Genomic DNA, 53,890 nt, shown 5'->3' on the forward strand with positions numbered 1-53,890 from the left:
CTTCTGTTTGGCTTTATCGATTTCAGCCATGTTCGGGCCTGCATGCTTAAAAGGACCGAACTGCACCGCGAGCGGATTTGTTCCTTAAGGGGGCCAGAATGTTTGAGACAAAAATCTGGGCGGGTGATCGGATAACTGGCTCGCGCGAGGCCCCCCGCGCGCCCTGCGTTTCCCACTGGCGAGGCCCTAACAATCCCCGTCAGAGAAGTTGGAACCGCCAAGCTGCTGCCGTTTCGTCCGCGACGCCATCCACCATTACATGACCGATGCCCCGCGAGCAGCGCTCGATCCGCGCCTCGACGCGGTACACATCACGCAAGAGCGCCGGCGTGACGACATCTTCCGGCGTGCCGCAGGCGAACATCCGGCCCTCGGCGATAACGATGCATTTGTCGGCGAACCGGAGGTGTAATCAAGAATTATCTTTCAGAGCAATTCCAATGTACCGCTTTGGGGGAGAGCATTTCGGGTGATGACGGCTCACGCAAACTATTCGCTGCGCGACGAAATTCGGGACCATTGGTCCGATCGCGCCGAGACCTTCGACCTGCAGGTCGGTCACGAGATTTTTTCCGAGCAGGAGCGCGCCGCATGGGATGCGCTCATAAGCAAACACCTCGGACCCTGCGTCGGACGGGTGGCGTTGGATCTCGCCTGTGGGACGGGCGTGATTTCGCATCTGATTCACGATCTGGGGTTTGTGGTGGCGGGCCTCGACCTGCTCAGAAGCCATGCTCGCCAAGGCACGCGCCAAGGCACAAAACCGCGGCGCCGGTATACGCTTCATCATAGGGGACGCCGAGCGGACGCTCGAGGACAAGGCGAGCTACGATGTCATCGCCACTCGTCACCTAGTCTGGACGCTGGTGGAGCCAAAGGCCGCGTTTGCCGAATGGTTCTCGCTGCTGAAGCCCGGCGGCAAGCTGCTGGTCATCGACGGCGATTTTGTCAGCCGCAACTGGGCGACGAGTTTGCGGGAACTTTGGGAGAAGCTCACAACCGGCAAGTCGCGGGTCGTGGACAATGACCTCGCCTCCATGGCCAGACGCCACCAGAGCATTCTTGCCGGTGTCTATTTCTCGGGCGGCGCACGGGCGGAAGAGATAGGGCGCCTGCTGGCCGAAGCCGGGTTCGATCAGCCCGTCGTCGTCTGGAAACTGGTTGCGATCCATCACGCCCAAGCTCAACAGATGAGTTGGCCCAAGGCGCTCGAACGCGCCACCCAGCACCGCTTCGCGATCTGCGCGACAAAGCCAAAGTAAACTCCTCGGCGCTGCCGGCGTCGGTCGCTCTAGTCAGGGTGGAACTTTAGGGATTTCTAATAATTGCCTGTGACCATTAGGCACGCTCCCTCCACTGCCCGCTGCAGATCGGGCCGCAACCCGATCGGGCCCGCGCTCTCCGCCAGAGGCGCGGGCTTCTTGGTTGCCTCGCGCTTTGCTAGCGTGTGGTGAAAGCAGGCTTCGCTACTGAAGCGTGAACTGCGGGACGCGAAGTTGGCCTCAAGCCGTTTCGTGAGCATTACGATGCCATCGGCCAACTGCATCTTGACGTAAAGCGGGCGCTGAACCTGCTCAACGAACGAACATTCGCGCCACCCCGCGAAATTTCGCCTCAGTCGAACTTGGCCGGCGACGAGAACGGCCGGTCGGCGTCTAGCACGAAGATGGCCAGCTCATCGAGATCGGTTGTGCCGGCGCTGAACACTTCTATCGGCGTGTCGGCCCCGTGTCCGGTCATGGTTGTGCCGGCTTCGGCATAGGTCACGCCGTAGGGCGTTCTCTGGCCGAGCTTGCCGGCCAGCACGTAGAAGGCCTCCGGTCCCGGATGTGTATGGATTTGCGACTTGGCGCCGGGCGCTCCACCGGCGCGGTTGACGCGCAGCAAATGCTCGCTCGCGCTGATCGGAGGAAGGGGCCCGATCTCGACGACCTTGGGTCCGTCGGGCGTGGAGCCATCCTTCGGTCCGAGCGTGAACAGCCAGACCTTGCCTGCGACCTCCGCCGCAAGCGAGGTCGGGCTTGCAGCGCCCTGGGCCTGCGCAAGCGTCGGGAAACTCTCCAGCCGCCAGTCATTGGCCGTGTGAAGCATCTGCGCGGCGAGGACGACTTGCGGCACGCGTCGTTGCAGGATTTCAGGGACGAAGGAACTACGGAATGAGCACCCGCGGTACGAACTTCTTGCACAAAAGGCTGAGCACGGCCTGCCTGAGAGCCATCTGCCTGCACAAAAGGTAGCATTGTCTTAGCTCCAGATGAACGTGAGGAAGAAACCGGCAATAGCAATTGCCGAGATGACATTGGGCCACCATACGGCATCGTGGGCCGGTTTGGCTGGCTTGTACCTGTGCCCCGTGCGGGGCAGCAGGTCCGGATCGTAGCGCACGTGGCGCTTGGGGTCGTATTTGATTGGCCGTTTCATCGCGGGCCTTGACCACCAGCAAGCTTAAGAGGAGGCGCTGTGCTGGCTGACCAAAAACTTGCGCTCAAGGCAACGGAATAGCATCATTCGAACGAACACTGTTCGTCATGACGAGGAGGGAAGTGAATGCTGTCGGCGGCGCTTTCAAAGCTCTTCCGCAACAGATAGGCGGGTCATTCAGAGGGCCGCATAGTCAGTGGCAGTGGTAGTCGCCTGTCTTGTGGTTCTTGTGACAACCATTGCTGTCGGTGCCGCCGCTGTGTGCATAGGCGCTGGTCGCAAAAGCCAAGGTCAAAGCCGCCAATACGGCCAGAATTGCACATTTCATTTTAGCCCTCCCTCAATTAATCTGCACCAAAGTATCTTTGCAGGAGAGGTCCAAGCAACTTGCCGGAGGCGCGCTAGATCGGGGGCCGGCGCCAAGATCGAAGAGATCACGCCGAAGGTGAAGAGCTAGCCGGTCAGCTTAGTGAAGTCGTGGCGGCGCGCGCGAACATGTGCCAGCAAATTCGTTTCATTGACGACCCCGGATTGAAAGAGAGTCAGCGTCGTCGAGGCCAGAATCTGACCGTCTATCGAGGTGCTGTACCATTTAGCGTCGGCGGTTATTTGGTCGACCACCCGCTGGCAGATCGCCCGATCTTCAGGTCTCAGGAACTGGCTTTGCGGTGCTCGTAGCATCTCGACGCCTTTAAAAAGGGGAGTTACTGTGCCTCCCACGCGACACCCATGCTGGTCGCAGACAATGGACCGTAAACGCATTCAGACGGAAAATTGCCATTCATTTGAGCGGTGCAAGCAAGGTCTTAGCGCTTCGCCCTAACGGGGACGGCCCAGCGGCTTGGTTGCGGGGGGACTGGCAGCTGGAGGCCGCTGGGCCTGACCAGCGAGCCTTCGGGGGTGCTCGCCTGGCTGGCGAATACATGCGCTCAAGCTAATGGAATCGAAACATGCGAACGAAGTACGTGGTGGAAATTCCGCTGTGTATAGCCATAAGGTGCCCCGGAATGGGTCAATGCGTCTGGCACCGCACTTGCAAGGTCAGTATGGGGGAATGGGGCGGAGGCCCGTCGCTTCGCAAATGTAGCGGCGGGTCTTCTGCATAGAGGTCCCGTACCAGCCTGCGCACTGCCGTCCGTCTCGCTTTCCTCATCGATCGCCCGGACCGGCAGATAGGCGTTGGTTTCCAGCACGATCTGAATGCGGTCGGATCTACTAATTTTCATTTCAGCCGCGATGGAGTTGAGAGCGTCCTCCGTTGCGGGCGCCGGAGACGTTTCTAAGCATTAATGCGGCGCGGCGCAGGATGACCTGCAGATCCGCGCGTGAGATGTCCGCGATGCGGTCGGCGGCGCTTTCAAGCTCTTCAGCGATAGATTGGCGGGGCATTCGACTAGCGCTGTTCAAGTTCGCTGACTCTAATCTCCAACGCTGCAATCTGCTGCGCCAACTCGCGGAGCAATTCCTGCTGACTATTATGGTTCTCGACCTCTCTGTCGTTAATGTAGTTGACACAGGCGGCCAAGCGCTCGCTGACGCCATTGAAATGGTCAGCTAAATCGCGCGCGATTCTGCTCGCACCTTGCATGCATGTGCTCTTGTCAAAGAGGCTGCTTCCTGCCGGAACTGCGGACAGAACCAGAATTGCCAAAGAGAATATCACCCGACTGCGCATCCCAAATCTCCCGCCTTCATTTCGCGCGAGACTTTCCCTTCCGAAAGAAAAACGCAAGCTCCGCCCGCCGGTGACCTAAGGGTTTAGTCCCGGCATTTGATGGAGAGGATCGAGCCTGAATCGTTTTGGCTCTTTTGTCCAGATTTTGCAGATGAATTCGTATGGTGTGAGTCCCTTCAGGGTCTTTAGCCTGCGTCCGAAGTTGTAGGCGCTGACGAAGTCTGCGAGATGGGCTTCGAGCTGCTGGTGACTGTCCTAGTGGAAGCGTCTGACGGTGGCTTCCTTGATGGTTCGGTTCATCCTTTCGACCTGTCCGTTGGTCCAGGGATGCTTCACCTTGGTCGTGCGATGCTCGATGCCGCTGTCCCGGCAGGTGCGCCCGAAGATGTGCTCCATGGCGGTGCGGTCCTGCTCGCGGTTTTTGAACTGGATACCGTTGTCGGTGAGGATCGTGTGGATTTTGTAGGGAACCGCCGGGGTGAGATGGCGCAGGAACTCGGCCGCGATCATTTTTGTGGCCCGCTTGTGCAGCTCGACATAGGCGAACTTGCTGGTCCGATCGATGGCCACGAAGAGGTACAGCTTGCCTTCGGCCGTCTGCACCTCGGCGATGTCGACGTGGAAATAGCCGATCGGATAGGTCTTGAACTTGATCTTGGCCGGCTTGTCGCCTTCGACTTCCGGCAGGCGACTGATCCCATGTCGCTGCAGGCAGCGATGCAGGGATGAACGCGTCAGGGTCGGAATCGTTGGCTGCAGTGCGTAGAGGCAATCATCGAGCGGCAGCAAGGTGTGCCGCCGGAAGGCGACGATCATTGCCTCTTCCTCGATCGTAAGCACCGTCGAGGAGGGGTTCCTCGGCCCCGTCGGCACATCGGCGACCGACGTCCGCCCCTTCCACTTGATGACCGTCTTCTGGTTGATCCCGTAGCGCTTCGCCAGCGCTCTCAGGCTCTCTTGACTATTTTGATTGCTCGACGGACTGCCTCTGTCGTCGTGGCGCTGCCGTGAAGAACCTGGCCCATAGTGCCTCCTTCGATTCGGAAGAAAAGAATGCACCATCAAAGCTCGGGATCAAACACTTAGGCCACCTTAAAGGCGACCACCCGCTGCCGGCCCTCTCCCGGGCTTTCAAGGGGGTGAGGCATGGTCAGCATCGTAGCTATACGCCCACTCGCATTTCCGGCAATTCCCGCTTCTTGAAATGGCAAAAGGACTTCGCTCCTTTCGACAAACCTGTGCTTCGCTACAAAGTATCGCGCATAGGCGAAGCGCGTCATGGATCGCGGTGTGCACGTTGCGGCTAGCAGCAGCGTCGCCGACCCCATCAGGGCCAGCAGCTTCAAATGGCTGCATGAACAGGCACCCAACCAATGCGCCAGAACAACGAATTGCCTCTTTCAACGGGAGCCATCCACAGAACACATCGCCAGTGAGCACGCTATAGGTCGCGGTCGCCAACGGCCTTATGGCTCGCATTGGTTGATTGGACCAGACGCCAACAGGTTGCCGGACCCTTCAAGCGCCATGCCTGATCTGACCGAACCCGCAAGTGTCAGGATGCTGTGAGCCAATCGCGGAGAGTGGTGGCACTTGCCGTAAGCTTCCTCTTCTGAATGAGAGTACACGCTGCTGACATGACCGGCGATGCAGTGTCAGAAACCCGCAAACTCGGCTGCCTTCCTTCTGAAGGCGGCCGGCGCCTCTGGGGGCGTGGGGTAAGAACGCTTGGCGGCGCCGGCCTGGCGGGTTGGGGTCCGCCACGTGAATAGTAGCGAGCTTGGCGTTTCAGGTAATTCCGCGATCGCGGAAGACGCGTCTACGCGTCCCCATCCGTTTTCGTCGATCTCCCGCCTTGGCAGCTAGGCGTTAGTTTCCAGCCACTCGCGCAGCACGATCGTAATGAGACCCGATCCGCCGATTTCCACCGCAGGGGCGCGCTTGACGATAGCAGGACGAAGTGACTGGCGTTGATTCAATAACCGCGCGGTTTGGCCTTCGGCTCTGGCGAGCTTTCCGACGGGTTTGCAGCCAATTTTGCAGATCGCCGATCTTTTACCCACAGCGACTTTCTTCTTGCCAGTAAATCGTGGCGATCGCCTTCAGCGGTCGCTCGGCTATGCGTCGCAGCAATGGCATAGTCGGCTCTGTTGGTTCGATAGTCCTCTTCTTTTTGCACAGTCATCGTTTGCTCCCAGTTCGTGGCCCCTCTTTTGCCCTACCGGGGAAATTAACTGCCGGTGCATTCCGCGAGTCAATCGATTAAATAATGCACTCTGCAGTCGCGCCTACATCTCATTGTTTTCGATGATGCCGGCTAGCCGTCGGGCAGTTTGGGCGCGGGCGAAGGGGGACGTCTTGAGCCTCGCGCAGGCCCTACCATTCTCGCGTGGAATGGCTCTGGCTCGGCTTCGCGGTGGCTGCGGCGAGCACGTCGGCCGTGTATCGTGAGGCAGTTATTGGCGATGCGGCAATGGCGAATTAGTCATGGCAATGGCTGTGACCGGAAGCGCTCGCTTATGCGCTGTGCTGGAATGCACATGAAGTATGCGCGTGCGCGCCGCTTCGTCGATCTCTCGGCCTTCGAGGAAGTCGTCGATCTGATCGTACGAGACACCATATGCATCTTCGTCCGGCCGAAGCGGAACGAGGTTCTCCAGATCGGCGGTCGGGATCTTGTCAACAAGTTCACACGGAGCGCCCAGATGCGCTGCCAAAGCGCGAACCCTGCGCTTGTTCAACCCGGAAAGCGGAAGAATGTCGGCGGCACCATCGCCGAACTTGGTGAAGAAGCCCATCAATGCCTCAGCCGCATGGTCGGTGCCGATGACCAGCCCTCGGGTGGCGCCGGCGAGCGCGAACTGGGCGATCATGCGCTGACGCGCCTTAATGTTGCCAAGCAAGAAATCCTCGCGGCCGGCATCGCCGAGCTCGACACTGGCCAGCTTGATCGAATCCAGCATCGCGTCGGCAGCCGGCTTGATGTCGACCCGGTGCACTTCATCCGCTCCTATGGTGTCCAAAGCTCGCTGGGCGTCCTTCTCGTCCGCCTGAGTGCCGTACGGGAGACGAACCGCCACGAATCTTGCCTCGTATCCCGCCTTTCGCAGTTCCTCGACGGCCCGTTGAGCCAGAAGGGCCGCGGCGAGTGAATCCACTCCGCCGCTGATCCCCAGCACATACGCACTGAGGCCCGATGCACGAAGATAGGTGACGAGAAAGTCCACGCGCCGGCGCGCTTCCAGCGCGACATCGAAACTCGGAGTGACGCCCAACCCGTCGATGATCATTTCCTGTTCCGTCATGCGCAGTGGTGCTCCTGATGTCACAACATTCCGTCCAGCCGCGCGGCCAGGAGGTCGGCGGTGGTCACCGTCTCGACCTGCATGCCGTAGCGGCTCTCATAGATCGCGAGCATGGCATCGTGGGTCGAGTCAGCTCCGGAACATACCGCATCAGCCACGATGACCACCCGGTAGCCGAGATCGATCGCCCCCATCACAGTGGCGAGCACGCAAACCTCCGTCTCCGCGCCTGACACGATGAGTGAATCAATGCCCGCAGACCGCAGGCGAGCATGCAGTGACCCGTGCCAAGCGGACATGACGGGTTTGTCCTCCAGCAAAGCGGGCGGCACGAACCGCGCCAGTTCCGGAACAAGATCAATCAGCTGAGGATCGAGCCGATCGCGGGTCATCGTCCCCCACTTGTGATAGTACCGCCGCCAGGCGCCGACTGCGTCGTCGGGAGATTGAGGGGGAATAAACCGGGTGAAGATCGTCCGCGCCGGATCAAGTTCGACGAGGGCGACGACATTGGGCAATACACGCTCCATCCACGGCGTGTGCCATTCAGTCGCCTCGGCAAACATCCGTTGCATGTCGACGCAGAGGTGAACCCAGCGCTCACGAAGCGGTCCAAACCGCAGGGCTCGGTCCAATTTCGTCAAGGCCCGACCGCCTCCCTGACAATGCTCTGCGCCTCGGACTTGTCCTGATGACCCACGATCTTCGCTTCCTTGCCTTCGGCGACTTGGCAGCCGACGAAGTAGTCCTCGATATTCTTGAGCTTGTTCAGTGGCATGTAGGCGAACTCATATGGTGGATGCTCCTGGTGCAGCAGGAGCGGTGCCGCCAGGCGGTTGTTGCGTTTGGCGGTTCCCCGCTCGACACATCCGCCGCGATTCCTCCGAGGACGCGGCACCGCAGCAGTGAGCCCATCGGAAGATTGGGATCCGTAAGCAGCGACATTTTTCATTGGATCACCTTCGTCAGCTTGCGTCGAACCGAGAAGCCGAACGAAAAAGGCAACGCGAAACCCAAAGTGAGCAGTTTCTTGGCTCGCAACATCCTGGTCTCAGCATCGTGGGCGTTCTGCGTCCGGCCTTCTTGGGGCGTCTCAACCGCAAAGCTGTAGCCGCCGGCCGCGTAGAGAGAGATATTGTCGATTGACTCGTTCATTTCGGGATAATCCGGTTCGACCATCCGTGTTCCTCGTGGTTCAATTGAGCTCGATCCAGGCCGGCGCATGGTCGCTTGGCTTCTCCCACCCGCGAAGCTCGACATCCACGCCGGCATTACGCAGCCGGTCGGAAAGAGAGGGGCTCACCAGGAGATGGTCCATGCGCAGGCCGGAACTCCGATCGAAGCCGCCCCGGTAGGAGAAATTCCAATAGGTGTAGATGCCCTTCTCCGGATGGATGCGCCGGACGGCATCGATCCAGCCACCTCTGAGCATTTTGGCATAGGCCTGCCGGCTCTCCGGGAAATAGACCGCATCGCCCAGCCATCGCCTCGGCACCACGGCGTCGATTGGGGTTGGAACGACATTATAGTCGCCGCAGAGAACGCTTGGTGCCCCGTCGTCGAGCAAATGCTGGCCGTAGCTGATGAGACGATCGAACCAGCGCAGCTTGTAGTCGAACTTTGGGCCAGGCGCTGGATTGCCATTGGGCAGGTAGAGGCAGCCTACGACTATCCCATCTACCTCGGCCTCGATATAGCGGCTGTGGGTATCGTCTGGATCGCCCGGTAGGCCGCGTCGACGTTCCACCGGCTCGATTCGGCGAGCGAGGATTGCCACACCGTTATAGGATTTCTGGCCGTGCCAGATGGCGCCGTAACCCGCCTCTCTGATCGCATCGACAGGGAACTTGTCGTCCGACGTCTTCAATTCCTGCAGGCAAATGATGTCGTAGTCGGTTTCGCCCAACCACTTCAGGAGCACAGGCAGCCGGCCGTTGACGCCGTTCACATTGAAGGTGGCGATGCGGGTCATGTGCATGCCCCCTCATGAGATACTGGCGGCGACCGGCGCGCAGGGGGGCGTGGCCTATCCCGTTGCGCTGAACCCCCAGCTCTTGGTATCGCCAACTTCGCCGGCATCCTGTGCGGCCGAGGTTCACTTCTTGCCCAGCTCGTCTTCGACCTTCTTGCGACTGTTGCCGAGCGACTTCACCGCCGATTTGACGTCAGCTTTGCTGGCGCCGGTTTTGCCCGCCTCGTACTTCATTTCATGATCCTGCCCACCAGCGACCCTGGCACGGTCCTGATTGCGTCCACGTGTTGTTCCAGTGCTTGCCATTTCTTCCTCCGAGGATTGCCGTTCCAGTCCCAACAACGCAGCCGGACTCTTCCGGTTCAATCCTTCGACGCGCGGGCCATGGAACCGAATCCAGGCCGGGTTTGTTGAATCAGCCCATGTATTCGAGGCCCTCAGTCGACCAGGCGCTCACCGACGACGCCCCCGAGCTCGCCGCCAGCCTGCACGACTTGGCCGACCAGCTGCACACCCCCTGCCCGCCAGCCTGAGCGACCGCGTCGTGCGGCGCAGGCCACCGACCTCGGCCGGGTCGCCAGGGATACCTGGCGCGGCGCCGCCACCGGCGACGCGACAATCCCCGCTGGCCTGGCTGGCGCCCTGGTCACCGATGCATCCGGCATCGGCGACGTGCGCGACCTGATCCACGAAGGCTGCGCCTATCTCGACGGCGCCGCCTATGACCCGGTCATCCTCGGCCTCGCCGCCGTCGGGCTCACCATCGCGGTCGTCACGGTGACCATCCTCGGCGCCACCACGCCGGCACGCGTCGGGGCCACGGTTCTCAAGGCCGCCAGCAAGGGCGGCCGGCTGTCGAAGCCGCTGCGCGGCGAATTGGTGCGGCTCGCCGGCGACGCCGTCGATGGCGAGGCGCTGCGCGCCACGGTGACTCTCGCCAGGGCCGGCGATCTCGCCGCCGCCTGCGCCACGCTTACGGGCGTGCTGCGCCCTGCCCCGTTGGCCACCCTGCGCACAGCCGCCGCCGACCTCCTCGGCATCGTCGCCAAGGCGCAAGGCTACCGCGCCACGGCGGATGTTCTGAAGCTGTGGACATCCGCGGCGGACATGGGCCGGTTCACGCGCCTGTCGGCGCGGTTCGGCAGGGGTTCCGGGGCCTCCTCGCCGTGCTCGGCGCCTCGGCGCTGACGCTCGCCGGCCTGACCGTCACGCTCACCAGTTAGCTGGCTGGCCTCGGCCGTGCTGTGGGCCCTGCTCTACTTCAGCTGGCGGCTCCTGCGCCGGCTGGGGCGGTGAGCTACCCCGTGGGGGCTGTCTGCCTGGCTGTCTGCCCCCACACCCCCGAGGATATTGTAGGACGGTTAGGATCCTGTTTTCGGAGGTGTCATGGCGCGGAGACGGGCTGGCAGGCGGGCGATCAGCTCGCCGATCGGCACGCCCGGCCGGGGGTCGCTAAGACTGGCACGCTGCATGGCCTCAAGGACGGGTGTGGGTCTCCGCATCGTCGACGCTCGAGCCGCCTTCAGCGGCCGGCACCTGACCACGCGCGCTGTCAGTCGGCTTCGCCGGCATGGAACAGGGCTGCACCAGGCGTACCCCAAGCCCCCGCCCAGCCTGGCGCGACGCGTGACCGCCCGCCGCGCCTCGCGCTCGGCGGGTTTGTCATTTCCGCCGCGGTGCCCTTTCCGCCTTGTAAGGGCGGTATCCAGCGACGAACATTTTCTCCACGCTGCTAAGGAGCGATATGACAATTCTTGCGGTAACTTCCAAGCGATACCCGACTCCCCTCTCTGATCGGGGAATCACTTTACCAAATCAATGCGTTTCCACACAGGCTGGACCCAAGGCGGTCGCCATCAGTCAGCAGTAGACCTGCCCAAGCTCCGCCCGACCGAAGAATCCGTGTGTTGCGGCCGCCTTAACGCCGGATGTGAGCGCCGCATCTACCGCTCGCGACTTCGCCTACTACGCTCACTGCCGCGGGCTTTTCGACGGGCAACTCTAAGTTCGGCGAGCGTTGGCCTCCACCAGCCTCTGAAGCGTTCGGTCGGCCCGGCGGATAGCCGAGCGGGCCATGTGCTCACAAGTTCGGCCAGCGTAGCCGAACGCCACCTGCCCCAAACGAAGTCGCCGTTCGCAGGCATTGCGCGGGGGTAGAAGGCGGCTACGTCGGATAGCTCAACCAGTTCACCGGAAATTTCAGTGAAGACGACAATCCCGTACTGCTCGGTTGCGACAGCGCGGCCCAGAGTAGGTAGATCTTGAGCTGGCAGCGGATAGCGATGGCGCCGGCGTTCAGCAGCCCGCTTTTGTGCGGCTTTATATGCTTCGGTGTTCCTGGCGGCTGCTCGTCGCCGTTTCCTCTCCTCCGGTTCGGCATGCTGCGCAGCTTTTTCGATGCTTGGCCATCGGCGCCGTAGCTCTTCATATGAGCGGAACGGAACTCTCCAAGCCCGCAACTCATCGTCCCAACTCGCCCACGGAACAGCGCGCAATTCTTCAAGCACGGTCCTCGAATAGGAGGTGCGAATGCGGAGGTCGTCCGCGATCTCCAGATACTGGCTCGATATTGGGTCGAAGGCGAAGGCATCGCGTCCCTTGCTATCGTCATGGGGCGCCCGTAGCGCTGCCTCTTGCGCCAGCCAGCGGTCGATCCGCCGGGCCGCCGTCTTGCTGGGTACGAACCAGCTGCTGCGCTCGTCGCTCCATCTGGCACGCGGAAAGGTTTGCTGAAACCGCTCGATCGCCATTCGATCGAACGAAAAGCGGGCCTCGGCACCACGTGCATCCTTTTTCTGCGGCGCGGGACGAGCGTTGGATTCCGTCATTGTGCATCAACCGAGTTCGCTGCACGGAACGCAGCGCCGGCCCTAAAAGTTCACCAGCCTGACGGACTCCGCGGAATATGGCGCCTGAAGTGATCCCCGATGCTCGAGACCGGCGAAGTGAATCTTTTCCCACGCTCGGCGGTTAGGGAGAGCCGAGAGGATGACCAATGTCTAAACCAGATGGGAGAGCGGCTTGCGGCCGTGCGGCCGATAAAAGCTCGTTCGTGGCAACCGTGGTGCCGAGACGTTGGCTAGGCGGACGCAGTCACCTTTCCGGAGAGCCGGCAAGCCTACGCCGAAATGCTGGGTAACGGCTGGATTGATGCTGTCCGCCGCATCCCTCCACAGAAAGGCATCTACACGTATTGGAACTTCTCCTACCGGGGCGGTTATGATCGGAGTTCCGGCCTCCGGATGGATCATCTCCTCGTGAGCCCATCACTTTCGAACAGGTTACGTGATGCCGGCGTGGACGCTGATTTGCGAGGTTGGCAAAAGCCGAGTGATCATGCGCTCGCCTGGATAGAGCTCGACCTCTGCGGCAAATAGGCAAATAGTTGAGTGATCCATTGTTCGGCTAGGCGTCTTCGCCGACTGCTGACAAAAATCCCTGCCGGGAATTTCGTTTCCTGCCCTTGATCCTCACGCTGCCTTTCTGACGGCCGCCCTGAACGGACGGTCAATGGTGAAGGCATCTGGACGGATGGCTGCCTCAACCTGGCTCCAGGTCACGGGATGAGCGATTGGGAAGCCAGGTCGCGCTCGTGGGGAGAAGGCGCCGACCGCCGTGTTGCCGCGCCCATTGCGGAGGTAATCAATGAAGATGCGGCCCTTTCGGGCTGCCGGTGCGGCGGAGAGCAGATAGCGATCAGGATGAGCTTCAGCGAGGCGCTTGGCGAACGACCGGGCAAGGGGCCGGGCATTGTCGTGCGGGATCTTCGTCGCAAGTGGGGCCATCAGGTGAATTCCCTTGCCGCCCGTCACCTTCGGCCAGCTCTCTAGGCCTTCTGCTCCCATGATGTCGCGGAGCGCTAGCGCGGTCCGGATGACCTCATCCCACTCGACCCCCTCACCCGGGTCGAGGTCCAGAACGATGCGGTCGGCATGCTCGATGTCATCAACGGTGGCATTCCAAGGATGCAGCTCTACAGCATCCATCTCGACCAGCCCTAGCAGGCCGGCAAGGTCGTCCACCCACACGCGCACACCTTCGCCACCCTCGCGCTTCTGAACGCGCAACTGATGCACTGCTGGCGGGATCTTCGGCAGCGCGCCCTTGTGGTAAAAGGTTGCGCCGAGAGCATGGCGGACCAGCTTCAGCGGTCGGTGGCCGAGATGGACGAGTGCGTGATCGGCAACCCTCTGCCAATAGCGCGCAAGCTCTTCTTTGGACGGCGAGACCGCCTCGGGCAGCAGTTGCAGGATGTTCTCGCTGGGAACGCCATATTCCCGGGCTGGCCCACGTCGCTTTGATGGCGCAGGAGGCTTGGCCGGGATCGCCACGAGGTCTTCTCGCAGACCCTTGAACACGGCTTCACGCAGCACGCCGCGATCTGTTACGCCACTGAATTGCACCTCGGCCAGCACGTCTGGTCTGACCCATGTCGCCTTCGGTTTCAAAATGGGCTCTGACAGAGGCGACTTGCTGATGATCAGCGGGTCAAGCCGCTCTCGAACCAGTCGCGCAGCGCTCAAGGTGTAGCCGCTGCGAGCCTTCCCGGCATAGAGCAGTCGGTCGCCCTCGCGACGGCCTATGTAGAGCGATGCGATCCGGCGCGGGTGAGCGCCGAGCTTTTCCACGAAAGCGACAATGGGGAAGGTGTCGCTCTTGATGCACTTCACTTTGAGCCAACTCGTCTGGATACCCGAGCGGTACGTGGCATCGGTGCGCTTGGAGACAATCCCCTCCAAGCCCATTCGGCAGGCATGTTCAAACACGTCCGTGCCGCTCACCTCCAGATGCTCGGCATAGGTCAGTGTCGGCGCTGAGTTCTTAAGCAGCTTCTCTAGGGCTGCCTTGCGCCTCACCAGCGGCTGCTGTCGTAGATCGCGCCCGTTGAGGTGCAGCAGGTCGAACGCGTAAAAGATGAGCCTCGCCGAGTCTGGATTGCCCAACTCCCGTTCCAAGGCTTGGTAATCCGGCAGGCCGCTGTCGCCGAGAACGACAGCCTCCCCGTCGATGATCGCCGCCTTCACCGGCAAGCCCGCCGCTGTTTGAACAATTCGTCGGTATCGATGCGACCAGTCGTAGCCACGACGCGTGAAGGCCCGCGCTTTACCGCCCTTAATGATCAGCTCGGTGCGGTAGCCGTCGTATTTGATCTCGTGAAGCCATTCGCCGCCCTCGGGCGCATTCTCGACCAGCGTGGGCGACTGGAACTCAATGAAAGCGAGCTGGCCATCCCCAGCTTTGGAACTCATGGCATACTCCTGACCTTCCACCCAAACCTTGCGGCCAGTGAATAGGTTCCGCAACAGGGCTGGCCGGAGGAGTAAGGCCCCGAGCCGGTTTACCCGATCCTTGCTCGAACCGGGCGTGGTTGAGGGAACTCTTAGTTAAGCCGTCGCTTATGTACGAATGTCGCTCCATTGGTTCTCTCCGCCGGTCTCCGTAAGGACCACCCGCCCTGGCATTGCTTATCAGTGCAACAGCGTCGAGGGAGCCGCCGAGCAACTGTTGCAGTGGACCAAGCGTGGCCCCAAGTGGCACAGCGCAGTGCAGCTCTGCATGGATGCCATGATCGATCAGGTGAAACCCGAAGTGGTCCGCAGGGCGTTTCTCGAAGCGGCCAAGGAAGAGGGAAACCTAGTGCCTCCTTAGCATCTGCGACCGAAAGCCCTACTCTTGGTTGGGCACGAACCTAACAAAGAGCATCGTCGGCTCTGCAGCGAGGCGGGTCGTAGAACTGGCAAGCGAGGACCATTGACTTGCCGACTACCGCTGCGCCTTCAGCGATAGTCAAGCTATCCGGCATTTAAGCTGACTTGCAGGGGATTTTCTCTGGCCTTCTCACTATCGATAATTACCTCTTATCGATAGCGATCAGACCAAGGCTTGACCAATCTGCGGAATCGGCGCTATCGTGGTGCAGAACCGTGTTTGTCGTGCATGGCTGGGCTCAGCGCGACGCGAGTCGCATAGCGCGCTACAGCACAGCAAGCTCCTACGAGGACAAAACAATGACCATCACGGTGAAAATTGGCGAGGCCAAAACCCACCTTTCGGAACTGCTCGCTAAGGTCGAGGCCGGTGAGGAGGTGATCATTTCGCGCGGCAACGATCCCATTGCCAAGCTGTCCCGCCTTCCCCAAAACCAGGATCTGGGCGCCTTGATCGAAGAGGTCCGGGCCGCGCGGGCCCACGCAAAACCTGTCACCACCGAGGAAATTCTGGCCTGGAAGCATGAAGGCCACCCTTACTGATGCGTCTCGTCCTGGACGCGTCCATAGCCGCGGCCTGGCTGCTGCCGGAGGAGCACAGCGCGGTCGCCGAGACGCTGGTTGCCGGCCTGACGGGGCGATCGCCGGTGCCGTCGCTGTTCTGGCACGAGGCGCGCAGTGTCGTGCTGATGGCCGAGCGGCGTAGCCGCATCGCCGCAGGCGAAGCGGCCACCGCCATGGCACGGCTGCGCCGATTGCCGCTGGAGGACGCCGGCGGCGGGTCGGACGGCGCGGTGCTGGCGCTAGCGGCCGCGCACGGTCTCAGTGCCTATGACGCCGCCTACCTTGCGCTGGCCATCGAAACCGAGTTGCCGCTGGCGACCCTCGATCGCAAGCTCGCCGTTGCCGCGCGCGGCAAGGGAGTCCACATTTTCGGACCGCTCGCCAATGGCAACTGACCTCGTCGCTCGGCCACCTGGCAATGGTGTTCGACGCGCCGAGGCGCTCGACGCATTGGATTCGGTGCTGCCCTTCGACCGGCGCGATCTTTTGGCCGAAATCCTGACCGACGACGATGTCGCAACGCTGCGCCACCTGGCCAAAGAAGGCATCGGCGCAAACTCTCTCCGCGCGCTGGCCTCCGACCTTGGCTATCTCGAGGCATGGTCTTTTGCCGCCACCGGTTCTCCGCTGCCCTGGCCGGCGCCGGAAACGCTTTTGATCAAATTCGTCGCCCACCACCTGTGGGATTCTTCCCGGCGCGAGAGTGATCCGACCCATGGCATGCCGGCTGACATAGCGGCGTCGCTGGTAGCCCAGGGCCTGTTACGGGTGACAAAAAGACCGCATGCGCCGTCCACCGTGCGCCGGCGCCTGTCGAGCTGGTCCACCTTGACCAGATGGCGCGGACTTGTCGGAAACTTCAACGCGCCGGGGCTGCAGAGCGCCATCAGACTGGCGGTGCGCGCCGGCGCCCGGCCGCGGAACTGCAAGAGCAAGAAAGCGGTGACCGCTGACATTTTGACCGCCCTCCTGAAGGCCTGCGCCGGCGACCGCCTCGTCGACATGCGCGATCGCGCGCTGCTCATCACCGCCTTCGCCTCGGGCGGTCGCCGCCGCAGCGAGGTTTCTGACCTCCGCGTCGAACAGCTCATCGAAGAAGAGCCGGTGCCCGCGGATCCCAAGGATTCAGAGGGGCAAAAAATTCCCTGCCTAAAAATCCGGCTCGGCCGGACCAAGACGACACAGGCCGATGGCGACGCTTTCGTGCTGCTCGTCGGCCGGCCGGTGACGGTGCTGCGAGCGTGGCTCGAGCGCGCCGGCGTCACTGAAGGCGCCGTGTTTCGCGGCATCGACCGCTGGGGCAATCTCGAAGCGCGCGCCCTGACGCCGCAGGCCGTCAATCTGATCCTGAAGCGCCGCATCGCCGAGGCCGGGTTCGATCCGCAAGCCTTCTCCGCCCACGGCCTGCGCTCCGGCTATCTCACCGAAACCGCACGCCGCGGCATTCCGTTGCCCGAAGCCATGCAGCAGTCGCAGCATCGCTCTGTGCAGCAGGCCTCGAACTACTACAATGACGCGGAACGCACGCTCGGGCGGGCGGCGCGGATAATCGTCTGAGTCGCAGATCGATCCGACCCTTGCGGCGCGCCCAAAATCTCAAGAGTCGCCGCCGGCGATAGCCTGCCAAGACTGTGACTGTCACCCACGCTTGCCCTGGGCACCCGTAATGGAAATGATCGCGGGCGCTACCGTGACGAACAGGATATAAGGCTCTCTGGCAGCAAGCTGGTTGAGGGAAGCCCCACCGTCATGAAGCCAATGAACGAAGAGCACCTCGCGGTCCTACGCAGGCACATGGTCGAGATGATTGCAATCCATACCGACCTTGCAAGCGAAGAACTCGGCAAGGCGGCGCTCGATGAGCAGGTGATGGCAGCGATGCGGCGAGTGCCGCGGCATCTCTTCGTGCCAGCCTCGGTTGCACCTTATGCCTACCAGGACATGCCGCTGCCGATCGGTTTCGATAAAACCGTCTCGCAGCCTTTCATCGTCGCTCTCATGACCGATCTCCTCGCGCTGCAACGGCACGAGGCGGTGCTCGAGATCGGCACCGGCCTGGGCTATCAAACCGCAATTCTCGCGGAGCTCGCCGGGCAAGTTTGGAGCGTCGAAATCATCGAGGAATTCGCAAGCCATGCCGAGGCTCTGCTGCAGGGCCTCGGCTTATCCAATGTCGGCATTCGTGTCGGAGACGGGTCGCGCGGCTGGCCTGAGCACGCCCCATACGACAAGATCCTGGTCACCGTGGCGGCTGGGCGGGCGCCGCCGGCCTTGCTTGAGCAGCTCAAGCCGGGGGGACGCCTGGTTCTGCCTGTGGGACCTGAAGATGTGCAGTTGCTGACGGTCATCGACAAGGATGCGGCAGGGCAACTGAAGACTCGCAAACTCATCCCGGTTCGGTTCAGCCGGCTCGAAACGGTCTAATGAGGTGCGACAACTGGCGCGACCGCGCGTTTCCGACCGTCAATCAGATGCCAGCCTTCCGCGTTTCTTCGCTCTTGGTGAACGCGAAGAAACGGTAGAGTCGAGGTGTGGCGCAATGGCGGTAGGTTGAACATATCTGTTTGCCGCCCCTTCGTCTGGCCCTGCCTTATTGATTCAACCTTGGCTCCGTTTCCACACCCCGCTCATCGAACCGGACCTGCAGATCTCCCGCATCCGGCTCTCGGACAAGTACTCACACCTTCACCCACGACACGCCACGTCCAAGTCGGGTCAGACGTACGAGCCCGAAGTGCTCGTAAAGATGCGAGTCTGGATAGGCTCCGCCCTTGCTTCGTGCAGGCTAGCTGCTGCTGAGCAATGATCTCACCACACTTCTGCAGGGGCGTAGATCGTCTCGCCGAAGCCGGAAGACTTGACCGCCTGATGCTTGCAACCCCTTGATCTAAACGCAGTCTACCTCATTCGAACAGACGAGGACAGTAGGCCATGCTGCCTCTACCGTGGGTGGTCCTTCTGTCAAACTCGTGCGGGAGAAATTATCGTAGGTTGTGCGGAAATTGAAGCAACATGCAAACACTGTTGCAGTTCATACACTCGCATCCCGTAGGGGGGACATTCTCGAAGGACGATTGGGGTAACAACGATTTTCTCGGTGTTACCGCAAGAATTTACAAACCCCATTCGGTGATATCCCGCCAGGATGACAACAACGATGGGATATTCATCGTAAAATCGGGTTGGGCCCTCCTTTACCGCGGACTACTGGACGGAGAACGCCAGATCATCGACACTCCTCTGCGGGGGGACATTGTCGGTTTCCGTTCCGTGGACGGACCCCGTTTAGCGTCCCTGGCGTCCATAACCGAACTAGCTGTTTATGAAATTTCCAGCAAGAAACTGATAGAGGCCATCTTGTCGGAAGGCCGCCTTGGGAAGACCATCGCCTGCTCCCTAGCCCGCCTGAACGCCATCCTTGCCGAACATCTCATGAATGCCGGGCGGCGGAACGCGATGAGCCGCACCGCCCATTTCCTGCTCGAGTTGGAGGAGAGGCTCTCGATCGTTGGCCTGTCGGCCCATGGAAGATATGAGTGTCCCCTTACCCAGCACGAATTGGCCGACATCCTCGGAATGACCACCGTTCACCTCAATCGGACGTTGAGGGAACTCCGCAAGGCCGATCTCGTCGCTTTCAAGGCAGGCCATGTAGAGGTGATCAACCGCAAGAAGCTGGTCAAGACAGCCGGATTTGACAGCGAGTACCTCAGGTAAAGGTTATTCCCTCTAGCTCGGGTTCAACCGTCTCGCGAACTTTCGCGTCGCCGCCTGCGGCGCGGTGCTGGGCGCCAGCGCGTAGGCCATCAGCAAAATTTCTGCTGGAAGACGACAGTGCGCCGTCGCTTGAGCAGTTCCAGACGATGCTTAGTGCGCGGCTTACCTGGCGGGCCCGCAATCTATCTTGACGAGGGCAGCGGCAAAGGCCCGATTATCATGACCGACGGCACCATGGCCTATCGCATGAGGAGAACGTGCTGCCGAAATGCGTGTAAGCTGCCCATAAACTGCGGCAGATACAGCCAGGTGTTCTTGGACCTAAAGCGCTTGGCCACGGATGCCACGAACTGCGCCCTGGTCATGCCAATATCCACCTTCAGGATTTCTCGTCCACAATCGCGAAGAACTACCGATCCTCCCTCGAATGGCTGCTGGGCTTGGGGTTTGGCTGAGCGGTCCCATCCTGAGAATGGCATCATCGCCTACCCGGTTAGTCAACCTCGCAGAGCTATCCCACTCCTTGGCATTCCTTAAGCGGTCGGGAAGCATTCCAACGGTTGGCACATGGCCAAAGAGATTGAACCTGACCGGACCCGCGCGTCACGATCGAACTCGCGGGAGCTTCAAGGCGGGGTGACGCGGTCTCAACACATGCCTCAGGCGACCGTCGACGCGAAATTTTCTAAAAATTAACTTATGTTAGAGAACGCTTATAAATAGACGATAGGCTGCACAAGCTGTTCTCGGCTAGGGGCGAAGAACTGCTGAAGACTGCTGGGTGAGCCTCACGCTTTCACAAGGGCTGGGTGTTCGATCACAAGCGCATTCAAACACAGGGCAGCGTATTCAAGCTTTCAGATTGCGAAGAATGAGGGGTGTTTTGGCAGCCGCAACGCTGCTTGTGCGAAAAGATTGGGGATTGACATGGGTTCCACAGCAGGACGGCGTAAACACACGGCCAATCGGTCAGGAGTGCTGTCCAGCGGAACGGAAAGTGTCCACGGCCAAGGAGGCAGGGGATGCCTCCTCATCCTGGACGGAAGGGCTCTAGGCCGCGAGTGTCTCGCATCGGCTCTCGCGGACCACGAACTCGGCATGGAGATCGCCGCCATGGGTTCGATCGATGAATGGCGCGTGAAGAAGGGCTCGGCACCTCCCCTTGCAGCCATACTCTTCAACCTTGGCGGCCGGAAGGTCACCGATCATGGCATCGCAGACGAGATTAGGCATATTTCGTCCGAATTCAAATCAGTCCCTGTGGTTATCCTGGCCGACACCGAAGACCTTGCACACATACTGACCGCTCTCGAATGCGGCGCACGCGGCTACATTCCGACCTCGGTCGAAATCGATGTCTGTGTCGAGGCTATCAACCTTGCGGCAGCGGGAGGCATCTTCGTCCCGGCGAGCAGTGTCCTTTGCATGCGCCACCTGATAGGTTCGGGCAGCCGCGACACGCAGCCTTTGACAGGCATGTTCACGCTCAGGCAGGCCGAGGTCGCCCAAGCGCTCCGGCGCGGAAAGGCGAACAAGATCATCGCCTACGAACTGAACTTGCGCGAAAGCACCGTGAAGGTCCACATCCGAAATATCATGAAGAAGCTGAAGGCGACCAACCGCACGGAAGTCGCCTACAAAGTCAACGATCTCTTCGCGAAAGGAACTCCTGCTGAAGCGTATCCCAAGCAATAAGACGGCCAGCCCTCGGGTGAATCCCGGCGGGCCGTCTTAGTGAAAGTCGGGGGATCTCCGTTGCAGTGAATGGCATCCGGGAGCGGCCCGAGATACAGCGGCCCCCCGCCCCGGTCGGTTCGTTGCCCCGAGCTTTCTGATAATATGCTGTAGGGGATTTTGGCGGGGTGCTCCGAAGCGCCCGGCTTCGTCGCGATGATCTTGTTCTGCAGTCCTCTGGAAAGCTGTTCCAAGGGGGCGGTGTCAGAGGCAGTGGTCCGCATGCGGCCGCAGAAGCTCTCGGCGCTCGACCCGACGGCAAGCCGGCGTAGACATACCGTCCCGTGTTCCTGCATGATAGCGGCCGCCGACGGTGACTGGCGGTGATGAGCACGACCTCACTTCGGTTGCGGACCAATAAGGTGACGGCCGTCTGACAAACGGGTCTAGGTGCCGCCGAAGGGCTTCGCTGGGACCCGCACAGGGCGGCACGCAAAGCCAAGAAGATTCCAGCCAACAGGAAACTGGCCTGGAGGACGACCGCTTGAAAAGGGAAATGCGCGACTTCCGCCAGCTCGGAAGCTGACCGGGATTCGGGTTAACTTCCTGCCGCTGAATCCGCCGATCCATCTGCAGTGTCAGGGAAAGTGTGTCTGGCCACCCATCTTATGGCTTCTTCGATCGTATCGAAATTCTTGTGCTGCCCGCTCAGCAGCCCGAAGCCTGTCTCAAGGAACCATTTGCCCTTCGTGGAGTAGGCTTCCTCGTCGATCTGAGTAAGGACCGCGACCAGTTGGTCCCATTTCCACACCAGAACCCCGGATTCTCCGCCCTCGACCGTTCCGATCCGGGCTTTCTTGAACGAAAATCCATGAGCAATTTTTGCTTCGCCCACTTTGATGAATCCCTCAACTTCAAAATGGATAGTAAGAACGGTCGGCCCGAATGGCCAGTTCTGTACTGTCTTTCCTTGTAGATGTCTTTTGGCCGGACCGCTGTAGACGAATAGTTAGCAGATCGCCCGATGAGTTCAAGGCCCACTCCATTTTTCGATGGTCGCCCCGCACGTTTTTTGCGAGAGAATGTGTGCAAACTGCTAAAGAATTTTGGCCTTTCGGAGCGTGAAGCCTCGGCGAAATGCTGGGGTGCCCGGCATTCCATCCAGCGCAACCTCGCAAGCCCAGCGAGTGTCTGGCGATCGAACCAGTCCTTGGAGCGCTGCGTTCCGAAGTGCTTGTCGAGGCGCTCGATCTTGCGTTCCAGCACGTCGGCCGTGAGCGGCACGTAGGCATAGGGCTGGCAAAGGTCGCCGTCCCATTTCGGGGCGGCATTCGAGCACCAGATGATCGCGGAAGACGTTCCAGGTCAGTTGGTTGACCTCCCGCTGGTCCTGATGGGCGTCGAACCTGGCCTGGGTTAACACCACGTCGCGATGAACCCGTGATCTTACATGCGTCAGCCACTGCTTTATCGATCGGCTGTGGGCGGGGAAGTAGCTGTCTTCGAAATCCGCGACGGCAATCATAAAAGGCCGGGTGGTGGTCCCGTTGGCGGGGTCCACCTGAGCGCCCCATTGCGATCAGTCTCTACTGCACCCTCCTTACGCTACCATCGCCGGGGGTGATTTGAACCTACGCGTTCTTGATCGCGGAACCTCGTATCAGGGCGTAGCTTTGGAAAGTGCGTCGTAGAAAGGTGTGGTTGCGGGGACCTGAGACCATCTCCAAATTGCGGTTTTCAGCATCGGGATCTAATGTACTGGGTAGCTGGTCGCATCGTTCGACCGGGGTCTTCTTCGTGCGGCAGCATAATGCAGCGTACAGGTCACCAGCCCGAAGGACGATATGTCAAGACGCGGAGGCGGTCACATCGGATGAGTGTTCTTGAGAAGGTGGTACTCCTTTTGTGCTTCAAGTAGCTCTTGCGGATGGGGAGAAGGCTGAGTTGCCGTCTTTTCGGTCCCTGACGGGCGATTGCCAGGAGCGGAAGTGAGCATACCATGGTTCATCGCCCAAACTGCAGCCTGGGTACGGTTGCCGACCCGAATCTTTCGAAGGATAGCCTTCACGTGCACCTTCACCGTCGCTTCGGCGATGTTAATCTTGCGCGCGATTGTTTTGTTAGACTCCCCTCCGATCAAGCAACGTATAATACACTCTTCTCGAGTTGACAACATTGATGGTTCTCGATCAGCGTTCTCCATTGTAACATCCACATTTGTAAACTCATGTACCGCATCATATTTCAGACCATGTCTTATGTCCTGAATAAACGTCGAAGTTTCTGCAGGTAGAACCGTCTGACCTAGCATAACCAATTCGAGAGCTTTGATGAAGGTGTCGTGAGCGGCTACTTTTGTCAAATACGCGTCAGCCCCCGCACGAAGGGCTGAAACTATATCGTTCGGTCGACAGTGATCGGCTAGCGCAACGACATGGCTGGTCGGATAGATCCCTTTAAAATCTGCAATTTGTGCGAATCCAGCATCCGCATCAGTACCGTCGACATCCATGATGAGCAAGATGGACCGGTGCTGGGGTATCGGCTTCTGCAGAAGGTCGTGAACACAAGCCGCAGAGAAAAGAATGCGAAACTTTGCTGCATCCAAAATTAGAACGAGGCCCTCTCGGAGTAACTCGCTTGGGCTGACAAGCACTGTTATAAAAGACTTTGTGGTCATCAAGGATTTCGCTGTCATCGTAGCCTCCCCTGACGCGATTGAGGTACGCGCGTCTCGCAAAGCGCTCCTCGCATAGTTTCTTTTTGACCATGTTACCTTACGCTAGGAAAACCCTAGACAAGAACACCCTCTTTAGGCGTAGGGTAGCTTCGTCGAGGGCTACCCCGGATTCTCAAGCCTGAGGCCTTGGTGAGGGGTGCGAGCCCTGGCTTTCAGCCGCTCCGGGCGGCAGCCGGCACCATCGTGGCGCCGGATGCGCGGGCCGCGAGAGTTGCCGGACTTGGTCTCCCGTGGGGCGTGGGTGGTGCCGCCGGTCTGGCGCGGGGCGGCGCGGCGTGTCAGGCGGGAGAACCGCGGGCCCAGGGGGCCGCGCCGCGACCAGCCGCCATTTTGGGATGAGGGCGCAGGCCGAGGAGAAGGTGATCTTGACGCGGCGCGCGCTGATCCTGACCAGCGCCCGAGCTTCACCAGCTTGAGGAGCAACGTGCCACAGCTGGCATGGCGACTGGGTGTGGGCCAGGGCGATGCGGCGCAGCGCGCACAACAGCACGGATACCTTCCGGGCATCGAAAATAGGCGATGGTCTGCCGAGCCGCTCCTTGCGTTGCACCTGCGGTGAGCAATAGAGGAGTTGCCTGGCGCGGCCCCTGGGGCGGCCCATATCGGGGGCAGCGCTGCCGGGGGAAGTCCTATGGCAGGGGCCGGAATTCGAGCCTGGTGAGATCCGGCGAGACAAATGATGGGGCGGGCCAGTTCTGCTATTGCTAGCTCGATAGGTGCCGAGATTGACGGCTTCGTCGGGGCCGCCTCTTCATTCATCAGGCGAGTCAAGCCGTCGATCAGGTCATCGACGTAGCAGAATGATCGGCTTTGCGACTTGGAGCCGGAGATCGTGATCGGCTCGTTCTCCAGGGCCTAGATGACGAAGTTGGAGACGGCCCAGCCATTCTGCGACTGCATGTTGGGGCTGAAGGCGGTCCGAGACGCTGCGTCGGACTACTATTTCCGGCTCTCGTTGCGTTCGATCGCCTTGGTCCCGTTTGCCTTCAAAGAGGTTCTCCTTCAGCGCAGCAATCTGCTCATTGGACGAGTTCGCCGGAGGGGGTGTTTATCCGGAAGGAGTGCCTACAAAGGGATAGTTGTGCCGCTGGCGGTGAAGGGTCACGATAAGACAGAGCCTTCCTCGTCGACCGATGCCCGCCAGTTCGGGACGGGCTGGCCACCACTGAAAGTGAAAGCCACGCGCCATGGCCATGGATGCAAAATACAATTCCGAGCCCGTCACTCCCTCGTCACAGGCGGCCCGCCGCAGGGGAATGAAGACCGTCCTGCTTGTCTTGGGGGTCTCCGGGGTCGCCGTCCTGGGAGCGGGAGCGGTCAGAAACTGGCGGCCCATCGAGGCTGCCTCCGGAGCCGTGGCGCAGAAGGTCGAGGCTGCCTCCGGAACCGTGAGACGGAAGGTCGAGGATACCTCCGGAGCCGTAATGGAGAAGGTCGAAGATGCCTCCGCAGCCATGGTGCAGAAGGTCGAGGCTGCCTCCGCAGCCGTGGCGCAGAAGGTCGAGGCTGTCTCCGCAGCCGTGGCGCAGAAGGTCGAGGCTGTCTCCGGAACCGTGGTGCAGAAGGTCGAGGATGTCTCTGGAACCGTGGTGCAGAAGGTCGAGGATGTCTCCGGAACCGTGGTGCAGGGGGTCCAGGATGTCTCCGGAGCCGTGGTGCAGAAGGTGTCTGCTGCTATCGATAGCTGGCAAGAACAACCGGTTCAAGCCATGCCCGAATCCTCCCGTGCGATCGTGTCGGGACCGGATGCGTCGGCCGCGACGTTCGTCGAACGGAGCGCCGTCCCTGCGGTCCCCACTAGTGCCGAGCCCCCCAAAATCCTCAGCACGGGACCGGATGCATCGGCCGCGGCGTTGGTCGAGCGGACCGTCGTCCCTGCCGTCCCCACCAGTGCCGAGCGCCCCAAAACCCTCTGCACGGCGCCAGGCATACCAACCGGAGCCCTGTTCGGCGTCGGCGACCGCCTCAAGGTCGCATTCTACGAGCGCGTCGACGTCGAGGAAGACAAGTGGGGGGGCGCGTCCTCGGCCTTGCACGGCATCCTGCAGCGTCCGGAACTGAGCGGCGAATATATTGTCCAAGAGGACGGCACGATTTCCCTGCCCTTGCTTGGCTCCATTCCGGTCGCCAACCGGTCAACACAACAGGTACAGGCCGACCTGGTGGAAACCTTCGATCAACTACTGGGCCGCAAGGGGCTGGTCAACATCCTGCCGCTGGAGCGCCCGCCCATTTACGTGCTGGGGCCGGTCAAGAATCCAGGCTCGTTCAAGTACGCGCCCGGCATGACGATCCTGCACGCGATCGCGCTGGCCGGCGGACTCGACCGGGCCGAGAGCGAGCCGTGGCAGAAGATCGAAGCCGTGCGTGAGACCCAGAAGCGGAGCGGGGCGATCGATGCCTTGTTGAAATTGCTCGCGCGCGCGGCAGTGCTGAAGGCCGAGCGCGACGGTACAGCACCCACTATCCCGCGCCAGTTGCTTGAACTGGCCGGCGCGACCGAAGCGGCTAACCTGGTCAACGAGCAGAGCGACCGGCGCAAGGCCGTCGCCACGGCCCACAGGGATCGCGAGCGCGCGAACCTGCGTGCGCTGGAGGCGGCCAGGCAGGATGTTGTCGCTTATGGGCGCATGGAGTCGCTCGACAAACTCGTCAAGCTGCGCCAGGAGCGCGTCAACAGCATGCGCACGCTCGTGGACCGCAAAGTTCTCAGCATGACGGTGATGGATCAGATCCAGAGTGAGTTGTCCGACGCGGAACAGCGTCGGCAGGACGCCCTCAACCAATACGCGAGCGCCAAGCAGCGCCTCGCTTCGCTGGAGTCTGAGGTCTTGCGGACCCGGGCCGACCTCAGGAACGATCTGGAGGTCGAGATCGAGACCATCGAGAGCCAGATCGCGGCCAATATGCGCGAGTTGAACGCCAGCGAAGGCGTCCTGTACACGTTGCCGGTGACCCGCGTCCAGTTTGCTAAGGACGCGAACAGCGCAACGTATCAAATCGTGCGGCAATCGGCAGCCGGGCCGGTCAGCATTGACTCTGTCGGGATGACCCTGTTGCAGCCAGGCGACCTCGTCAACATCATCGTGGGCGAAAACGAGCCAAGAGAGCCGGCCGGTTCGCCCGTCCCGACCTCGTCGCCGACCAGCGAGAGCTTGCCGGCCGCGTCCAACCGCAACGATGTCGAGCTTTCCCGCGTGGTGAGGGAGTAGAGGATCGGTTTGATGCCCGGCAAGAGGATTGGTCTGCATGGCCGGTCTCCATGGATGAACTCGTCGGGACGAAGTGGGAAGCGCGAAACGACCACTCGCCGACAGCTTGAACGCTTCAGGAACGAGCATGTCCGCCTCCGCTCAGGAGTTCGGATCATTGGCAAGGTGCAGTGAGATGACATCCAACGGGACACAGGTGCCCATCAAGCGGGATTGGTCAAAGATTTCGGAATTTTGTCACGACCGGCGCGCACGCTCGAGCGGATATTTGCGCTAGCGTCTACACTTCCGGCGCTCCCAAATCTTCGCTTCCAGCGACATGAAGTCTTCACCGAACAGGAAAACCCCGAGTGCTCCATGGACGAACAGCAGCTCGCAGCGAGGATACTCCTGGCATTCCCGCCGCAAGGCGCAAAGGATCAGGAAGATGGCTGTATGTCAGGACCTCTTGATGTCTCAGCCATCGGTGCGGAACCCTATCGTGTGGCTTCAGTAGAACAAGCCATGCGCCAAGATACTGTCATCGACGTTACCGTGGAGGCCTTGCCGGACATCGCGAGACTCGAGACCGTTTGGAGGGAGCTCGAAGCGCGAGCAACTCACTCGTTCTATCTGTCCTGGCTCTGGATCGGAACTTGGCTGCGGCATCTGCCGGGGGGCGCGCAACCACATGTTCTAATCGCTCGGACGTCAAGCAGGATCGTTGGATTGGCGATTATTTGCCGGCGGAGGGCGTGGAGTTTCGGGCGGCATGCGCGGGCGCGTTGGCTGCTCAATGAAACTGGAGATGTTCGTTTCGATCGATTGTTCATCGAGTACAATGATATTCTTGCGGAGCGATCCCTGGCCGATGCCACTCGAGTGGCATGCGTCGAGGCCTTGGCGCATCACTTGCGCCACTCTGACCAACTGGTGCTCTCCGGAATTGAACCGGAGTTCGAGTTGGCCGCTTGTCGCACCGCGGGCCGGGCCGGGTTCCTTACCGAGGTGAAAGCAGAAGATACGGCACGGTGGATCGATTTCGCCAAAGTCCGCCAGAAAGGCGGAAATTACCGCGCCACATTGGGCCGCAATACTCGGCAGGCGGTAAGCCGTGCCATGCGGTTATATGCGGAACGCGGCCCCATTGCGTTCCGGACTATGGAAATGACATCGGAGGCGCTCGCCGCGTTTGATTTGCTCGCCGAGCTTCATCAGGCGCGGTGGGGACGCAAGGGGGCTTTTGCCAATCCGAGCTTCCGTCGATTTCACGAGGAGCTCATTGCACGCGGAGCTCCCACCGGGACCGTCCGCATCTCACGGACGTTGGCTGGGGACCAGACAATTGGGATCCTGTACAATTTCGTGCATGACGGCCGTGTTTACAACTACCAAAGCGGCTTTCTGTATGAGCGCGACGGCCGGCTCAAGCCCGGGCTTATCAGCCATGTTCTGGCTATTGAGGACAGCATCGGACGCGGGGAATGCGGCTACGATTTTCTGGCAGGCTTCTCCGGGCACAAGTCCCACCTGGCCAATGCGGAGCATCCCATGAAGTGGATCGCAATAGGCAGAGACAATCCGGAGCGCCGCATCGAGGCAAAGCTGCGCGGTGCCAAGCGGGTGCTGGGGCGCATTGTTGCCCGGATGAAACAAGCCGCGGCTTGAGGCGTCGGCCAAAAAAGGACCCGCCACTCAATGTCAAGTATTGGTAGCAGGTTCTTGGATATGTGGTCGGCGGGTGCGGGCCTTCGGCAGGCGAGGATCAACAGGAGGTGCGCTTTGTATACGATGTGCGATGTGACCATTGTCGGTGCTGGCCCCTATGGACTGTCGGTAGCCGCACACTTGCGCGGACTGGGCATTGACTGCCGGATAATCGGCAGCCCCATGGAGAGCTGGAAAAGCAAGATGCCGAAAGGCATGCTGCTCAAGTCAGCTGGGTTCGCATCAAACCTTTCTGATCCCGAGCATGCTTTTACTCTTCGGCAATTCTGCATCGAGCACGGCAGTCCTTATGACCATTTGGATCTTCCAATTCCGCTGGAAACATTCTCCGCGTACGGGTTGGCGTTCCAAAAACGCTGCGTGCCGGACGTGGAAGACGAGGAACTCGTTTCCTTGGTTCCGGCTCCAGAAGGATTCGATCTTCGCATGAAGAGCGGGCTATCCTTCAGGACGCGCAAGGTGGTGATCGCAACAGGCCTGACCTATTTCCGCCATATCCCCGAGCTGTTCTCCCGACTGCCCACCGATAAGCTTTCGCATGCCGCTGACGTTCACGACCTCCAAAGATTCGGGGGGCAGCGGGTTGCGGTACTCGGAAGCGGAGCATCCGCAATTGATATAGCGGTGCTCTTGAACGAAGCGCGGGTCGACGTTCAGCTTATCTCGCGCAAGCCGGCCATCATTTACAGTGGTCGGTGGGGAGGCTCAGGCTCGCACCCCGGGCTACGCCGCCTGGCACGTCCCGTTTCTGGAATCGGCCCGGGTTGGAGACATCGACTGTTCGCGGACTGGCCTTGGCTGTTTCGGTATTTTCCCGAGTACTATCGACTTGAAATGGCAGAAAAGTTTCCCTCGCCGTCCGGAGGGGAGTCAATGAAAGATCGGGCAGCAACCATTCCTTTGCTTGTGGGACGCTCGCCGCGGGAGGTGAGATTATCAGAGCACGGAGTACAATTGAAACTACTCTCCATGGACGGCAACGCTCACGTCGTCGAGGCAGATCATGTAATCGCGGCGACGGGATATAAGGCCGACGTGCGTCGTTTTCCTTTCTTAAGCTCTTCAGTTGTCGAACAGCTGCGTCTTGTCGGAAAAACTCCCAGGCTGTCCACGAATTTCGAGTCGTCCATCCCGGGATTGTATTTCGTCGGGCATGTATCGACTACGACGTTTGGACCGGTCATGCGTTTCGTGTTTGGCACCGGCTTCACCTCTCGCACGATATCAAGGCACCTAGCGAGCCTGCGGCCTAGGCCGTGGCGAGCGGGGCAGCATCGGCCCACTGTGCCGACAACTTCAGCCGGAAATGTGGACGCTCGCCTTGAACCAATCAAGGGAAGTCAGTCTTCTCGCTAGGATTGGGGCTATCATGCCTAGTCACGTGATAAATCCGCGGCAACACACTCTAGCAGCCGATGGCGCACCGACACCCGTGGTCTTAGGAGGAGGAATAAACGGCCTGTCCGCTGTACGCAGCTTGGCTCAAGCGGGACTGCGGCCGATTGTAGTAGTTGAGACAAGGTATGATGTGTCAGCTGTATCGCGGTATGCCCAAAGAGTTATTGTTTCGACATTTAACGGCGAAGAATTCGTGGAGGAACTAGTTAGATTGCGAGAAGTAATGCCTCAGAAAGGTGTGATAATATTTGCCGATGACCGTCCACTTTTGACTGTGTCACGGTACCGTGACCGTGTAGCTCCCTGGTTCAGCTTCCAACTCCCACTCCACGAACTGCTGGTCGACTTAACGCTGAAGGAGCCATTTTTTCGTTTGGCCGAGCGCGGTGGCTTTCCGGTGCCAAGAACCCTCTTGGCGCAGAACCATGGTGACTTGATTGGCCTGCGTGACCTTCGGCCTCCGTTGTGCGTGAAGCCAAACAGCCGTTCCCCGGCGTATGATGGCTCGTTCAAGAAGGCCTATCGCATCGAAACCCAAGCCGATGCTCGGTTGCTCTGCGAGCGAGTGCTGGACGCGGTGGGGGAGGTGATTGTTCAGGAGTGGATTGAGGGGTCGAATGACTCCATCTACTTTTGCCTGTGCTATCTGCGCCCGGGTGCTTCGGTCGCCTTTACAGGCCGCAAAGGCCGTTCCTGGCCACCTCAAATCGGCGTAACCGCTAGTTGCTGGGCGGCGCCGGAAGTCGCCGAGGAATTGGAGGATCTGACAATCCGTTTCTTCCGATCAATCGGTTTGACGAACGGGTTCGCCAGCATGGAATTCAAGCGCGACCAGCGTGACGGTGTATTTCGATTTGTTGAGCCAACCGTTGGCCGGATCGATGGGCAGGTGGAGATCTCCGCCCTTTGTGGCGTCAATCTCTGTCATGTCGGCTATTGCGACGCCGCCGGGCAGCCACACCCACCATTAGAGCTTGATCCGACGCACGTCTGGCGCGATGAATTCAGGGATTTCATCTCGGCCCGGCTCCTTGGCGCCGGCTGTTTCTATCCGCCGAGTCATCGGATTCACAACGCCTACTGGCGCTGGGACGATCCAGGTCCGGCGCTACTGGAGTCAGCCAAAGCCGCGAAAGAAACGCTGCGCCGTGTGATCTGGCGCGCTATCAAAACTGAACCGATTTCAACATACCGAAAAGAACAATCAGAGTTTAGGTGCTGATTGGCTCAGCGTTATCCCGACTCGCCGGTCAACAAAGAGGCGATCCGCAAGAGCGCTCAAACGTAGGCATCTGCCGAAGGCCGCGGATAGTTCGTTGCACGCGCGGCACGACGGCCCGCCAAAGTGCTCGACGCCGACGAATCCGATCGCGATGGCCCGCAGGCTCGCCGCTGCCAACTACAACTTCGGCCAGCTCCTGCGTTGGCTCGCAGAGCTTTTACGTGCTTTGATCCGGACGTTCGTCAAGACCGGCGCAGCTCGGCAACTCGCTTGAATCAGAGCTCAAGCGCTTTCTTCAGAGACGACTATCGCTGCGCGCCCTTGTAGTAGGCAATGATGTCCTTCGGTTTCATTGCACGCTCCGAACGGCGGCCAAGAAAATAGACTGCGCTCGCGCCGTCGGCTGCATATCCCGGCTGGGAGAGTCTTTCGAAATGACGAAGCCAGAACAGCCCCGTGGCCGCCATCGTGCCGATCTTATAACTCCCAAAAAGAGAGCCGACGAAGTAGCGGATGGACCAGAGCATCACAATCGCGGGGCCACGCGTAATGCCGCCGTCGATCTCGTCAAAATGGCGGAACAGCCAACGATGTCCGCTTGGGGTGAAACGGGTGAAATCGTAGGCCCCCTCGTGGACTTGCTGCATGAAGGGCGTCTCTGCATAGACCACCCCGTCCGCGACTAAAACACGATGAATCTCGGCGACGACCTGCTCGGGCGTTAGAACATGCTCCAGGACGGCTTGGACCCAAACGCCGTGGATCGCACCCGAGGCCAACGGAAGCTGATGCCCATCCGCGATGATCAAGGTGAGGTCGGATTTGTAAATATCCGTTCCGATTAAGCTAAGATCGCGGTCTCGATAAAGCGCTTCCGCGTCGCTGCCGATTGTGCCGCCTCCGATGACCAGGATGGTGGGATGGGCATCAAGGTGCTTCGCCTCGGCGATGAAGCGGTCGGCATTCGCGGCGGTCGGGCCGGCGGATCGCCAGAAGAAGCCGTGGATCTTCTGGAGAAAGCCCGCGCTGCGTTCCTTGTAAGAGCTACCCCCGGTAAGTTGCACCTCCTCCCGGCACAGGACGGAGTTGTCGAAGTCAACCAGTACAGGAATGCCGTCGAGAGCCGGAAATCCAGCTTGCGACATTTCGCAATCGGCGGCCTGGCATACGAAGGCTCGTGCTGGCGCACCCGCCTGAACAACCGCAATGCCGGATTTACAGCGCGGGCAGCGCAATAGCCCATGGGGGAGTAACTTGGCTGTCGAGTCCACCTTGCCTCCAGTTGCTAGCAAGTGCTGGCGGTTGAATCTTCATCCTGGTTCGGCCCGGAAGCCTTCACTCGGACGCGCGCACAGGAGCCCCCCATTTGGGAGATGCGAGCCTCTATTTTCTGCCGCAGGCGGCAACACCAAGCGGACGTGTACGCCGCAGCCGTTACCATGATCACCACGGCCGGGATTGCCTCTCTGCTGCGACTGGTTTGTTGTTCCTTCTGCAAATTCTCTGGACCTTCGGAGGCAGGCTGTTTTCCATCCAGTTGCCGTCGATAACCCTGCACCATGAGCGGTTTCCTCAAGTCTGGAGCGGCGACGCGGTCGGGCTTTCGTGTACAGGCCCGGCGGCAGAATTCAGTTTCGTCGCAAAGGCCAAAACGAGAGCCGCACATGCACCCTCGACGCTGACGGCGAGCGTCCAGCCTAGGACCAGGCCTTGAAGTCCATCAAGCTTCGCCCCCGCGACCACGAAGCACAGCTCCAGCAATCCTCCAAGCGCGAACCAGCGAGATGCCTTGCGCATCCTGTCGCCCAGCCGCGCCAGCGTGCAGGCATGAAATTTGAGCGTTGATCCCAACAGGCTGAAGCCGAGGAAGCGCAGGCTCGAACCGGCGATCTCAGAATAGGCCGGATTGAAGACCGCAAGGATCTCTTGCGAATAGATGAAGACAAAGACGGCGCAAGCCAGCGAGAAGAGCAATGACGCCATGAGCGACACAAGGAAGTCGTGTCTGGATTGTTTCGGGCTCGCTCTGACCACGGGAAACAGGATCGTGGCCATGGCTGCTGGAATCAACGAGGCCATGGAGACCAGCATCCACAACGGCACGAAGGCGGCATTTGTGATCGGCGACAGGAGAACCAGCACAAGGTAGGGCATGATGACGATCGGGGCCTGCAAGGCCACATCGAGCGAGTAGTGGTCGAACACCTTGCGTCGGAGCGTATGGAGCAGCTGGAAATCGGGGGTCCCGACGAGGCGACGCGCACCGCCTCGGGTCAAGAGATCGACGCCGATACAGGACGCCAGCAAGCCGGCCGCCCAGGTCAGAAGAAGCGCTGCATTGGAGGCGTAGCCGGCGGACGCGGCGGCGGCGATCAGCATCAGCTTGATCGTGGAGAACAGCACTTGCCTGATCATCTTGCTGCTGCTGCGCAGGTTGCCCATGAACGCCTGATCGGCCACAATGCCGAGAACGGTCAGGCCGCAGCCGAGAACGAACGCAATACCCTCGAGCCAGCCGCGGATCGGGCCGGTCGAGCTGTTGAGGTACGCCTCCCCGAAGACAAACAACAAGGCCAGGCCGACCGCCAGCGCGACCCCGACGGATGCTGCAGCGGCCACGAGGCCGCGCTCCTTGCCGGGATGCCGTACCATTTCACCCATCAGCAGGGTCCCGAGCCCGGCCTCCCCCAGCAGGCCGAAGAGCGCCATCACGGACAGGAGGGCGGAGGCGTTGCCGATCACCTCCGGCGCAAACAGCCGGGCCGCGAGCCACCAATAAACAAACCCAAGACCGGCCGCTGCAATCGTTCCGATCGCCAGAGCGCCGGTATTCATGACTAGCGTTGCGCACATTCGAAGCTCCCGGCGCACGCGAATAATGGCCATCCCGGCGAGATCTACCTGCAGGCATGATGGCTCTCCCGAGCCTTGCTGCGCCGGCACCGGGGACCTGCTGGCCGCGGTGCGCAGGACGTCCTGATAGACCTGCTCGATCCGGGTCACGACCGCTCCGGCCTTGAGGCGTCCAACCCTGGCGAGGCTTGTCGCCTCCAGGCGGGCCAGCAAGGCGCGGTCCTCCAAAAGTGTCTGCATTGCGTGGGCCAGGGCATGCGCGTCAGCTGGGGGCACGAGAAGCCCTGTTTCGCCATGATCGATGAGATCCGGCATGCCGCCGACATCGGTTGCGACGACAGCCTTGCCTGACGCCATTGCTTCCATAATGACCGTTGCGCAGGCTTCGGGCCCGACCGATGGCAGCACGCCGAACAGTGAGCGCCGCCATGCATGCATGATGGCGGAATGCGGCCACGTAGTGAAGACTCGGACATTCGGCGGAAATTCGGTTGGCGTGTCGGCGACATGGCGCCCGATCAGGACCAGCTGCGGCGCCCGCTCCAGGCCGGCATAGGCTTGCAGGAGAACGTCAATGCCCTTGAGCCGCATCATGTCGCCGACGAACAAGATGAATCCATCCCCGGGTAGCTCCCGCAGGCAGGGATCTTCCGGGCCAAGCAGCCCGACATCGTCGGGCACGAAGTTGGGGATGACCTCGTAAGGGGCGCGGCCTTTGGTGAGTCCGGTGTGACGCGCCACCGCGTGGCTCACCGCGATGAAGCGGTCCACTACACGCCGAGCGGCGAAGCTCGACGCCCAGTTGCCCATGGTGGTCGCGGCTGCCTTCACGGCGCCGTAATGCCCTGTGGCGCAGGGCAGGCACTTGGCCGGCGTTGGGCCACTGCAGAGATGGGCGCCCAAGTGCATGAAGTTTTTCTTGGCGCAGACAAGGCCGTAATCGTGGAGCGTGACCACGAGGCGTGCCCCGCTCAGACTTTTGAGCGGCAGGAAGGACGCGTAGATCCAGTTATGGGCGTGGACGATGTCCGGCCTCTCCTGGGCGACCAGCCGCTTCAGGGCTAGCACCAGTTCGGGATCCGGGAAAGGTGGTGCGTGGCGGCGCTCGGGATCGGTGTGGAGGCCTGACAGACGCTGGAGCGTGCCGCGCAGGCGGTGCACGCGGACCGCGCCGTCCAGCTCGGTTTCGGGCGATCCGGGATGCGTCAAGGTCCCGACGCTGACATGATGGCCCCGCTGCGCCAACGCCGCGCCGAGGTTGCGGACGTGTCGCTCCTCTCCCCCGATCACCGGAGGATAGAACTGCGACAGTAGCAGGATGCGCATGGTCGAGCCTCGTTTTCAGATGCGCGGCACCAGCGTCGAAACGCGGCGATAGAGTCGGTTGTCTTCCGGCCGATAGAGCCGGGCCTCCGCCTTCTGCGGGGTAGCCAAAATGGACACCGGGATCTCCCGCGCCCACGTCTCGCCCGGCGCGATGGTGAGCAATCGGAAGACGGCGAACGGTTGCCCGTCGAGGGTGATTTCCAGGTCGAATCGCTGAGCTTGGGTCTCAGCGCTCCTGATGCCGACGGTGATCCGGCCGGACTCGCCACTGGCCGATGGCAACAACCAGAGCTCGGTGTATTTGAATTCCCGGTAGGTCGCTTCGTCCCGGACGGCCAACGCATAGGCTCCGGTCGCCACAAGCACCGCTAGGATGAGCGCGGCGCCCTGCCAGAGCCGCACCCGCACCGGAGCCGGCCAGGCTGGCAGATCGGGAGTGTCGCGGCGGCCGGCGGCCACCAACGCCGCGGTGGCCGTCACGGCCCAGAACCACAGCGCCCAGCCGAGCGGCGTAAGGAAGCCTGCGGCGTTCAGGGCAAAGCCCCCGGCAATGCCGGCGGCGAGGCTTGCTCCGACAGCGTAGACGAGGTGTTGCAACGCGGAGGTGGTCCTGATGCCAATGGCCCGCAGCACCGTGTGGCCCGAGACGAGGAACACCATGGGCGCGCCCAGGGCAGTACGGAGGAGCACGCTGTCGCTGACCGCAACGGCCGCCACCGCAGCCCCCGCCCACAGGCACGCGGCCAGAAGGTCCCGCTTGCTACAAATTCTCATGCAATCCCCTCACGTCATAGATGACAATCCAGCCGTTGTCGTAGATGCGGGCGACGCCCTTGACGTCATTGAACTTGAGCAGCGCTGCGCCCGAGAGCGGCGTTCCCTGCTGCCCTTGCCACGGCTGAAAGTAAAAGCCGAGCACCGGCGGAGCCGTGGTCAGGCGCAGGTCAATCAGCAGGAAATCGATGTCGCTTCCCGCCAGGGCCCAAAACTCGTCGGGCCCCAATGTCTCGGACTCGAATATGCGCGCGGGATCGATCCCTTCGACGATAGTGACCCTGACGTCCTGCCGGCCATAGCCCGCGAGCAAAAGGCGGTTGATGCGGTCGGTGGTGAAGCGGTTGCCCGCACCAAGCCATTCCTTGGCCCAGCGTGCCGTTTCGATCCCCATCGGCTCGATCGATTCCTGATCTGCGGAGACCCTGTAGCGCCCATGGATCGGACTAATTGAAGAGCTCGTGACGCCGCCCAGGACGATGACCGCCAGAGCAACGGCCGGTGCGACGCGGCGCCACCCGCGTGGCGTGCGGCCCTGCCAGAAGTGGACGATGCTCACCGCGACGACCAGCCCGACGGCGATGAACACGAACGTTCCCATGCGGTTGCCGATTTCCCATCCAGCGATGGTCAGTCGGAAGGCGACCGAGACTGGAAGCCCGAAGGCCAGCAAGCTGAGGAGCACGAGGCGGCTGTCGCGCCAGCGGCGTTTAAGAATGTCCTGGATCGGACGCCAACCGGAGCGCGGACCACTCGGCGCTGCCATGGCCAGCGACCGAAAGAATCCCGTTGCCAGTCCGAGTGCCACCAGCAGGAGCGCCAGCAAGGTGGTCAGCCGCATGTAGAGGGCCTTGTCCGGCGCTCCGAGGTGCTCCGACCGCGGGGTGGGCGCGCCCAGGATCTTCCCGAGCAATGTGTCGAAACCGGACTCGATCACCGGGCCGAGATAGCCTGTGAGAGGGATGCCACGGGCCTGCACCCACAGGGACGGCAGGGCTATGGCGAGGATCGCCGCGAGGCCGACGGCAATGCTGGTCTTGATCCGCAGGGGGTCGTGCCGGCGCAAGGCCTCGAGGGCCGCCAGCGCTCCGAAATAGATGGCGGCGAAGGCGGCCGAGAGGTGATGTGTGACCGCCAGGCTTGCCAACAGCAAGGCTATCAGCCCGAGCGACTTCAGCCTCGGTCGCCCGACGAGATCCTTGGACGCTGCTTCGACCGCGAAGGTCAGCACGCACAGCACGATGCCAAGGCTCTCGTAGGAGAACATCGAATCGAACAGGAAGAAGGTTGAGCAGCCCATATAGGCCAGACAGGCGATGGCCGAGATACGCGGCGATCCGGCGATGCTCTCGAGGAATAGAAACAGGGCACCGATGAACGTCCCCTTGAGGATGACCAACAAGAGCGTCCCCGACACAAACAAGGGAAGTCCCGTCAGATCGACGATCGCCGTTGTCAGGATTTCCAGGGCGGGATACGTTGGCCCGATCGGGAAAAGCGGGTTGGAAAGGAACAGCCGGCGGGCCGTGACGAGATCCTCGGCCGAGATCCAGTGCAAGACCTCGTCATAACCGCTGAAGCTCGTCGGGGAATAGACTATCTTGCAGTAGAACAGGGCTTCGGCAAGCAGGAAGAGCAGGAACAGGCGCTCACCACGGGCTGTCGTCGGCCAGGCGATGCGAAGGCAGGTCGGAGCGACCAGAAGGACGACACCGGACCAGAAGAGCGGCGGCGCCACGTCATAGCCCCGGCGTCCGGCCGCGTGCCCGGCCACGACCAGGAGCACAGCCGTGGCGACCGTCAGGCACAGAACCGCGATCCATCCGGAATTGGCGCGTTGCGGCGGGTCACCGGCGCTGCCGCCGCGAAGGTCGGGACCGATAACGGCCGAGACGAATCGTATCCCGGCCTGGAGCGGGTTGATCCTGGTTCCTGCGGTGAAATGAGCCGGCGTCATCAGCGTCATGCCCTCCGCACAGGAGGCCACGACGTCGCGCCGCCGGGGGGCAAGCGGACCGTGGATCGGCTGCCCAGGACATCACAATAAACGTTGCTCAGCGCTTGCGCGCAGGCATCCCAGTCCGGCAGCGCCAAATCCGGGACCTGCCGATGGGCCTTCAGTTCTTCGGCCATGGCGGCGGCCAGCTCTCCAGGACCGGCGTTGCGCGGAATCGCCCGGCACAGGCCATTGGCGGCCAGCTCCCCCAGACCGGACGTGTTGCTGACGAGGACCGGACGGCGCAGCGACAGGGCTTCCATCACGGCGATCGGATGGGCTTCGTATTCGCTGAACAGCACGAATAGCGCGGCGCTCGCCAGGAGGTCAGCCATTTTCTGCCGGTCGGATCCGGGGATGCTCGCGATAGTGACCCGCTTCTCGAGGCCGAGTGTCGCGACGAGGCGCCGCAATTCTCCCTCATACGGGCCTGTTCCGACGACATGCAGTCGCGCGTCTGGCACCCGGCGGATCAGTTCGGGCAAGGCCGCAATCGCCCGGTGGTGGCCCTTGTAGCGCTCCAGCCTGCCGCCCGAGACGATCAGGTGCGGATCGATCTTAACGCTGGGGCTCGCAGCGGGCATTGCGGCACCGTTCGGGATGACGACAAACCGCTCCCGCGGCAGGCGCATCCTAGCGCTGAAGAAGTTGGCCTCGAATTCGGAGACGCCGATCAGCCGCGCGGCCCGGGCCACCAGCGGCCGAAGCAGCGCGTGCTGGGTGCCGCGCACGGCGTTGCGCAGCCGGGAGGAATGTCCGCCGCTGTGGAAGGTCAGAATGAACGGCACCTCCCCGCGGACCGCCGCGAGCAGCCCGATCGGCACCACGAAGGTGCTGTAACCTTGGAAATGGATCATATCCCAAGCCCCGCGCCGGATCGCGGTATAGATGCCAGGTGCCACATAGAGGTCCAACTCCCTCGGCCAGGCCGGCACGCGCTGCAGGTGCATGCCGCTCACCTCCTCCTCCACCGGCAATTCCCCCGAGGGATCGGTGGTGAGCACATCGACCGTGTGGCCACGCGCCGCCAAGCGAGGACCGACCTCCTGGATGTGAGTTTCGATACCGCCCATGAACGGATAGCAGCGAGCGGCAACCATCAGGATTCGCATTCGGGGCTTATCCACCGGCATCATAGGCTTTCGCATTTCGCCTGTGCTGTTCGTGCAGCCTTTCGCGCAGGATGGTCTTGAGAACGCGCCAGCCGTCCGGGATGGCGCGCAGATGGCTCACACCGCTAATGCGCGAAGCCTCGAAACTCGCCACCTCGACGATGATAAGGTGGTTCTTCAAAGCCCGCACGTTGATGAGGGTCTCGATCTCGAACCCATCGCAGTCACAGTTCAGCGTGGCGACGTGCTTGGTCCAGAAGGCTATATATCCGTAGCATAGATCGGAGAACAAACCGCCATAGAGCAGCCGCACCATCAGGGTCAGCCCCCAGTTGCCGAGCATTCGGAACAGCGACATGTCGTTGGTGCCGGCGCCTTGGAGGAAGCGTGAGCCCTTGACCAGATCCGCACCGGCCATCAGCGCACTGACAAAAACGATCGCCTCCTCCGGGACCATGGAGCCATCGGCGTCCAGCATGACGATGATGTCGCCTGTGGCGGCCAGGAATCCCGCTTGCAATGCGGCGCCCTTGCCCCGCCGGGGCTCCATGACAACCTTCACGTCCTCGCGCAGGCGGCGCGCGACCGCGACTGTGTCGTCCGTCGAACGACCGTCCACGATGATGATCTCGTGCGCCCAGTTGGGGATGCGCGGTAGAAGCCAAGGTAGGTTCTCGGCTTCGTTGAGCGTCGGGACGATAAAGCTGACTCGGGGCAGAGTCAGCGACCGCCGCAGCGCGACGCTGATTGGGTCAGGCGTCGACACGGCAGCGCCGCGGGCGACGATGCTGGAGACAGGGGCATTCATGGCAGCACGGTGCGGTCGAGCCGTCGGACCAGCGGCGAAGGTTGGAAGCGAGCCAGGACTGCCGACAAGTCTCGGGCGAGAGGACGGGGCCCGGACCGGAACCGGCACGTGGGACCGAAGCCATTCGCGGCGGAGGGACCGATGAAATCCAAAATCCGGTGCTCCACACTGCGCGCACGCAAATGCGCCGCCAGCGACAAGCCGTAGGTGCCAGCTTCGATGGCAGCGACATCCCCGGATGTGCTTATTCTAAGCATATGCGGACTCCACGACATGATGAAACAAATATGAGATGAAATAAAAATGAGCGATGGAAAGAGATTTCCCCTCTCTGGAAAGAGACTTCCCTCTCTTCGTCTGAGCAATGCGAACATTACTAAGAACATTACTAATGGGGCTCCGCAATGGAAAGCACAATAGATGGTTAGAAAGCACAATAGGTGATTAGCTCTTTGTGATTATCCCTTCAGGGTGGTTCCGGCCCAAACGCCAGCGCAGATGATACGGCAGCGGCACCGATCACCTTCAGCAGCTACGCTGGCAGGGCTGCCAAACCCGTAGGTCCGACCTCTGGAGCCGACAACATCGCAATGCCTTTAACGCCAGCGATGACAATCATCGACCCGCGGCCGGATCTCGAGCGACAGTCTCTACCAAGCGAGCGGTGCAGCATGCAGCGAAGGTCGCCGGCGCGATGAACCTCGCGCGCAACGCCGACATTGCCACTGGCCAGAAGCTGCGACGTGCAGGTTGGCTCGCTCCTTCACTCGGCCGTGATTTCCGAGCTACCACTTGTTCTGTGTCCGAGAAGGGTTGAGCGCGCCCGGCCCTTCGCAGGGGGTACCTTTCGCTAGGCCAGCTGGCTACGGGTAGCTAAACCGGACGCGAGACCGGCCAGGAGAGGTGCTGCCCGTGCGGTCCCGAGACCGGCGGATCGGATACAAGCAACCGATACGAGGTCGTGACCTCTCGTAGACCCCCGATATGACCGAACAAGTCGATCACCTCCAGGCCGGACCGCCGGTTGTAGGTGTGGCACCCGAACGCTCCGGACCGAATGCGACCGACCGGTGTCTGGGCAAATTCCGACTCGCCGAGCGCATCGATCCGGCAGAACGTCACCGCGCCGCCATAGCCGCGCGCGCAGTCTTGGACCGGGCGTAGCGTCCGTCCGCCGTGTCGGATGACGGCGCCTGCAGGGCGGCTGAGCGTGGCATCGAGCAGGACGGGGTTTGCGGCATGGGGCGTCCAGGACCCGGTCAGGCTCTCGGCACGGTAGAGGCTGAGGACATCCCAGGACGTGGACCTCCACAGCCTTGGGCTGACGAAAAACCAGAAGCCACCCTTGTGGCAGAGCGGCGTGGTGTCGTAGCCCTCGATGCCCTCGATGAGGCAGGCCTCCCGCGTCCACCGGTAAGGGAATTCCACGGCCCTGTAGAGGCTGATATTCTTGGCCGCCCCCGATTCGGGGATCATCCAGATCTGCCCATCCTGCTCGAACACGAACGGGTACGAGAGGTGATGCGGTTCCTCCAGGACGATCTGGGGTGCGCCGGCGGTCCCGTTCCGGTTCGCTGTCACGACTGCAATGCACCCCCGTTTCTTCGAGTAGAGGTACTGTTCGACAAAGATGAAATCCTGCCCCTGGTGCCGGAACGGGAACGGGTCGGCAAGGTAGCTGTCGGTGTCCCCGGTAAGCACCCGGAATGCTGCGTCGCCTTTGTCGAGCAAGCTCGCCGATTCGTCGAAGCGCCAGCCAATCCCCCACCTCCTGCCGCCTCTCGCCAGGATGTCCAAGAACCTGATTGCCTTCGATGTCACTGTGCGTGTCGCTCTTGCAAGGGCCGGAAGCGCGCCGAGCGAAGGCACGGCCGTGCGTGGGCCGGAGACACCGGACGCGGCTGAACCGGTTTCCTCGCGCAAGGCTTTTAGGATCAGCGCCACAGCGCAGGAGAGGACGCTATCGAGGCTGGCTGCGAACACTTCACGATCTACACGGGCCGGACGCGCCATCCACGGCTGCGACGGCCGCGCCGTGTCGTGCAGGTCGACGAGAGGGTCCTGATCATTCGCCAAGGCCGCCATGACTCCGATCTCGCCGGGTACGCCGTTGAAGAGCGGCGTCAGCACGCGCCGCCCCGACGGGAGGGGCTCCTCTCCGCTCAAATCGATCACCACGTCCACTTGGTCGGCCAGAGGCGGCGGCAGGGATCGCAGCGCCGCCTCGACGGGGTCGGTGGCGCCGTTGACACGTAAGCCATAGACTAGTCGTTCGAGTTCGAGCAGCAGGCGGAAGATCAACGGCAGCGGGCGGCAGCCGGTCGCGAAAGCGCAGGAGATATCGTTGCCGGGCACTTCAGCAAGCGCCTCTGCCAGCCACAGATGCCAGCGCAGCGGCCGCGACGGATCGAGACTCAAGCAAATGCGCATTGTGTTCTCACGGCGGCTTCAACAAGACGACAGCTTTGACGAGAACCACCTCGAGCGAGGCGCCTTGCCAGCTGTCGGCGGGCCCGCGAGCCAGGGAGGGAGATAAAAAGCCACAGCGCTCGCCACAGCGCGAGAATACTTCCCACCTGCTACTACCGCGGGGACTCGCCAATACGAGGAGCCGAACTCTTGGTTGGGAGCGATGTCTGACAGCACGGGTCCATACTCGAGCGACCGGAATCGGCTAAGCACCACTATGCCCGAACGACGACGGGCCGTGCGAGGTCAGAGGAGGTAATCCTTCGGGGCCGTTGCACTCGGCGCCCGGTGAGAGCCACATGCCGGGATGATTGTCGACTGGCAACGAGTGAAAAGTGAGCTGCGCAACGCCGGACTGCGCGTGCTGGTGTTCGCGTTGCTATCTGTTCCGGCAGCCGTGAGCGCCGCGGACAGCTTGTCGGCAACGTCCTTCATCAAGACCTCGGGCACGGAGTTTACCGTCGACGGCAGGCCGTTCTTCGTGACCGGCGTGAACAACCACTATTTGACCTACGGGTCGCAGGATGAGGTCACCCGCGTTCTCGAGGACGCGGTGGCGATGGGCGCCAATGTGGTTCGCATCTTCCTCCAGCCGGTGATCGGGTCGCCAGACGGAAGCATCGCGACGATCTGGAACTGGCGGCTCGAGGCCGATGCCGGCGATCTCGCGAGCGCTGGCTGGACGAGTTGCTGATGCCCTACGCCGATCCGCGCGTGCTTGGTGCCGGGCGGCCGCCTCGAGGCTCTGTGGCGCAAACCTCGGCCCTGGTGGTCTTAATGCTGAAAACAGGTTTCCGGGTGGGCCGAATCCAGCGCGTGGAAGCCTGGCTTGTCAAAACCAAGACCATCGCACCGTTTATCGAAGAGTTTGGGCCGACATTGGCAGCTCAAGTCGGGAGAATTCGTGGATGCGTATCTTGATGCGTGCGCAATCCTATCTGCCGATTGGCGGTGGCCAAGAGGGCCACGTCCGGAAGCTAAGTATCGATGGCGCCCGCCGCGATCATGACGTTGCCGTTGCCACAACCGATCAGCCTGGATCGAAAACCGGGCAGACCGAGGATCACGTCTGCAGCGAACACCGGCAGGTCCCGCCCTCCCCCACGATCTCAGTGATCATTTGTGCCTACACCGTGGACAGATGGGAGCTGATGCTTCAGTCGGTGGCGTCGGTTCAGGAGCAGACCTTGCAACCCTGCGAGATCATCGTATGCATCGACCATAATGAGACCCTTTTCCACCATTGTGCCGCGTACTGGGCTGACTTCGCCGCATCCACCCCTCCGATACGGGTGATCCAGAACAAGTACGACGGGCACCTGGGGTCGGCCCGAAACACGGCAGCCGAGACAGCTGCCGGAGACATCGTGGCGTTCTTGGATGACGATGCAGCGGCCGACAAGGACTGGCTCGCGATTCTCACCGCCCCGTACCAGGATGAGCGCATCGGCGCCGTCGGCGGGCGTCCGATGCCGGTTTTCAAGGCTGGCCGCCCGGCCTGGTTCCCCGTGCAGTTCGACTGGGTGTTCGGATGCGCTTATGACGGCCTCCCGACCAGCCGAGGCCCTTTGGCTCATCTCATAGGAGCCAACATGTCGGTCCGGCGGACCCTCCTCGAGCAGGTGGGAGGGTTCCACTCCGACAATCACGACGACATGGACATGTGCCACCGCGTGGCGCACATCAAGGGCAGTGCGGCGGTCATTTACGAACCGGCGGCGACCGTCCGCCACTTCGTACCCGCCTCACGGGCGACTTGGAAGTACTTTTGGCGCCGCTGCTTCTTCGTCAACAAGGGGAAGGTCGAGGCCTTCGCCCAGATGGGCGACGCCGCCACACTGAGTGCAGAGGCCCGCTTCGTCTGGTACGCACTGACCAAGGGCGTACCGCGGGGGATTTCGCAAGCGGCCAAGGGTGATGCCCACGGGCTGGCCCGGTCCGCGGTGATAATCGCTGGCGTGGGGCTGGCCACGGCAGGCCACGTCGCCGGCCGGATCGAACTGGCGCGGCGAATGCGCCGGCAGCGCCAACAGGCAACCAAGCAGATGCTGGACACAGCCGCGCAAGCCGGTGGGCGAGGGAAATAAATGCCGTCTTCGATAATCATTGGTTCGGGTCCAGCTGCAGCCGCCGCCGTGTTGGCGCTGTCCGAGAAGCCGGATGAGAAGATAACCGTGTTCGATCCGGGCACAGTGCTGGACGCGGAGACGCAGGAGGTAATCTCCAGGCTGTCCAAGCTGCGTGTCGGCGACTGGGATGAGGAGGACGTCCGCCGGGTCAGCCTGCAACCCAAGCAGGTCCGGTCCGATTCGCTGCCGGAAAAGAGAAGCTATGGATCCGATTTCCCGTTTGTCAACAAGGGCCAGCTCGACGGCGTCCACTGCGAGGGTAGAGTCAACTCAGCTGTCATCTCAAGCGCCTACGGGGGGTTCAGCAATGTCTGGGGGGCCCAGATTATGCCCTTCAGCGCCGCCACGTTCAAAAGATGGCCGTTCGGCTTCTCGGATATGCAAGAGCACTATCGGACCATCCTGGGTCACATTCCTTTCGCTGGAGAGTCCGACGATCTCGAGGAGTGGTTCCCGCTCATCGGATCCCCGGACCCCCTTCCGCCCCTGGCACCGCGGACGCAGATGGTCCTGGCCAACTACGACCGGCACCGCGATCGTGTGCGCTCCACAGGAATAGCGATAGGCCGCGCCCGGCTCGCCTTCTCAGCGCCCGAATGCCAGCCCTGCGGCCTGTGCATGACCGGGTGCCCGCGGTCGCTAGTCTTTTCGGCCTCGCACAGCTTCGACCGCTTTAGGCGCAGCGGGAGGATCGACTACCACAGCGGGCTGCTCGCGGTGCGAGTCGACCAGGAGGCCGACACAGCCATCGTGGAGGCCCGGGATCTGTCCAGCGGCCGGATCCAGCGATTCACAGCCGACCGGATCTTTGTGGGCTGCGGAGCAATTGGGACCACTCGGCTGATCTTGGGCTCGCTCGGATCGGACCAGCCGGTACATCTTTCGGAATCGGCTCAGTTCATTCTTCCAATGATATCCGTGAAGCCGACCCCCGACCCACGTATAAGGCCCGAGTTCACGCTCAACCAGTTCAACATGGTCATCGCCCGGGACGATGAGGGCTTCGATGTCTCACAGATTCACTTCTATCCGTTCAACCAGGCGTACTACGATGCGCTACCCGGCTTCCTCCAACACCGCGCCGCCGCCTTCGCGACGCATCGGCTCCTGAGCCGGTTGACGGTAGGCCTGGGCTACTTGCCGTCCTGGGCATCACCCAAGATCCGGGTCACCGCCCGGGTGCCCGCAGCTCCTGACGAGCTTCCCCAGATCACGCTCACTTCGGAGGGCTTCAGCGGGGCCAAGGCCAGGGGCAAAGACGTGCCTCTGATGCTCTCTGACGTAATAAAGCGGATTTGGAGGGCGGCACCTTACCTTGACTTGTGGCCAATCACGCGGAAGATGCTGTGGTCGGGCGGGGCCAAGAGCTACCACTTTGGCGGCAGCTTTCCCCACGCCAGTGAGCCGGATACTGGAAATGCTACGACAGACCGCCTCGGGCGGCTGGCGCGCTGGGACCGGATCCATCTTATCGACGGGTCCGTTTTCCCAAATGTTCCAGCTACTACCTTTACCCTGACGGTGATGGCCAATTCTCATCGCATCGCCTGCGAAGCGATGGAACTGAAGGGTTGAGCGTTCAATGCGGATCGGCATCACGGGAGCTAACGGGTATGTCGGGACCATCCTGCGTGCCGCCTTCGCTGAAGAAGGGCATGAGGTCATCGCGTTCGCCCGTCCGAACCGGGTGACCTCCGAATCTGCCGCCGCAACGGTCGGCGTCGGCGAGTGGCGCCCATACGAGATCGAGCGCCCGCCGTCGGCGGCCGCATTCAGCGACCTAGATGTGCTCATCCACGGTGCATGGGACCTGACTCTCGTCAGCGCCGGCGATGTGTGGGGTGTCAATGTGTCCGGGTCGCAGCACCTCCTCCGCAATGCCGCCGACGCAGGGGTTCGCCGGGTCATTTTTATCTCCTCGATGTCCGCTTATAAGGGAACTCGACAGTTGTACGGTCAGGCCAAGCTAGCTTGCGAGCGCACCGCTAGCAGTCTGGGAGGTGTCTCCACCCGCCTCGGATTGGTGTACGGCCCCGGTTGGGGCGGGATGATAGGCGCGCTGCGCAAGCTCACCAACCTGCCGGTCACACCTCTCATCGGGGCACGCTCCCATCAGTTCACCGTGCATGAGGCGGACATGGCAGCTGCCATGGTGCGTATTGTCGAGTCGGACATGCCCCTGCCGGAACCGGTAGGGCTGGCCAACCCCGAACCGGTACCGTTCCGACGGCTCATGAAAGAAATCGCCGCGTCACAAGGCAGAACACTGCGCGCCGTCCCCGTGCCCTGGCAGCTTGTCAGTGGCGTCCTCAAGGCAGCTGAGGCCCTGCATCTCCCCCTACCCTTCCGATCCGATTCAATCCTTGGGCTCGTGCACCCGACGGCAGAGGTTCCCGGCGTAGAGCGGCTCAAGGAGCTCGGAATTGAGTTTCGGTGCTTCTCGCTGGACGGCGATCGACCTTAATCTAGGACATCGCTTGATAATCTAGGACGTTGCATCAACACTCCTGGTCGAAAACCGGCTCGATGCGCCAGAGATATTACCCGCACAGCGAAATGTGCCGTCGGCGCGATCGCAAGAAGAAAGCGGTTGCGCATGCCGTTTGCTGCGATCGCGTCACGCACAATCCCGGTCCAGCCCCCTTATGAAGGGCTTATGAAGGGGCGGGCGAGATACCGCTCCTGATCGTAAAGAGGGAAATGCCCCTTTTCCTTCGCGAGAGCAGCGCTCGCCTCACAGGCCGCCGGGGCAACCCGTGCCATCCCGGCAAGGCTGCGGCGTGCTTCTGTCCCATAATGCTTCCCGCAGAGCATGAGCGCATCGCACCCCGGAGCCAGAGGAGGTAATCCTTCGGGGCCGTTGCACTCGGCGCCCGGTGAGAGCCACATGCCGGGATGATTGTCGACTGGCAACGAGTGAAAAGTGAGCTGCGCAACGCCGGACTGCGCGTGCTGGTGTTCGCGTTGCTATCTGTTCCGGCAGCCGTGAGCGCCGCGGACAGCTTGTCGGCAACGTCCTTCATCAAGACCTCGGGCACGGAGTTTACCGTCGACGGCAGGCCGTTCTTCGTGACCGGCGTGAACAACCACTATTTGACCTACGGGTCGCAGGATGAGGTCACCCGCGTTCTCGAGGACGCGGTGGCGATGGGCGCCAATGTGGTTCGCATCTTCCTCCAGCCGGTGATCGGGTCGCCAGACGGAAGCATCGCGACGATCTGGAACTGGCGGCTCGAGGCCGATGCCAGCAATCTGGCGGTGAGAGGCACGTACCTGCTCTCCTGGGACCCTCGCACGAACGGGATGGCGATCAATGACGGCGCCAAGGGCATGCAGAAGGTTGATTTCCTCATCGCCGAGGTCGGCAAGCGACGCCTGAGGCTCATCATCGGCTTCCTGGATTTCTGGAACTACACGGGTGGCGCCCAGCAGATGCGGGCTTGGTATGGGAGCCGGGACGAGTCCACGTTTTTCTTCGAAGATCCGCGCACGAAGCGCGACTACAAGAGCTGGGTCAGCCACGTCGTGCAGAGGGTCAACCCGCTCACCGGGCTCGCCTACCGGGATGATCCAACCATCATGGCCTGGGAGCTGATGAACGAAGGCAATGCGCAGCCAGAGGCCTTGCGATTGGCCTGGACTGCCGAAATGTCGGCCTACGTGAAGTCCCTCGATTCCAATCACCTTGTCAGCTCAGGGAACGCCAACATTCTCAAAAAGCTCTCCGATTTGACGATCCCGTCCCTCGATTTCGGGACCTGGCACGGCTACCCGCTTTACTACGACCTCACGGTCCAGCAATTCAACGACATGATTACCGAGTTCTGCCAGCTGGCGGCCCGCGCCAAGAAGCCGGTCCTTCTGGAGGAATTCGGCTATGCCCGCTCCAATCGGGACTTCGCCGAGGCTTACGCCATGTGGCTCGACACGCTGACGCGCAATCGCAACTGCGCCGGCTGGATCGTGTGGCGGCTGGTGTCGCGGCAGGACAGCGGACACTATCCCGTCGACGAATACGACCAGTTCGATGTCCACAATGACGGAAGCGCGCTCTGGAACATCCTCAAAGCCGCCACGGCTCGGGCGACGCAGACCCGCGAAACCAGCCGGGCCTTAGAACTCAGCCCGCAAGTCCCATGACTGAAGCCCTCCGTCGTCATTTGTGCGCACACGCTCGACCGCTGGCACGAGTTGAACTGCGCGGTCGCGTCCGTCCGCACGCAACGGGCGCTCCGCGCGTGAAAGCGAGGCTGACTGTCAGAACGTTGTCGCCGGTCAGGACAAGCGATGCCGCATTCGTGTCTACGTTCTGGACGAACACGGCCAGCTTATGGGGGGTCAACCTTGCTTGCACAGACGACGATGCGGCGAAAGAGCACGCCAGGCGGTTAGCAGACGGCCACAAGGTGGAGCTTTGGCGACTGGTTGCGCGGTTCAAATTTGACAATCCGCGGGCCGTCCCGCGGCGACGAAGCGTCCGCGCGCCCTAGGGCCACGTTCCGCCATTTCGACAGGCCGCATCTCCTGTATTAGAAGGTGTTAATAAGTTTTCGCCCAGCCTCATTCTCGCCGCAAATGGCAGTAAAAGTCGCTTGGCTTGCGTACATTGTCCTTAATAATCACTTCACGTGTGGTACAAGACGGTGCGATGTAAGTCATGAAGCGAAAATGCCTGCGTTTTACTTAGGGCGCAGGTGGAATAAAAAATAAAAAGCGAAATGAACTAAGGATCTACTGTTGCTTCTACTAAACGGCAAGCGGGGCGGTGCGTCCGCCGGAAGTGCTGCGCTCGACTTCAACTCGGCTGCGGCTCGAACCGTTGAACACTTTGCGTGCGTCGGCAGCGCCACCGATTCAAGGGAGGGCCTGATGGGCATTCCCGCCGCCAAACCTCACTTTCGATGGCGAGTTCAACGTTAAGCTCGCTCGACAACAATGTCTGAGCGAGGACTTCCAAAGCTCTGCTACTTTGAAATCCGTTCGCGGTGCCTAGCTGCGAGCATGCGGCATGTCGCGCCTTCGGGGTGCGCGGTCGTCGAAATTCCCTGTTTTCAACCCCAAATAAGGATCACGGAATGGCTCTTTCCGCCCCCATAGGCTTTGCGTCTAGCGACTTGGTCTTCGAGGAAGACTTCTCCGGCACGGCGCTCGACAGCGATTGGCATACCTATACCACCAGCAATGCCGCCAACGGCTGGCCATGGAACAGCAATGGATCAGGAGGCAGCGGCGTCGGCGCGACGTATTATGCCGACTACGACATGCCGAGCCAAGTGTCCGTGAGCAACGGGCAGTTGAATCTCACGGCGATCAAACAGCCCGTCAGCGGCATAAACAATGGGACGGCACAGACATTCCCGGTCACGTCCGGCGCAGTCAGCAGCTACGGCAACTTCGAATTCAACGGCGGCTACCTTCAGGTCAGCATGAAGGCGCCGAGCGGCGACGGCGCGTGGCCAGCCCTCTGGCTGTTGCCCGGCCAAGGCGCCGGCAGCAGCGGCGACAATTTCGAGATCGATATGCACGAAGGCGGGTTTACCGAAAGCTCCGGCCCGGTTGACAATAACTTCAGTTGGCACCTTCACGGCCCATCTGGATGGGTCGGCGCGAGCATCGACAGCGGCGTCGACCTCACGGCCGGCTTCCACACCTACGGCATCAACTGGGATCCCGGTAAATCGATCACCTGGTATCTCGACGGGAAGCAGATGGCGCAGGTCACCAGCGCACAGGCGACGATCCCGAATGAGCCGATGGAATTGATCATGAACAATGGAGTCGCGAATTCGAACACGGCCGGATGGCACACGGCTCTCGACAGCTCGACCCCTTCGTCGATGCAGATGCAGGTCGATGAGATTCAGCTCTATCAAAAGGCCGGCAGCGGCGACACCGTCGCGGGCGCGAACGTCGCTCCCCCAATCACTGGGACGACCGGGACCGAGACTGGGTCTATCCCAACTTCCGGCAGCACCAGCGATGGCACCTTGTACGGCACCAGCGGTGCGGATGTATTGCATGGAAACAGCGGCCACACGATGATCGGCTATGGCGGCAACGACACTTATTATGTCGATAATGCCAACGAGAAGGTGGTTGAGGCAGTGGGCGGCGGCAACGACAGTGTGATCGCCTCGGTGAGCTATGCGCTTTCGGCTGGCTCGGAGATCGAACATCTCGCCACCAGCAACCCGTCCGGCACGAAGGCGATATCCTTCACCGGCAACGAGTTCGCCCAGACCATCCAGGGCAATGCCGGCAACAATGTCATCAATGGCGGGCTCGGCCCCGACGTCTTGACCGGTTACGGAGGCCACGATGCCTTCTCGTTCAATACTGCTCTTGGAGCCGGCAATGTCGATAAGATCACCGACTTCAAGCGCTCCCAGGATACGTTCCATCTGAGCGATACCGTTTTTGCCGGGCTTCAGTCGGGAGGACTTCCATCCAAAGCTTTCTTTGTTGGTGCAGCCGCGCATGACAGTTCCGATCATATCATCTACAACAGTGAAACTGGGGCGCTCTCTTTCGACAGTGACGGGGCCGGCGGCGCATCTCAAATACAGTTCGCCACCCTTTCCCCACATCTCTCGCTCGGCGCAGCCTCATTCTATGTGACCTGAAGAAACGCGGGGCTGCCGTGGCCAAATAAGGACTGGATAAACAGCACCTCAGAGCCATGATCCCGAACCGAAGTCAGCGTAGCAAAAGGCGGGAGCCCCGTTTTCGGAGAAGATCTGCTCAAAAAAGAGATGGGGTTCCATCCCGATGCCATCGGGATGGAACAGGCTCTAGTTGTGAGCTTTCTGTAGGTTGTCCATTCGGACCGAACCGAGGAGACTGGGGTTGCAAAGCTTCAGCACTCACCGGAGGATCCGAATGAACATCCACAAGAATACCTGTCTGACGCCGTGGCGGCGAGAGGAACTGGTCTTTCGGTCATCGAGAGACATCTCTCCCAAGCCCTTGCGGCGCTGCCTATCGTGTGTCGCCAAGATCATGGCGCGCGTTGGATGGAGCGGTCCGAGGGGCTCGCGAGACAGGCCTCGCGCTCCACATTGGATCCTATTCGCGGGGCACATGTGGAGCAACATCGAACAACCCTGGTCTGCCACATCACGCAAACCTGGCGTGAACGGCCCCTTGTCGAACGCATAGGCGTGGTCGAGCTGATCGCAGTCACCGGCCTGAAGCTGGAAGCGCAGTCGATGCCGCGACCGACGAAAGGTATCAAGTGAGCGATGCCGAGATGGAGGCGTTCGACGATCTGAAGGCGACCCATTCCATCCGGAATGGAACTACACCATCCGTCCGAGATCAGTCGCAAGTCGGAGCGGTTGACGGTGTCGTAACCCGAGCTCCCTCCCCTGCGCAATCACACCAATGCTTGCAGGTGACGCCGATTTGGGAAACTATTCAGCCGCGAGGCCTCCAACAGGTTGATTTGGTCGGGCTGCCGCAGCTGAATTCGTGGCGACCTCTAAACCGACCTCGTTGTGCTGGGAAATACAAGTGCTGACGTCGCGGCGGTCATTCCTGGAACTCTTTGGCACCATGTCGCTCGCGGCATTCGCTCTGGCCAGTTATGCCGTCGCGATTGAACCTCGGTTTCGACTGCGTGTCACTCACTACAAGCTCCTACCGCCGCGCTGGCCGACGACTGCCAAGCCCCTGCGCGTCGTCGTGGTCGCTGACATCCATGCCTGCGAGCCCTGGATGCCGGTTTCCAGGATCGACCAGATCGTCGGTGTTTCGAATAGCCTGCAGCCCGATATCATCCTTCTCCTCGGCGACTATGTGATGGGCGTGCGGCCGCGCTATGCCACCGGGATTGTGCCCGACACTGTTTGGGGGAATTCACTTTCGAAACTTTCGGCGCCACTCGGCTGCCACGCCATTCTCGGCAACCACGACTGGTGGCACGGTGCCGATAGCGTCCGCGCAGCCCTCGTCGACAATGGAATTCCGGTCCTCGAGAACACCGCCACGCTTATCCGGCAGCAGGATGGCTCAGCGTTCTGGCTCGCGGGTCTTGGCGACCAGTGGGCCATGCAGTTTTCTCGCGGCGTGTACAAGGGCGTCGACGATCTGCCTGGAACAATGGCCGGAATACCCGACGACGGCAATCCGATATTGCTCCTTGCGCATGAACCGGACATCTTCATTACTGTCCCTGACCGTGTCAGCTTGACGTTATGCGGCCATACACATGGCGGACAGGTGCGCTTGCCATTCATCGGCCCCCCCATCATCAATTCAGCCTACGGACAGCGCTTCGCTTATGGGCATATCGTCGAGGGTGGGCGGCACATGATCGTATCCGGGGGTTTGGGCGTATCGTGGCTGCCGGTGCGCTTCGGCGTGTCCCCGGAGATCATGGTCGTCGATATCGGCCCCAAAACGTCCTCTCGTCCTGTCGACGAATGACATCTGCTGTCCCCAGAGAGACCTGCCGTCCGCGGACCGTTCCGCGTGAGGGTATTGATGGTCGTGTACATGCGGTCGGTTCGCCGTGTTCCCATCGCCTCCAAGACGAACGCGGCGCAGTCCATCATCCTTTCCCTGGACAGACGGAGTTCCGCTGATCCCTCTCGATTACACGTGAATGCCATTGAGAAGGCGAGCCAGGCGTCCGAAACGCCTTTCGTCGACATTCTCGCGGAACGGGAACTTGAATGCGGTCAGCGGCATCTAGCAGCCCACCCTTGTCGTCAGCGCCTGAGCAGGAAGCACCTCCAGAATACAAAACCCACGCTTGGACGAGAGATCCTTTCGGCCATCGGCAGGCATGGTCCTGTTGAATGAGGGGGGCGAACCAGGGCGTTGGGGCTACCCCCATTCCCGAAGGGGCCTGCGCCCGGCAGCGTGCTAGCATTGTTGCCCGCAATTGCGGAGCAGAAACCGTGACCTTGAACATAGTCGGCCAAGCCAGACCAAACACTTTTGAATTCGAAACCTCGGCGCTCGTCAAGCCATCCGGGTTTCGCGAATATGATGCGCGCTGGTGGTTTGGCCATCCCGGCTCGAACGAGCCGCCGGAGCTCAATCTGATCGGCGTCCAGGCGCTCGGCATGGGGCTCGGCACGCTGATCCGCCGTCTGGGTGCCG

44 protein-coding genes and 5 pseudogenes are annotated in these 53,890 nt (G+C 61.3%); 23 read left to right on the plus strand and 26 right to left on the minus strand.

The features are described 5' to 3' along the window. Nucleotides 1-199 precede the first annotated feature (199 nt). A pseudogene (locus NKH91_RS29500) lies at nucleotides 200-406 on the minus strand (hypothetical protein); the annotation flags it as partial. Between the two features lie 63 nt (nucleotides 407-469). Between NKH91_RS29500 and NKH91_RS29505 the strand changes: the two are divergent. Then, nucleotides 470-1,262, plus strand: a pseudogene (locus NKH91_RS29505) (class I SAM-dependent methyltransferase). A 352-nt stretch (nucleotides 1,263-1,614) separates the two neighbouring features. Here the strand turns inward: NKH91_RS29505 and NKH91_RS29510 are convergent. The 14 genes and pseudogenes from NKH91_RS29510 to NKH91_RS29575 all read right to left on the minus strand — a co-directional run bounded on the left by NKH91_RS29510 (nucleotide 1,615) and on the right by NKH91_RS29575 (nucleotide 10,023). Next, complete coding sequence (locus NKH91_RS29510; RefSeq protein WP_352885267.1) at nucleotides 1,615-2,118, minus strand: cupin domain-containing protein; 504 nt, start codon at nucleotides 2,116-2,118, stop codon at nucleotides 1,615-1,617. A 496-nt stretch (nucleotides 2,119-2,614) separates the two neighbouring features. Then, nucleotides 2,615-2,749 (minus strand): YHYH domain-containing protein, encoded by a 135-nt coding sequence (locus NKH91_RS29515; protein ID WP_156948257.1) that lies wholly within the window; start codon nucleotides 2,747-2,749, stop codon nucleotides 2,615-2,617. A gap of 125 nt (nucleotides 2,750-2,874) precedes the next feature. Beyond that, nucleotides 2,875-3,102 (minus strand): hypothetical protein, encoded by a 228-nt coding sequence (locus NKH91_RS29520; protein WP_023722175.1) that lies wholly within the window; start codon nucleotides 3,100-3,102, stop codon nucleotides 2,875-2,877. A gap of 443 nt (nucleotides 3,103-3,545) precedes the next feature. Further along, nucleotides 3,546-3,810, minus strand: a pseudogene (locus NKH91_RS29525) (hypothetical protein); the annotation flags it as partial. A 4-nt stretch (nucleotides 3,811-3,814) separates the two neighbouring features. Further along, complete coding sequence (gene cutA / locus NKH91_RS29530; RefSeq protein WP_023722176.1) at nucleotides 3,815-4,096, minus strand: divalent-cation tolerance protein CutA; 282 nt, start codon at nucleotides 4,094-4,096, stop codon at nucleotides 3,815-3,817. Nucleotides 4,097-4,171: 75 nt separating this feature from the next. Then, a pseudogene (locus NKH91_RS29535) lies at nucleotides 4,172-5,121 on the minus strand (IS481 family transposase). A gap of 950 nt (nucleotides 5,122-6,071) precedes the next feature. Beyond that, a complete protein-coding gene (locus tag NKH91_RS29540; protein ID WP_084643038.1) occupies nucleotides 6,072-6,281 on the minus strand; it encodes a hypothetical protein in 210 nt (69 codons plus the stop codon). A 271-nt stretch (nucleotides 6,282-6,552) separates the two neighbouring features. Beyond that, a complete protein-coding gene (nadE, locus tag NKH91_RS29545; protein WP_352548619.1) occupies nucleotides 6,553-7,401 on the minus strand; it encodes an NAD(+) synthase in 849 nt (282 codons plus the stop codon). 20 nt (nucleotides 7,402-7,421) lie between these two features. Beyond that, nucleotides 7,422-8,045: a cysteine hydrolase family protein gene (locus NKH91_RS29550; protein ID WP_352592174.1), complete on the minus strand. Its 624-nt coding sequence runs from the start codon at nucleotides 8,043-8,045 to the stop codon at nucleotides 7,422-7,424. After that, a complete protein-coding gene (locus tag NKH91_RS29555) occupies nucleotides 8,042-8,353 on the minus strand; it encodes a hypothetical protein (protein WP_352592171.1) in 312 nt (103 codons plus the stop codon). Before NKH91_RS29555 ends, NKH91_RS29550 begins: the two co-directional genes overlap by 4 nt. Next, nucleotides 8,350-8,580: a hypothetical protein gene (locus NKH91_RS29560; protein ID WP_023722182.1), complete on the minus strand. Its 231-nt coding sequence runs from the start codon at nucleotides 8,578-8,580 to the stop codon at nucleotides 8,350-8,352. Before NKH91_RS29560 ends, NKH91_RS29555 begins: the two co-directional genes overlap by 4 nt. A gap of 16 nt (nucleotides 8,581-8,596) precedes the next feature. Further along, on the minus strand, nucleotides 8,597-9,373 hold the full coding sequence (xth, locus tag NKH91_RS29565; RefSeq protein WP_352592167.1) for an exodeoxyribonuclease III: 777 nt from the start codon (nucleotides 9,371-9,373) through the stop codon (nucleotides 8,597-8,599). A gap of 123 nt (nucleotides 9,374-9,496) precedes the next feature. Then, nucleotides 9,497-9,679, minus strand: a complete 183-nt coding sequence (locus NKH91_RS29570; protein ID WP_031195005.1) for a DUF3606 domain-containing protein — start codon at nucleotides 9,677-9,679, stop codon at nucleotides 9,497-9,499. A 131-nt stretch (nucleotides 9,680-9,810) separates the two neighbouring features. Further along, nucleotides 9,811-10,023, minus strand: coding sequence for a hypothetical protein (locus NKH91_RS29575; protein WP_352592164.1), 213 nt, complete (start codon nucleotides 10,021-10,023; stop codon nucleotides 9,811-9,813). A gap of 22 nt (nucleotides 10,024-10,045) precedes the next feature. Between NKH91_RS29575 and NKH91_RS29580 the strand changes: the two genes are divergently transcribed. Then, the gene (locus NKH91_RS29580) at nucleotides 10,046-10,561 is read left to right on the plus strand and encodes a hypothetical protein (RefSeq protein WP_352592161.1); all 516 of its coding nucleotides are present in this window, start codon (nucleotides 10,046-10,048) and stop codon (nucleotides 10,559-10,561) included. A 755-nt stretch (nucleotides 10,562-11,316) separates the two neighbouring features. Here NKH91_RS29580 and NKH91_RS29585 read toward each other — a convergent pair. Together NKH91_RS29585 and ligD are read right to left on the minus strand one after the other, a co-directional pair. Beyond that, nucleotides 11,317-12,201: a hypothetical protein gene (locus NKH91_RS29585; RefSeq protein ID WP_352885266.1), complete on the minus strand. Its 885-nt coding sequence runs from the start codon at nucleotides 12,199-12,201 to the stop codon at nucleotides 11,317-11,319. Nucleotides 12,202-12,843: 642 nt separating this feature from the next. Continuing rightward, a complete protein-coding gene (gene ligD / locus NKH91_RS29590; RefSeq protein ID WP_352885265.1) occupies nucleotides 12,844-14,622 on the minus strand; it encodes a DNA ligase D in 1,779 nt (592 codons plus the stop codon). Between the two features lie 157 nt (nucleotides 14,623-14,779). On the opposite strand from ligD, the gene NKH91_RS29595 reads away from it, so the two are divergent. The 7 genes from NKH91_RS29595 (at nucleotide 14,780) to NKH91_RS29625 (ending at nucleotide 21,057) form a co-directional block, all read left to right on the plus strand. Next, complete coding sequence (locus NKH91_RS29595; RefSeq protein WP_352885264.1) at nucleotides 14,780-15,022, plus strand: DUF982 domain-containing protein; 243 nt, start codon at nucleotides 14,780-14,782, stop codon at nucleotides 15,020-15,022. A 359-nt stretch (nucleotides 15,023-15,381) separates the two neighbouring features. After that, nucleotides 15,382-15,624, plus strand: coding sequence for a type II toxin-antitoxin system Phd/YefM family antitoxin (locus NKH91_RS29600; RefSeq protein WP_352852019.1), 243 nt, complete (start codon nucleotides 15,382-15,384; stop codon nucleotides 15,622-15,624). Next, a complete protein-coding gene (locus NKH91_RS29605) occupies nucleotides 15,624-16,040 on the plus strand; it encodes a type II toxin-antitoxin system VapC family toxin (RefSeq protein WP_352791596.1) in 417 nt (138 codons plus the stop codon). Before NKH91_RS29600 ends, NKH91_RS29605 begins: the two co-directional genes overlap by 1 nt. Further along, nucleotides 16,030-17,202 carry a site-specific integrase gene (locus tag NKH91_RS29610; RefSeq protein ID WP_352813500.1) on the plus strand — a complete coding sequence of 391 codons (1,173 nt, stop codon included), beginning with the start codon at nucleotides 16,030-16,032 and terminating at the stop codon, nucleotides 17,200-17,202. The genes NKH91_RS29605 and NKH91_RS29610 overlap by 11 nt, the downstream gene beginning before the upstream one ends. Nucleotides 17,203-17,394: 192 nt before the next feature. Then, nucleotides 17,395-18,069 carry a protein-L-isoaspartate(D-aspartate) O-methyltransferase gene (locus NKH91_RS29615; RefSeq protein WP_352885261.1) on the plus strand — a complete coding sequence of 225 codons (675 nt, stop codon included), beginning with the start codon at nucleotides 17,395-17,397 and terminating at the stop codon, nucleotides 18,067-18,069. Nucleotides 18,070-18,657: 588 nt separating this feature from the next. Beyond that, complete coding sequence (locus tag NKH91_RS29620) at nucleotides 18,658-19,362, plus strand: Crp/Fnr family transcriptional regulator (RefSeq protein ID WP_352496223.1); 705 nt, start codon at nucleotides 18,658-18,660, stop codon at nucleotides 19,360-19,362. A gap of 927 nt (nucleotides 19,363-20,289) precedes the next feature. Further along, nucleotides 20,290-21,057: a LuxR C-terminal-related transcriptional regulator gene (locus NKH91_RS29625; RefSeq protein ID WP_352592144.1), complete on the plus strand. Its 768-nt coding sequence runs from the start codon at nucleotides 20,290-20,292 to the stop codon at nucleotides 21,055-21,057. 577 nt (nucleotides 21,058-21,634) lie between these two features. On the opposite strand, the gene NKH91_RS29630 is transcribed toward NKH91_RS29625, so the two are convergent. Next, on the minus strand, nucleotides 21,635-21,931 hold the full coding sequence (locus tag NKH91_RS29630) for a hypothetical protein (protein WP_352549117.1): 297 nt from the start codon (nucleotides 21,929-21,931) through the stop codon (nucleotides 21,635-21,637). Nucleotides 21,932-22,900: 969 nt separating this feature from the next. Beyond that, a complete protein-coding gene (locus NKH91_RS29640) occupies nucleotides 22,901-23,734 on the minus strand; it encodes a LuxR C-terminal-related transcriptional regulator (protein WP_352885258.1) in 834 nt (277 codons plus the stop codon). Nucleotides 23,735-25,200: 1,466 nt separating this feature from the next. Between NKH91_RS29640 and NKH91_RS29650 the strand changes: the two genes are divergently transcribed. The 4 genes from NKH91_RS29650 to NKH91_RS29665 all read left to right on the plus strand — a co-directional run bounded on the left by NKH91_RS29650 (nucleotide 25,201) and on the right by NKH91_RS29665 (nucleotide 31,315). Further along, nucleotides 25,201-26,988 carry a polysaccharide biosynthesis/export family protein gene (locus NKH91_RS29650; RefSeq protein ID WP_352885256.1) on the plus strand — a complete coding sequence of 596 codons (1,788 nt, stop codon included), beginning with the start codon at nucleotides 25,201-25,203 and terminating at the stop codon, nucleotides 26,986-26,988. A gap of 357 nt (nucleotides 26,989-27,345) precedes the next feature. Beyond that, on the plus strand, nucleotides 27,346-28,635 hold the full coding sequence (locus tag NKH91_RS29655) for a GNAT family N-acetyltransferase (RefSeq protein WP_352885254.1): 1,290 nt from the start codon (nucleotides 27,346-27,348) through the stop codon (nucleotides 28,633-28,635). Nucleotides 28,636-28,758: 123 nt separating this feature from the next. Beyond that, nucleotides 28,759-30,051 (plus strand): NAD(P)-binding domain-containing protein, encoded by a 1,293-nt coding sequence (locus tag NKH91_RS29660; protein ID WP_352717768.1) that lies wholly within the window; start codon nucleotides 28,759-28,761, stop codon nucleotides 30,049-30,051. Between the two features lie 265 nt (nucleotides 30,052-30,316). After that, nucleotides 30,317-31,315 carry a carboxylate--amine ligase gene (locus NKH91_RS29665; protein WP_352549109.1) on the plus strand — a complete coding sequence of 333 codons (999 nt, stop codon included), beginning with the start codon at nucleotides 30,317-30,319 and terminating at the stop codon, nucleotides 31,313-31,315. A 305-nt stretch (nucleotides 31,316-31,620) separates the two neighbouring features. On the opposite strand, the gene NKH91_RS29670 is transcribed toward NKH91_RS29665, so the two are convergent. The 7 genes from NKH91_RS29670 to NKH91_RS29700 form a co-directional block, all read right to left on the minus strand. Then, a complete protein-coding gene (locus NKH91_RS29670) occupies nucleotides 31,621-32,586 on the minus strand; it encodes a methyltransferase domain-containing protein (protein WP_352549107.1) in 966 nt (321 codons plus the stop codon). Nucleotides 32,587-32,887: 301 nt separating this feature from the next. Then, on the minus strand, nucleotides 32,888-35,494 hold the full coding sequence (locus NKH91_RS29675; RefSeq protein ID WP_352885251.1) for a glycosyltransferase: 2,607 nt from the start codon (nucleotides 35,492-35,494) through the stop codon (nucleotides 32,888-32,890). A gap of 15 nt (nucleotides 35,495-35,509) precedes the next feature. Continuing rightward, nucleotides 35,510-36,211 carry a hypothetical protein gene (locus NKH91_RS29680; RefSeq protein WP_352549103.1) on the minus strand — a complete coding sequence of 234 codons (702 nt, stop codon included), beginning with the start codon at nucleotides 36,209-36,211 and terminating at the stop codon, nucleotides 35,510-35,512. Between the two features lie 43 nt (nucleotides 36,212-36,254). After that, a complete protein-coding gene (locus NKH91_RS29685) occupies nucleotides 36,255-38,234 on the minus strand; it encodes a putative glycosyltransferase family protein (protein WP_352951026.1) in 1,980 nt (659 codons plus the stop codon). Beyond that, the gene (locus tag NKH91_RS29690) at nucleotides 38,231-39,376 is read right to left on the minus strand and encodes a glycosyltransferase family 4 protein (RefSeq protein WP_352549099.1); all 1,146 of its coding nucleotides are present in this window, start codon (nucleotides 39,374-39,376) and stop codon (nucleotides 38,231-38,233) included. The genes NKH91_RS29685 and NKH91_RS29690 overlap by 4 nt, the downstream gene beginning before the upstream one ends. A gap of 7 nt (nucleotides 39,377-39,383) precedes the next feature. Further along, complete coding sequence (locus NKH91_RS29695; protein WP_352885247.1) at nucleotides 39,384-40,292, minus strand: glycosyltransferase family 2 protein; 909 nt, start codon at nucleotides 40,290-40,292, stop codon at nucleotides 39,384-39,386. A 765-nt stretch (nucleotides 40,293-41,057) separates the two neighbouring features. Beyond that, complete coding sequence (locus NKH91_RS29700) at nucleotides 41,058-42,614, minus strand: glucosamine inositolphosphorylceramide transferase family protein (protein WP_352885246.1); 1,557 nt, start codon at nucleotides 42,612-42,614, stop codon at nucleotides 41,058-41,060. 346 nt (nucleotides 42,615-42,960) lie between these two features. Between NKH91_RS29700 and NKH91_RS29705 the strand changes: the two genes are divergently transcribed. The 10 genes and pseudogenes from NKH91_RS29705 to NKH91_RS29750 all read left to right on the plus strand — a co-directional run. Further along, complete coding sequence (locus NKH91_RS29705) at nucleotides 42,961-43,347, plus strand: hypothetical protein (protein WP_352885244.1); 387 nt, start codon at nucleotides 42,961-42,963, stop codon at nucleotides 43,345-43,347. Next, the gene (locus tag NKH91_RS29710) at nucleotides 43,347-43,574 is read left to right on the plus strand and encodes a hypothetical protein (protein WP_352549092.1); all 228 of its coding nucleotides are present in this window, start codon (nucleotides 43,347-43,349) and stop codon (nucleotides 43,572-43,574) included. The genes NKH91_RS29705 and NKH91_RS29710 overlap by 1 nt, the downstream gene beginning before the upstream one ends. After that, nucleotides 43,562-44,740, plus strand: coding sequence for a glycosyltransferase family 2 protein (locus NKH91_RS29715; protein ID WP_352717692.1), 1,179 nt, complete (start codon nucleotides 43,562-43,564; stop codon nucleotides 44,738-44,740). Before NKH91_RS29710 ends, NKH91_RS29715 begins: the two co-directional genes overlap by 13 nt. Then, nucleotides 44,741-46,357, plus strand: a complete 1,617-nt coding sequence (locus NKH91_RS29720) for a Rossmann-fold NAD(P)-binding domain-containing protein (RefSeq protein WP_352592103.1) — start codon at nucleotides 44,741-44,743, stop codon at nucleotides 46,355-46,357. A gap of 7 nt (nucleotides 46,358-46,364) precedes the next feature. Further along, complete coding sequence (locus NKH91_RS29725; protein ID WP_352549088.1) at nucleotides 46,365-47,246, plus strand: NAD-dependent epimerase/dehydratase family protein; 882 nt, start codon at nucleotides 46,365-46,367, stop codon at nucleotides 47,244-47,246. A gap of 431 nt (nucleotides 47,247-47,677) precedes the next feature. Further along, a complete protein-coding gene (locus NKH91_RS29730; RefSeq protein WP_352885241.1) occupies nucleotides 47,678-48,922 on the plus strand; it encodes a glycoside hydrolase 5 family protein in 1,245 nt (414 codons plus the stop codon). 935 nt (nucleotides 48,923-49,857) lie between these two features. Then, nucleotides 49,858-51,405: a family 16 glycosylhydrolase gene (locus NKH91_RS29735; RefSeq protein WP_352885239.1), complete on the plus strand. Its 1,548-nt coding sequence runs from the start codon at nucleotides 49,858-49,860 to the stop codon at nucleotides 51,403-51,405. Nucleotides 51,406-51,795: 390 nt separating this feature from the next. Next, nucleotides 51,796-52,020, plus strand: coding sequence for a hypothetical protein (locus NKH91_RS29740; protein WP_352885237.1), 225 nt, complete (start codon nucleotides 51,796-51,798; stop codon nucleotides 52,018-52,020). A gap of 277 nt (nucleotides 52,021-52,297) precedes the next feature. Further along, complete coding sequence (locus NKH91_RS29745; RefSeq protein ID WP_352885272.1) at nucleotides 52,298-53,209, plus strand: metallophosphoesterase; 912 nt, start codon at nucleotides 52,298-52,300, stop codon at nucleotides 53,207-53,209. A gap of 476 nt (nucleotides 53,210-53,685) precedes the next feature. After that, a pseudogene (locus tag NKH91_RS29750) lies at nucleotides 53,686-53,890 on the plus strand (phosphomannomutase/phosphoglucomutase); the annotation flags it as partial.

Origin of the sequence: Mesorhizobium sp. M0894, assembly GCF_040319725.1 — a bacterium.
GTDB lineage: Bacteria > Pseudomonadota > Alphaproteobacteria > Rhizobiales > Rhizobiaceae > Mesorhizobium.

Coding starts and splice junctions, on each gene's coding strand:
- NKH91_RS29685 (WP_352951026.1), bottom strand. CDS start 38,234: ATGACGCTGATGACGCCGGCTCATTTCACCGCAGGAACCAGGATCAAC.
- NKH91_RS29735 (WP_352885239.1), top strand. CDS start 49,858: ATGGCTCTTTCCGCCCCCATAGGCTTTGCGTCTAGCGACTTGGTCTTC.
- NKH91_RS29720 (WP_352592103.1), top strand. CDS start 44,741: ATGCCGTCTTCGATAATCATTGGTTCGGGTCCAGCTGCAGCCGCCGCC.
- NKH91_RS29650 (WP_352885256.1), top strand. CDS start 25,201: ATGGAGAAGGTCGAAGATGCCTCCGCAGCCATGGTGCAGAAGGTCGAG.
- NKH91_RS29560 (WP_023722182.1), bottom strand. CDS start 8,580: ATGGTCGAACCGGATTATCCCGAAATGAACGAGTCAATCGACAATATC.
- NKH91_RS29620 (WP_352496223.1), top strand. CDS start 18,658: ATGCAAACACTGTTGCAGTTCATACACTCGCATCCCGTAGGGGGGACA.
- NKH91_RS29585 (WP_352885266.1), bottom strand. CDS start 12,201: ATGACGGAATCCAACGCTCGTCCCGCGCCGCAGAAAAAGGATGCACGT.
- NKH91_RS29700 (WP_352885246.1), bottom strand. CDS start 42,614: ATGCGCATTTGCTTGAGTCTCGATCCGTCGCGGCCGCTGCGCTGGCAT.
- ligD (WP_352885265.1), bottom strand. CDS start 14,622: ATGAGTTCCAAAGCTGGGGATGGCCAGCTCGCTTTCATTGAGTTCCAG.
- NKH91_RS29665 (WP_352549109.1), top strand. CDS start 30,317: ATGCCTCAGAAAGGTGTGATAATATTTGCCGATGACCGTCCACTTTTG.
- NKH91_RS29690 (WP_352549099.1), bottom strand. CDS start 39,376: ATGCGAATCCTGATGGTTGCCGCTCGCTGCTATCCGTTCATGGGCGGT.
- NKH91_RS29555 (WP_352592171.1), bottom strand. CDS start 8,353: ATGAAAAATGTCGCTGCTTACGGATCCCAATCTTCCGATGGGCTCACT.
- NKH91_RS29570 (WP_031195005.1), bottom strand. CDS start 9,679: ATGGCAAGCACTGGAACAACACGTGGACGCAATCAGGACCGTGCCAGG.
- NKH91_RS29660 (WP_352717768.1), top strand. CDS start 28,759: ATGTGCGATGTGACCATTGTCGGTGCTGGCCCCTATGGACTGTCGGTA.
- NKH91_RS29615 (WP_352885261.1), top strand. CDS start 17,395: ATGAAGCCAATGAACGAAGAGCACCTCGCGGTCCTACGCAGGCACATG.
- NKH91_RS29740 (WP_352885237.1), top strand. CDS start 51,796: ATGGAGCGGTCCGAGGGGCTCGCGAGACAGGCCTCGCGCTCCACATTG.
- NKH91_RS29715 (WP_352717692.1), top strand. CDS start 43,562: ATGCGTATCTTGATGCGTGCGCAATCCTATCTGCCGATTGGCGGTGGC.
- xth (WP_352592167.1), bottom strand. CDS start 9,373: ATGACCCGCATCGCCACCTTCAATGTGAACGGCGTCAACGGCCGGCTG.
- NKH91_RS29595 (WP_352885264.1), top strand. CDS start 14,780: ATGTCGCTCCATTGGTTCTCTCCGCCGGTCTCCGTAAGGACCACCCGC.
- NKH91_RS29640 (WP_352885258.1), bottom strand. CDS start 23,734: ATGACAGCGAAATCCTTGATGACCACAAAGTCTTTTATAACAGTGCTT.
- NKH91_RS29725 (WP_352549088.1), top strand. CDS start 46,365: ATGCGGATCGGCATCACGGGAGCTAACGGGTATGTCGGGACCATCCTG.
- NKH91_RS29705 (WP_352885244.1), top strand. CDS start 42,961: ATGATTGTCGACTGGCAACGAGTGAAAAGTGAGCTGCGCAACGCCGGA.
- NKH91_RS29655 (WP_352885254.1), top strand. CDS start 27,346: ATGGACGAACAGCAGCTCGCAGCGAGGATACTCCTGGCATTCCCGCCG.
- NKH91_RS29600 (WP_352852019.1), top strand. CDS start 15,382: ATGACCATCACGGTGAAAATTGGCGAGGCCAAAACCCACCTTTCGGAA.
- NKH91_RS29610 (WP_352813500.1), top strand. CDS start 16,030: ATGGCAACTGACCTCGTCGCTCGGCCACCTGGCAATGGTGTTCGACGC.
- NKH91_RS29605 (WP_352791596.1), top strand. CDS start 15,624: ATGCGTCTCGTCCTGGACGCGTCCATAGCCGCGGCCTGGCTGCTGCCG.
- NKH91_RS29625 (WP_352592144.1), top strand. CDS start 20,290: ATGGGTTCCACAGCAGGACGGCGTAAACACACGGCCAATCGGTCAGGA.
- NKH91_RS29520 (WP_023722175.1), bottom strand. CDS start 3,102: ATGCTACGAGCACCGCAAAGCCAGTTCCTGAGACCTGAAGATCGGGCG.
- NKH91_RS29710 (WP_352549092.1), top strand. CDS start 43,347: ATGCCCTACGCCGATCCGCGCGTGCTTGGTGCCGGGCGGCCGCCTCGA.
- NKH91_RS29730 (WP_352885241.1), top strand. CDS start 47,678: ATGATTGTCGACTGGCAACGAGTGAAAAGTGAGCTGCGCAACGCCGGA.
- cutA (WP_023722176.1), bottom strand. CDS start 4,096: ATGCGCAGTCGGGTGATATTCTCTTTGGCAATTCTGGTTCTGTCCGCA.
- NKH91_RS29540 (WP_084643038.1), bottom strand. CDS start 6,281: ATGACTGTGCAAAAAGAAGAGGACTATCGAACCAACAGAGCCGACTAT.
- NKH91_RS29515 (WP_156948257.1), bottom strand. CDS start 2,749: ATGAAATGTGCAATTCTGGCCGTATTGGCGGCTTTGACCTTGGCTTTT.
- NKH91_RS29675 (WP_352885251.1), bottom strand. CDS start 35,494: ATGCGCATCCTGCTACTGTCGCAGTTCTATCCTCCGGTGATCGGGGGA.
- nadE (WP_352548619.1), bottom strand. CDS start 7,401: ATGACGGAACAGGAAATGATCATCGACGGGTTGGGCGTCACTCCGAGT.